37 protein-coding genes, 5 tRNA genes, 2 rRNA genes and 2 pseudogenes are annotated in these 47,255 nt (G+C 36.4%); 18 read left to right on the forward strand and 28 right to left on the reverse strand.

Going from position 1 to position 47,255, the window contains the following annotated elements; all coding sequences use genetic code 11:
- Nucleotides 1-96: 96 nt before the first annotated feature.
- The 6 genes from AC1DVP_RS19840 to AC1DVP_RS19865 all read right to left on the reverse strand — a co-directional run bounded on the left by AC1DVP_RS19840 (nt 97) and on the right by AC1DVP_RS19865 (nt 7,174).
- Nucleotides 97-2,980: ribosomal RNA gene (locus AC1DVP_RS19840) — 23S ribosomal RNA — on the reverse strand.
- A gap of 190 nt (nt 2,981-3,170) precedes the next feature.
- A tRNA-Ala gene (locus tag AC1DVP_RS19845) sits at nt 3,171-3,244 on the reverse strand.
- Nucleotides 3,245-3,394: 150 nt separating this feature from the next.
- Nucleotides 3,395-3,468: transfer RNA gene (locus tag AC1DVP_RS19850), tRNA-Ile, on the reverse strand.
- 129 nt (nt 3,469-3,597) lie between these two features.
- Nucleotides 3,598-5,111: ribosomal RNA gene (locus tag AC1DVP_RS19855) — 16S ribosomal RNA — on the reverse strand.
- Together the 16S and 23S rRNA genes with 2 tRNA genes alongside form the textbook arrangement of a ribosomal RNA operon.
- A 767-nt stretch (nt 5,112-5,878) precedes the next feature.
- The gene (locus AC1DVP_RS19860) at nt 5,879-6,877 is read right to left on the reverse strand and encodes a glycoside hydrolase family 130 protein (RefSeq protein ID WP_477185214.1); all 999 of its coding nucleotides are present in this window, start codon (nt 6,875-6,877) and stop codon (nt 5,879-5,881) included.
- 212 nt (nt 6,878-7,089) lie between these two features.
- Nucleotides 7,090-7,174 (reverse strand) — tRNA-Leu (locus AC1DVP_RS19865).
- 109 nt (nt 7,175-7,283) lie between these two features.
- Between AC1DVP_RS19865 and AC1DVP_RS19870 the strand changes: the two genes are divergently transcribed.
- The 6 genes and pseudogenes from AC1DVP_RS19870 to AC1DVP_RS19895 all read left to right on the forward strand — a co-directional run bounded on the left by AC1DVP_RS19870 (nt 7,284) and on the right by AC1DVP_RS19895 (nt 13,313).
- Nucleotides 7,284-8,672 (forward strand): dipeptidase, encoded by a 1,389-nt coding sequence (locus AC1DVP_RS19870; RefSeq protein WP_477185215.1) that lies wholly within the window; start codon nt 7,284-7,286, stop codon nt 8,670-8,672.
- A 338-nt stretch (nt 8,673-9,010) separates the two neighbouring features.
- Nucleotides 9,011-9,439 (forward strand): toxin-antitoxin system YwqK family antitoxin, encoded by a 429-nt coding sequence (locus AC1DVP_RS19875; RefSeq protein ID WP_477185216.1) that lies wholly within the window; start codon nt 9,011-9,013, stop codon nt 9,437-9,439.
- Nucleotides 9,440-9,506: 67 nt separating this feature from the next.
- Nucleotides 9,507-9,878 (forward strand): BlaI/MecI/CopY family transcriptional regulator, encoded by a 372-nt coding sequence (locus tag AC1DVP_RS19880; RefSeq protein ID WP_477185217.1) that lies wholly within the window; start codon nt 9,507-9,509, stop codon nt 9,876-9,878.
- Complete coding sequence (locus AC1DVP_RS19885; protein WP_477185218.1) at nt 9,875-11,335, forward strand: M56 family metallopeptidase; 1,461 nt, start codon at nt 9,875-9,877, stop codon at nt 11,333-11,335. Before AC1DVP_RS19880 ends, AC1DVP_RS19885 begins: the two co-directional genes overlap by 4 nt.
- Nucleotides 11,336-11,481: 146 nt before the next feature.
- Nucleotides 11,482-11,598, forward strand: a pseudogene (locus AC1DVP_RS19890) (BlaI/MecI/CopY family transcriptional regulator); the annotation flags it as partial.
- On the forward strand, nt 11,595-13,313 hold the full coding sequence (locus tag AC1DVP_RS19895; protein WP_477185219.1) for a M56 family metallopeptidase: 1,719 nt from the start codon (nt 11,595-11,597) through the stop codon (nt 13,311-13,313). The pseudogene AC1DVP_RS19890 and the gene AC1DVP_RS19895, both read left to right, overlap by 4 nt.
- 78 nt (nt 13,314-13,391) lie before the next feature.
- Here AC1DVP_RS19895 and AC1DVP_RS19900 read toward each other — a convergent pair whose 3' ends face one another.
- Nucleotides 13,392-14,762: a saccharopine dehydrogenase family protein gene (locus AC1DVP_RS19900; RefSeq protein ID WP_477185220.1), complete on the reverse strand. Its 1,371-nt coding sequence runs from the start codon at nt 14,760-14,762 to the stop codon at nt 13,392-13,394.
- 310 nt (nt 14,763-15,072) lie between these two features.
- On the opposite strand from AC1DVP_RS19900, the gene AC1DVP_RS19905 reads away from it, so the two are divergent.
- The 3 genes from AC1DVP_RS19905 to AC1DVP_RS19915 all read left to right on the forward strand — a co-directional run bounded on the left by AC1DVP_RS19905 (nt 15,073) and on the right by AC1DVP_RS19915 (nt 18,505).
- A complete protein-coding gene (locus AC1DVP_RS19905) occupies nt 15,073-15,474 on the forward strand; it encodes a DUF423 domain-containing protein (protein ID WP_477185221.1) in 402 nt (133 codons plus the stop codon).
- Between the two features lie 65 nt (nt 15,475-15,539).
- Complete coding sequence (pckA, locus tag AC1DVP_RS19910; RefSeq protein WP_477185222.1) at nt 15,540-17,141, forward strand: phosphoenolpyruvate carboxykinase (ATP); 1,602 nt, start codon at nt 15,540-15,542, stop codon at nt 17,139-17,141.
- Between the two features lie 263 nt (nt 17,142-17,404).
- A complete protein-coding gene (locus AC1DVP_RS19915; RefSeq protein WP_477185223.1) occupies nt 17,405-18,505 on the forward strand; it encodes a DUF4407 domain-containing protein in 1,101 nt (366 codons plus the stop codon).
- Nucleotides 18,506-18,588: 83 nt separating this feature from the next.
- Here the strand turns inward: AC1DVP_RS19915 and AC1DVP_RS19920 are convergent, their stop codons facing one another.
- The 9 genes and pseudogenes from AC1DVP_RS19920 to AC1DVP_RS19960 form a co-directional block, all read right to left on the reverse strand.
- Complete coding sequence (locus AC1DVP_RS19920) at nt 18,589-19,287, reverse strand: PH domain-containing protein (protein WP_477185224.1); 699 nt, start codon at nt 19,285-19,287, stop codon at nt 18,589-18,591.
- 69 nt (nt 19,288-19,356) lie between these two features.
- On the reverse strand, nt 19,357-19,728 hold the full coding sequence (locus AC1DVP_RS19925; protein WP_477185225.1) for an MmcQ/YjbR family DNA-binding protein: 372 nt from the start codon (nt 19,726-19,728) through the stop codon (nt 19,357-19,359).
- A gap of 8 nt (nt 19,729-19,736) precedes the next feature.
- On the reverse strand, nt 19,737-20,087 hold the full coding sequence (locus AC1DVP_RS19930) for a DUF4260 domain-containing protein (protein ID WP_477185226.1): 351 nt from the start codon (nt 20,085-20,087) through the stop codon (nt 19,737-19,739).
- A 48-nt stretch (nt 20,088-20,135) separates the two neighbouring features.
- The gene (locus tag AC1DVP_RS19935; RefSeq protein ID WP_477185227.1) at nt 20,136-20,534 is read right to left on the reverse strand and encodes a GNAT family N-acetyltransferase; all 399 of its coding nucleotides are present in this window, start codon (nt 20,532-20,534) and stop codon (nt 20,136-20,138) included.
- Nucleotides 20,531-21,295 carry a cyclase family protein gene (locus AC1DVP_RS19940; RefSeq protein WP_477185228.1) on the reverse strand — a complete coding sequence of 255 codons (765 nt, stop codon included), beginning with the start codon at nt 21,293-21,295 and terminating at the stop codon, nt 20,531-20,533. Before AC1DVP_RS19940 ends, AC1DVP_RS19935 begins: the two co-directional genes overlap by 4 nt.
- 228 nt (nt 21,296-21,523) lie before the next feature.
- Nucleotides 21,524-22,657: a radical SAM family heme chaperone HemW gene (hemW, locus tag AC1DVP_RS19945; RefSeq protein WP_477185229.1), complete on the reverse strand. Its 1,134-nt coding sequence runs from the start codon at nt 22,655-22,657 to the stop codon at nt 21,524-21,526.
- 109 nt (nt 22,658-22,766) lie between these two features.
- Nucleotides 22,767-23,138: pseudogene (locus AC1DVP_RS19950) on the reverse strand (four helix bundle protein).
- A gap of 117 nt (nt 23,139-23,255) precedes the next feature.
- Entirely contained in the window at nt 23,256-23,810 is a 555-nt protein-coding gene (ruvC, locus tag AC1DVP_RS19955) for a crossover junction endodeoxyribonuclease RuvC (protein ID WP_477185230.1), read from the reverse strand.
- Nucleotides 23,811-23,851: 41 nt separating this feature from the next.
- The gene (locus AC1DVP_RS19960) at nt 23,852-24,274 is read right to left on the reverse strand and encodes a DUF1003 domain-containing protein (protein WP_477185231.1); all 423 of its coding nucleotides are present in this window, start codon (nt 24,272-24,274) and stop codon (nt 23,852-23,854) included.
- A 173-nt stretch (nt 24,275-24,447) separates the two neighbouring features.
- Between AC1DVP_RS19960 and AC1DVP_RS19965 the strand changes: the two genes are divergently transcribed.
- Nucleotides 24,448-25,419, forward strand: coding sequence for a hypothetical protein (locus AC1DVP_RS19965; RefSeq protein ID WP_477185232.1), 972 nt, complete (start codon nt 24,448-24,450; stop codon nt 25,417-25,419).
- A gap of 2 nt (nt 25,420-25,421) precedes the next feature.
- The gene (locus AC1DVP_RS19970; protein WP_477185233.1) at nt 25,422-26,519 is read left to right on the forward strand and encodes a glycosyltransferase family 2 protein; all 1,098 of its coding nucleotides are present in this window, start codon (nt 25,422-25,424) and stop codon (nt 26,517-26,519) included.
- A 112-nt stretch (nt 26,520-26,631) separates the two neighbouring features.
- On the opposite strand, the gene AC1DVP_RS19975 is transcribed toward AC1DVP_RS19970, so the two are convergent.
- A complete protein-coding gene (locus tag AC1DVP_RS19975; RefSeq protein WP_477185234.1) occupies nt 26,632-27,108 on the reverse strand; it encodes a hypothetical protein in 477 nt (158 codons plus the stop codon).
- Between the two features lie 112 nt (nt 27,109-27,220).
- Here AC1DVP_RS19975 and AC1DVP_RS19980 point away from each other — a divergent pair, with 112 nt between their 5' ends.
- Complete coding sequence (locus AC1DVP_RS19980; protein WP_477185235.1) at nt 27,221-27,721, forward strand: DUF456 domain-containing protein; 501 nt, start codon at nt 27,221-27,223, stop codon at nt 27,719-27,721.
- A gap of 144 nt (nt 27,722-27,865) precedes the next feature.
- On the opposite strand, the gene AC1DVP_RS19985 is transcribed toward AC1DVP_RS19980, so the two are convergent.
- From AC1DVP_RS19985 to dnaE, 9 genes are all read right to left on the reverse strand, one after another.
- Nucleotides 27,866-28,111, reverse strand: a complete 246-nt coding sequence (locus AC1DVP_RS19985; RefSeq protein ID WP_477185236.1) for a GIY-YIG nuclease family protein — start codon at nt 28,109-28,111, stop codon at nt 27,866-27,868.
- Nucleotides 28,112-28,178: 67 nt separating this feature from the next.
- A tRNA-Asp gene (locus AC1DVP_RS19990) sits at nt 28,179-28,252 on the reverse strand.
- 241 nt (nt 28,253-28,493) lie between these two features.
- A tRNA-Asp gene (locus AC1DVP_RS19995) sits at nt 28,494-28,567 on the reverse strand.
- A gap of 85 nt (nt 28,568-28,652) precedes the next feature.
- Nucleotides 28,653-29,579, reverse strand: a complete 927-nt coding sequence (locus tag AC1DVP_RS20000; RefSeq protein WP_477185237.1) for a DUF58 domain-containing protein — start codon at nt 29,577-29,579, stop codon at nt 28,653-28,655.
- Nucleotides 29,576-32,152, reverse strand: a complete 2,577-nt coding sequence (locus AC1DVP_RS20005; RefSeq protein WP_477185238.1) for a M1 family aminopeptidase — start codon at nt 32,150-32,152, stop codon at nt 29,576-29,578. Before AC1DVP_RS20005 ends, AC1DVP_RS20000 begins: the two co-directional genes overlap by 4 nt.
- 87 nt (nt 32,153-32,239) lie before the next feature.
- Nucleotides 32,240-32,557, reverse strand: a complete 318-nt coding sequence (trxA, locus tag AC1DVP_RS20010; RefSeq protein WP_007805142.1) for a thioredoxin — start codon at nt 32,555-32,557, stop codon at nt 32,240-32,242.
- Nucleotides 32,558-32,668: 111 nt separating this feature from the next.
- The gene (locus AC1DVP_RS20015; protein ID WP_477185239.1) at nt 32,669-32,869 is read right to left on the reverse strand and encodes a hypothetical protein; all 201 of its coding nucleotides are present in this window, start codon (nt 32,867-32,869) and stop codon (nt 32,669-32,671) included.
- A gap of 20 nt (nt 32,870-32,889) precedes the next feature.
- Nucleotides 32,890-33,864 (reverse strand): outer membrane protein, encoded by a 975-nt coding sequence (locus AC1DVP_RS20020; RefSeq protein ID WP_477185240.1) that lies wholly within the window; start codon nt 33,862-33,864, stop codon nt 32,890-32,892.
- Nucleotides 33,865-34,158: 294 nt separating this feature from the next.
- A complete protein-coding gene (dnaE, locus tag AC1DVP_RS20025) occupies nt 34,159-38,685 on the reverse strand; it encodes a DNA polymerase III subunit alpha (protein ID WP_477185241.1) in 4,527 nt (1,508 codons plus the stop codon).
- A gap of 717 nt (nt 38,686-39,402) precedes the next feature.
- On the opposite strand from dnaE, the gene leuC reads away from it, so the two are divergent.
- The 6 genes from leuC to leuB all read left to right on the forward strand — a co-directional run bounded on the left by leuC (nt 39,403) and on the right by leuB (nt 45,728).
- Nucleotides 39,403-40,797, forward strand: a complete 1,395-nt coding sequence (gene leuC, locus AC1DVP_RS20030; protein WP_477185242.1) for a 3-isopropylmalate dehydratase large subunit — start codon at nt 39,403-39,405, stop codon at nt 40,795-40,797.
- A gap of 177 nt (nt 40,798-40,974) precedes the next feature.
- Nucleotides 40,975-41,571: a 3-isopropylmalate dehydratase small subunit gene (gene leuD, locus AC1DVP_RS20035; protein WP_477185243.1), complete on the forward strand. Its 597-nt coding sequence runs from the start codon at nt 40,975-40,977 to the stop codon at nt 41,569-41,571.
- Nucleotides 41,572-41,706: 135 nt separating this feature from the next.
- Nucleotides 41,707-42,009, forward strand: coding sequence for an antibiotic biosynthesis monooxygenase family protein (locus tag AC1DVP_RS20040; RefSeq protein WP_477185244.1), 303 nt, complete (start codon nt 41,707-41,709; stop codon nt 42,007-42,009).
- A gap of 14 nt (nt 42,010-42,023) precedes the next feature.
- Nucleotides 42,024-42,812, forward strand: coding sequence for a methyltransferase domain-containing protein (locus AC1DVP_RS20045; protein WP_477185245.1), 789 nt, complete (start codon nt 42,024-42,026; stop codon nt 42,810-42,812).
- 274 nt (nt 42,813-43,086) lie between these two features.
- On the forward strand, nt 43,087-44,610 hold the full coding sequence (locus AC1DVP_RS20050; protein WP_477185246.1) for an alpha-isopropylmalate synthase regulatory domain-containing protein: 1,524 nt from the start codon (nt 43,087-43,089) through the stop codon (nt 44,608-44,610).
- Between the two features lie 56 nt (nt 44,611-44,666).
- Nucleotides 44,667-45,728: a 3-isopropylmalate dehydrogenase gene (gene leuB, locus AC1DVP_RS20055; protein ID WP_477185247.1), complete on the forward strand. Its 1,062-nt coding sequence runs from the start codon at nt 44,667-44,669 to the stop codon at nt 45,726-45,728.
- A gap of 121 nt (nt 45,729-45,849) precedes the next feature.
- Here the strand turns inward: leuB and AC1DVP_RS20060 are convergent, their stop codons facing one another.
- The gene (locus tag AC1DVP_RS20060; protein WP_477185248.1) at nt 45,850-46,683 is read right to left on the reverse strand and encodes an IS3 family transposase; all 834 of its coding nucleotides are present in this window, start codon (nt 46,681-46,683) and stop codon (nt 45,850-45,852) included.
- Complete coding sequence (locus tag AC1DVP_RS20065; protein WP_477185249.1) at nt 46,683-47,210, reverse strand: helix-turn-helix domain-containing protein; 528 nt, start codon at nt 47,208-47,210, stop codon at nt 46,683-46,685. Before AC1DVP_RS20065 ends, AC1DVP_RS20060 begins: the two co-directional genes overlap by 1 nt.
- Nucleotides 47,211-47,255: the final 45 nt, after the last annotated feature.

The following is a 47,255-nucleotide window of genomic DNA, read 5'->3' on the forward strand; positions in this document are numbered from 1 at the left end:
AATATCTTAACATACTGAGATAAAGAACATAAAAAGCGTATTAGAAAGTTTCTTCTCTCCCGTCTCGTCCTAAGACGAGACGGGAGAGAAAAGGGTGTACATAAGCTTACGGATTATTAGTACTACTCGACTATGACATTACTGCCTTTACATCTGTAGCCTATCAACGTGGTCATCTCCCACGATCCTTAAAAGAAATCTCATCTTGTGGTGGGTTTCGCGCTTATATGCTTTCAGCGCTTATCCCTTCCCAACGTAGCTACTCTGCGGTGCCCCTGGCGGGACAACAGATACACTAGAGGTTAGTCCAATTCGGTCCTCTCGTACTAGAATCAGATCCACTCAAATTTCTTGCGCCCACAGTAGATAGAGACCGAACTGTCTCACGACGTTCTGAACCCAGCTCGCGTGCCACTTTAATGGGCGAACAGCCCAACCCTTGGGACCTTCTCCAGCCCCAGGATGTGACGAGCCGACATCGAGGTGCCAAACCCCCCCGTCGATATGAGCTCTTGGGGGAGATCAGCCTGTTATCCCCGGCGTACCTTTTATCCTTTGAGCGATGGCCCTTCCATGCGGAACCACCGGATCACTATGCTCTACTTTCGTACCTGATCGACCTGTATGTCTCTCAGTCAAGCTCCCTTATGCCATTGCACTCTACGCACGGTTACCAAGCGTACTGAGGGAACCTTTAGAAGCCTCCGTTACTCTTTTGGAGGCGACCACCCCAGTCAAACTACCCACCAAGCAATGTCCCCCGCAATACGGGGTTAGGCCTCAGATAAACAAAGGGTTGTATTTCAACAATGACTCCACAACGCCTGGCGACGCCGCTTCACAGTCTCCAACCTATCCTACACATCATTTATCCAAGGTCAATACTAAGCTATAGTAAAGGTGCACAGGGTCTTTTCGTCCCACTGCGGGTAAACGGCATCTTCACCGTTACTACAATTTCACCGAGCTCATGGCTGAGACAGTGTCCAGATCGTTACACCATTCGTGCAGGTCGGAACTTACCCGACAAGGAATTTCGCTACCTTAGGACCGTTATAGTTACGGCCGCCGTTTACTGGGGCTTCAATTCAATGCTTCTCCGAAGATAACATCTCCTCTTAACCTTCCAGCACCGGGCAGGTGTCAGGCCCTATACTTCATCTTACGATTTTGCAGAGCCCTGTGTTTTTGATAAACAGTCGCCTGGACCTCTTCACTGCGGCCCCGATTGCTCGGGGCGACCCTTCTCCCGAAGTTACGGGTCTATTTTGCCTAATTCCTTAGCCATGAATCTCTCGAGCACCTTAGGATTCTCTCCTCGACTACCTGTGTCGGTTTGCGGTACGGGTACTAATTACCTGAAGTTTAGAGGTTTTTCTTGGAAGCCCTTAGGCGCACTATCTCTTTGTCCGAAGACTCCGAGTACTATCGTATTTCCCCAAAACCCGTGGATTTGCCTGCGGGTCTTATAGGTAGGTACTTCAACGAACTATTCCGTCAGTTCGCGGCGCTTTCATCACTCCGTCACCCCATCACAGTAATCAGTAGTACGGGAATATTAACCCGTTGGCCATCGACTGTCCCTTTCGGGTTCGCCTTAGGTCCCGACTAACCCACAGCTGATTAGCATAGCTGTGGAAACCTTAGTCTTTCGGTGTGCGGGTTTCTCGCCCGCATTATCGTTACTTATGCCTACATTTTCTTTTCTAACCAGTCCAGCATGCCTTACGACACACCTTCAACCCTGTTAGAATGCTCCCCTACCACTTAGAGTAAACTCTAAATCCATAGCTTCGGTAATATGTTTATGCCCGATTATTATCCATGCTCGTCCGCTCGACTAGTGAGCTGTTACGCACTCTTTAAATGAATGGCTGCTTCCAAGCCAACATCCTAGCTGTCTGGGCAGACAAACCTCGTTCTTTCAACTTAACATATATTTGGGGACCTTAGCTGATGGTCTGGGTTCTTTCCCTCTCGGACTTGGACCTTAGCACCCAAGCCCTCACTGCACGGAAACATTATATAGCATTCGGAGTTTGTCAGGAATTGGTAGGCGGTGAAGCCCCCGCATCCAATCAGTAGCTCTACCTCTATATAACTTTGCGCCGTGCGCTGCACCTAAATGCATTTCGGGGAGTACGAGCTATTTCCGAGTTTGATTGGCCTTTCACCCCTACCCACAGGTCATCCGAAGACTTTTCAACGTCAACCGGTTCGGACCTCCACACTGTGTTACCAGCGCTTCATCCTGCCCATGGGTAGATCACACGGTTTCGCGTCTAACACTACTGACTAAAGCGCCCTATTCAGACTCGCTTTCGCTACGGATCCATGGCTTAACCATTTATCCTTGCCAGCAACGTTAACTCGTAGGCTCATTATGCAAAAGGCACGCCGTCACCCAACGAATGGGCTCCGACCGCTTGTAAGCGTATGGTTTCAGGATCTATTTCACTCCGTTATTCACGGTTCTTTTCACCTTTCCCTCACGGTACTGGTTCACTATCGGTCTCTCAGGAGTATTTAGCCTTAGCGGATGGTCCCGCCAAATTCAGACAGGGTTTCACGTGCCCCGCCCTACTCAGGATACCACTATCTATTACACTCGTTACCCATACGGGACTATCACCCTCTATGGTGTCACTTTCCAGCAACTTCCGGTTCCTTGTGCATAAAATGCCGTGGTCCTACAACCCCAGCACTGCCGTAACAGCACTGGTTTGGGCTAATCCGCGTTCGCTCGCCACTACTTACGGAATCACTTTTGTTTTCTTCTCCTCCGCCTACTTAGATGTTTCAGTTCAGCGGGTTTGCCCACCTATCGGTGTGCTATGTCTTCAACATAGCGGGTTGCCCCATTCGGGTATTTACGGATCAATCGATGTGTGCTCGTCCCCGTAACTTTTCGCAGCTTATCACGCCCTTCATCGCCTCTGAGAGCCTAGGCATCCCCCATACGCCCTTATTTTGCTTATTGTACCAATCTCGTTGTAAACAACGAGACCGTTTTTTTCGCTTTTCCTAATAAATTAGAAAAAACTGCTTTCTACTTTTTATTATTTCTTATCTCAATATGTCAATGAACTTTTTTCTTAGTGATTAGTCCTTACTAATTAGTCCTTAGCTTTTGCTAATCACTAACTACTCTTTACTATTCACTGGAATAGTGGAGAATAACGGAGTCGAACCGTTGACCTCCTGCGTGCAAGGCAGGCGCTCTAGCCAGCTGAGCTAATCCCCCAATTTTTAGTCGGCAGTTAACAGTTTTCAGTTAACAGTACTTAAAACGGTTACTCAACCTCTAAAATTTCCTTTTAATTAAGCTTTACAGTCTTTTTTTTCATTCTTAAATCTAAAATATTAATTCTTAAATCTAAAATCGTTAAAAAAGTAGTCCCGGGCAGACTCGAACTGCCGACCCCTACATTATCAGTGTAGTACTCTAACCAGCTGAGCTACGAGACTCTGTTTTTACTTAATTTTTATTCTTTTTTTTTTAAATTAACAGCAAGAGTAATATAATCTTATTATCTGTAACCAATAGTCAGATCGTCTTCTTTCCCTAGCGTGCTTGCGCTAACACTAAGGCTCTAGAAAGGAGGTGTTCCAGCCGCACCTTCCGGTACGGCTACCTTGTTACGACTTAGCCCTAGTTACCAGTTTTACCCTAGGCAGCTCCTTGCGGTCACCGACTTCAGGCACCCCCAGCTTCCATGGCTTGACGGGCGGTGTGTACAAGGCCCGGGAACGTATTCACCGGATCATGGCTGATATCCGATTACTAGCGATTCCAGCTTCACGGAGTCGAGTTGCAGACTCCGATCCGAACTGTGACCGGTTTTGTAGATTCGCTCCTGGTCGCCCAGTGGCTGCTCTCTGTACCGGCCATTGTAGCACGTGTGTAGCCCAAGGCGTAAGGGCCGTGATGATTTGACGTCATCCCCACCTTCCTCACAGTTTGCACTGGCAGTCTCGTTAGAGTTCCCGACATGACTCGCTGGCAACTAACAACAGGGGTTGCGCTCGTTATAGGACTTAACCTGACACCTCACGGCACGAGCTGACGACAACCATGCAGCACCTTGTAAATTGTCTTGCGAAAAGTCTGTTTCCAAACCGGTCAATCTACATTTAAGCCTTGGTAAGGTTCCTCGCGTATCATCGAATTAAACCACATGCTCCACCGCTTGTGCGGGCCCCCGTCAATTCCTTTGAGTTTCATTCTTGCGAACGTACTCCCCAGGTGGGATACTTATCACTTTCGCTTAGCCACTGAAGTTGCCCCCAACAGCTAGTATCCATCGTTTACGGCGTGGACTACCAGGGTATCTAATCCTGTTCGCTACCCACGCTTTCGTCCATCAGCGTCAATCCATTAGTAGTAACCTGCCTTCGCAATTGGTATTCCATGTAATCTCTAAGCATTTCACCGCTACACTACATATTCTAGTTACTTCCTAATAATTCAAGTCTGGCAGTATCAATGGCCGTTCCACCGTTGAGCGATGGGCTTTCACCACTGACTTACCAAACCGCCTACGGACCCTTTAAACCCAATGATTCCGGATAACGCTTGGATCCTCCGTATTACCGCGGCTGCTGGCACGGAGTTAGCCGATCCTTATTCTTACAGTACCGTCAAGACATTACACGTAATGTTGTTTCTTCCTGTACAAAAGCAGTTTACAATCCATAGGACCGTCATCCTGCACGCGGCATGGCTGGATCAGGCTTGCGCCCATTGTCCAATATTCCTCACTGCTGCCTCCCGTAGGAGTCTGGTCCGTGTCTCAGTACCAGTGTGGGGGATCTCCCTCTCAGGACCCCTACCCATCGTAGCCATGGTAAGCCGTTACCTTACCATCTAGCTAATGGGACGCATGCTCATCTTTTGCCGTTGTGACTTTAATATAGGGCTGATGCCAACTCTATATACTATGAGGTATTAATCCAAATTTCTCTGGGCTATCCCTCTGCAAAAGGTAGATTGCATACGCGTTACGCACCCGTGCGCCGGTCTCTAGTTCCGAAAAACTATACCCCTCGACTTGCATGTGTTAAGCCTGCCGCTAGCGTTCATCCTGAGCCAGGATCAAACTCTTCATCGTATATTATTTAGTCTTGCGACTTATTTATTATTCGAYTCAAATTCTAGTGGTCTTTCTCAAATCTTCCGATTCTATTACTCTTATTTTATTTGTCTCGTCTTTTGGACGAGACGGCTGTCAATTCAATATGTCTAGGAACGTGTTCTTACTTATTTATTCCGCTTTTCGTTTATCTCTCAAAGCGGGTGCAAAAGTAGCAATTTCTTTTTAACYGGCAAGAACTTTTTAAACTTTTTTCGAAAATATCTTTTTCGATTGTTTTTCAATTTCTTATCCAGTATTTCAAGGAACGTTGCGCGTTTTGCGGGGTGCAAAAATAACATCCGTTTTTAAATCTCACAAGCTTTTCCTGAATTATTTTTGAAAATTTATTCCCATCCATTAATCCATCTAGCCTGCCAGTATTTTAAAGAACCTATGCGCTGTTGCGGGTGCAAAAGTAGCCCCTTTATCCGTTTTAACAATAGCTTTTCTTAACTATTTTTTGTTTATTTTTTAATGTATTGGTTTGTCGCGCGTTACAATGCGGATTCTTGAAGATTATTGAATCGGAACAAGTGATTTTGCAGAGTTATATCGGTTTTAGCCGGATTTTGGAGGTTTCTTTATGAATCCTGCACACTTTACCGCTCTTGAAAAACTACACCTTATATACAAAGGAGGAATCTCTCTTATGAAATACCGAGACCCTAGCCCTGATAGAAGTGGAAATCCTTTCCCTGCGGGGTTCGCAGGGAAAGATTGAAGCGGATAGCAGGATTGAGCTCCTAACTATATTGTAGAAGAGAGAAGATTTCTTTAATTGAGAATTCGGCAACACACACAAATTCATCGGAGGCACCATAATATATAGTCACGGTATCGCCATCAGGATTTATGATATGCCCATTAGTAAAAACCACATTGCCAAAGAAACCTGTGAGCTCATAATTCTCCGTTGGCACCATAATAGGCTCATTAGTTCTGGCGATAACTTTTGAGGGGTTTTCTAAATCCATTAAAAACGCACCCAAACAATACTGATGATTTTCATTTGCTCCATGATATATAGCAAGCCATCCTTTTTCGGTTTTCACAGGAGATGCGCCAGCGCCAATCCGAGCGTTATCCCAAAGATGGTTCCTTGTTTTCAGGAGGCATTGATGATTTCCCCAATGAATTCCATCTGGAGAAGAAGCGAGCCAAATGAAATTTCCACCAATTTCAACGCTGCTTGGGCGGTGCAAAGCATAAAAAAGACCGTTGATTTTTTCTTCAAAAATAGCACAGTCCTTATTGTGCGGTGGCAATATCATTCCGTAGGACTGAAAATTTTTCCAATCCGTTGTTGTACGCAGACCCACACCGACACCATTGAAAGAAACAGCTGTATAGGTTAAGTAATAAACACCATCTATATAAGACACACGACAATCCTCAATTCCAAATGATTCTAAAATCCCTTCACCTATTAACAATGGATAATTTTGAGGAACATAAAATTTCCGCCCGTCATCACTGCACATCAACCGCAAGTGCGACAATGTGGTTAAATAATCAACACCTTTATACTTGATGACTCTCGCATCCCTAACAATCATTTCAGGGTCATTTACAGGGATTTCAATAATTTGGATTCCCGTTTCGGTTAAGACTAGAAAAGATATGGTATCGTCTTTTTGTTTCGGCCTTTCGGCAACGCGGATAATCATCCATATTTTACCATCAAATTGAAACACTCCGGGATTAAGAAGACAGGTTACTTCCAGATCTTTATGACTAGACACTATCTCTGAAGGAGAAAGTAATGGATTTTCGGGAAAACGCTTTGCAATATCTTTCATGCCGTTCTTAATTATTGAATTTTGGAACAAAAATCAGAAATCAAAAAATGCAGATATAAATGAATGACAGCATTCTGAATCTTTATACTAAGGTAAGAAGGAATTCACTACGAAAATAAATTAAAACAAAAAAGCTTCTCGAGATGAGAAGCTTTTGGTGCGGATAATAGGACTCGAACCTACACGCCTTGCGGCACCAGATCCTAAGTCTGGCATGTCTACCAATTTCACCATATCCGCGTAATTGTGGGTGCAAAGATAATCATATCTTCCAATTTACAAAGGATTTTTTAAAAAAATTATTTATTCTATTTTTTGTATTTTTGATTTTCAAAAAAAAATTGATTTAATGGAAGATATAAAACAATATGTTATAAAACACAAAGATCGGTTTATCAATGAGTTAATTGAACTGTTAAAAATTCCATCCGTAAGTGCCGACACCGCTTTTTCACAGGATGTCCTTGACACTGCCGACGCTGTCAAAGCAAGTTTAGAGAATGCGGGATGCGATTTTGTCGAAATTTGCGACACTGCGGGTTATCCAATTGTATATGGCGAAAAAATAATCGACCCAAATTTGCCTACAGTTTTGGTTTACGGACATTATGATGTACAGCCTGCAGATCCATTAGAATTATGGACTTCTCCTCCATTTGAACCTGTTATTAAAAAGACTGATATTCATCCCGAAGGCGCCATTTTTGCCAGAGGTTCTTGTGATGACAAAGGTCAAATGTACATGCATGTAAAAGCTTTTGAGTACATGATTCAAAGCAATACTTTACCATGTAACGTAAAATTCATGATCGAAGGCGAAGAAGAAGTTGGAAGCGTGAACCTAAAAACCTTTGTAGAAAATAATACCAAAAAACTTAAAAACGATGTGATTTTAATTTCTGATACCGGAATGATTTCCAATCAGCAGCCATCAATTACCACGGGTCTTCGCGGTTTAAGTTATGTGGAAGTCGAAGTTATTGGGTCAAATCGTGATTTACATTCTGGATTATACGGCGGAGCGGTTGCCAACCCAATTAATATTTTATCCAAAATGATTGCTTCTTTGCACGATCAAGACAATCACATAACCATTCCTGGTTTCTATGACAACGTTGAAGAATTATCTCTAGAGGAAAGAGCCGAAATGGCCAAGGCTCCTTTTAACCTTGACAATTATAAAAGAGCATTAGACCTAAACGATATTTACGGCGAAAAAGGATACGTGACCAATGAGCGCAACTCGATTCGACCAACACTCGATGTCAACGGAATTTGGGGAGGCTACACTGGAGAAGGCGCAAAAACGGTTATTGCCAGCAAGGCTTTCGCCAAAATCTCTATGCGTTTGGTTCCAAACCAAGATTGGGAAGTCATCACCGATTTGTTTACTAAACATTTCATCAGCATTGCTCCGGCGGGCGTTACCGTAAAAGTTACCCCTCATCACGGCGGTCAGGGTTACGTGACCCCTATCGACAGCATCGGCTATAAAGCGGCCAATATGGCTTATACCGAAACCTTTGGAATTCCTGCAATTCCAGTTCGTTCTGGAGGAAGTATTCCTATTGTGGCTTTATTCGAAAAAGAGCTAAAAAGCAAAACAATCCTTATGGGCTTTGGTCTTGACAGCGATGCCATTCACTCACCAAACGAACATTTCGGGATTTTCAATTATCTGAAAGGGATTGAAACCATTCCGTTGTTTTATAAATATTTTGTAGAGCTATCCAAATAGTTTTACCAAGCATAAAACTCTAAATCCGTTCAGCAATGAGCGGATTTTTTTATGCCTTCTTCCGAATAATTTTGGTTCTAATTAGGAGCTAATTCCAGCTGTCCACTATATCTGTTGTCCCGAACCCCGGGACAACAGGATGCCGTTTACTTCGTCAGTTCGCTTCGCTCGTGTCCATCTGGGCTAAGCTTTTGGTTTTCATAAGACATTGATTTATTTGTAATTGTATTATTTATCCAAAAGACATTCTCTAAAAAAAGCCTTCAAAAATTTGGCTGTATTAATTTTTATTCTACATTTGTAGAGTAGATTCTATTTTAGTAGAGCAAAAGACATTTATGAAACACTTATTCATCACTTTATTCCTTGCCGTAACTTTGATTGGATGCAAAACGACACCAATAAACCAAAAAGTAAACAAGAAAAGAGAAGGGCTCTGGATAGAGAATTATACAGTTGACAGCGCAAAATATAAATCGGTTGGAAAATACCGCCAAGACGACCCAATAAAAAAGTGGCATTACTACTTAAACGGGAAAATTATCAAAAAAGAAAAATACAAACATAACATCTGCAAAACAACAACCTATTTTGAAAACGGAAAAATCCAATCAAAAGGACAAACAAAAACAACCACAGATAACATAGAAATTCATTGGTTCTATGATGGAATTTGGAAATTCTACGATGAAAAAGGAAAGCTAATTATCACAAAAAAATACAATAATGGAGAACTGATTTCCGAAGCAGAATTTAATCAAAAATGATGATTCAAAATCTAATCGCAGTTTCAATAGCAGTTTCAATTAAAAAATAAATAAAACAAAATACCAAATGCAACTATCCAACTCAGAAGAACAATTAATGGAACATCTTTGGCAACTCAAGAAAGCCTTTATGAAAGATTTACTCGAGGCGTATCCAAAACCAAAACCGGCAACAACAACCGTTGCTACTTTGCTGAAGAGAATGATTGACAAGAAATTCGTTGCTTACACCGAATTTGGAAACTCACGGGAATATTATCCGCTGGTCAAAAAAACAGATTATTTCTCGAAACACGTAAACGGATTGATCAGCAATTTCTTCAACAATTCGGCTTCGCAATTTGCTTCTTTCTTTACCAAAGAGACCAATCTATCGGCATCGGAACTGGAAGAACTTAAAAAAATAATTGACAGTGAAATTCAAAAAAAGAAAAAATGATAGACTTTTTATTCAAATCCTCCATCAGCCTGTTCGCACTTTTACTCTTTTATCATTTGGTATTGGAAAAAGAAAAAATGCACCAATTCAATAGGTTTTACTTGTTATTCAGTATTGTATTTTCATTTGTAATTCCATTCATAACTATTGAAATCATAGGAGAAACCATCGCACCCATTCAACAAACCTATACTTATGCGGCACAGGAAAATCTAAAAGCGACGGGAGTAACGGAAATAAAAAAAACCATCGATTACACACCAATAATCCTTTGGAGTCTTTATGGTTTGATTACTTCAATACTGTTATTTAGGTACGTAAGAAACATTTTGAAAATTGTATCCAATATAAAGTCAAACCTGATCGTAGAATACAAAAACGCTAAATTAGTTTTATTAGAAGAACAAACACCTCCGCATACCTTTTTGAATTGCATCTTCCTCAACAAAGCAGATTATCAAAACCGCAAAATAGACGAAAAATTATACACTCATGAATTGATACACGTAAACCAAAAGCACACTTTTGATGTGTTGCTTATTGAAACCTTGAAAACCGTGTTTTGGTTCAATCCTATTTTTATTTTCTACAAAAAAGCCATCCAGCTCAACCACGAATTCCTCGCCGATGAAAAAGTGGTAAACGCCTATAATGACATTCCCTTTTATCAAAACCTTTTGCTTGCTCATGCAAACACAAACCCAACATTCGGATTAACCAGCAATTTAAATTATTCTATAACTAAAAAAAGATTTATTATGATGACAAAAACTGTTTCCAAAACAAAAGTATTGCTTTTTAAAATCGCTCTTTTACCTTTATTTTCAGGCCTTATTTTCTTTATGTGCGTTGAAAGTGTTGCACAAGTTAAAACCGCAATGGCCTCAAATGACAAGAATAATAAAATTGCCAAAAACACGAATGAATTCAATTCCGTATTGGTAGTTTCCGCCGTTAAAAATGAAAACCCACCTACCAAAACCCCAAATAAATTAGATTCCGAAAAGACAGTTTCTGTCGTTAAAAATGAAAAACTACTTGCTGAAGAACCAGAATTTAAGGTAAATTTTATATACGACATACAGGAAGCTAAAATTAATAAGACTGCTTTAAAAAACTCATTGGATAAGTTGGGCAATTATATAGTAAGCACTTATAAAAGCCCCGAAGGAATTGATAAAAGAGAAGAAATTCTTGTTATAAGATTTGTTTTAAAAAGAGACGGTAATCTTGAGGATGTTAAAGCTTTTCAGGAAAAAGGGACCGAACCGGAAACCAAACTAATCAGCATATTGAAATCCAGTCCAAAATCTATTTTTGAAAATAATTTTGATAAAGCAGATTGGGATAAGATTTTAATACAAGTGATGTTTCAACCTAAAGGCATCGAAGAAATTCTTGCAAAGCAAAATGGTATTCCAGGGAAAGTTGCTGTCGGTTACCCGATGTTGAAGTAAACTAGAGCCATAGATAAACCACATCGTTATATCTATGTTAACTCACGATTTAAAAAAATTGTAATGGAGTTGAAGTCTATACTGGTTTCATCGCGGCAGAAGATGCTCCTTGTCTAGTTTTATCTCTACAAATGACAATTTAATTAAGCAATTCGACTTCGCAATTTGCTTCTTTCTTTACTGAAGAGACCAATTTATCGGCTTCGAAACTGGAAGTACTCAAAAAAACAGTAGACAGTGAAATTCAAAAAAAGAAAAAATGATTGACTTTTTATTAAAATCCACCATCTGCCTATTGGCCCTTCTGATCTTTTATCATTTGATATTGGAAAAAGAAAAAATGCACCGCTTCAATAGGTTTTATTTGTTATTCAGTATTATATTTTCTTTTGTAGTTCCATTCATAACTATTGAGATTATTGATGAATCTGCAGATACATTAGTGCAAACCAATACCGTTATGACTGGAGAAGCTACGATGGTAATTATTCCGGAAACTGTCAATTATACAGCAATTATAATTTGGAGTATATATAGTTTGACCACTCTGTTATTGCTGTTTCGCTTTATTAGAAACATTCTAAAAATAAATTCCAAAATAAAATCTAACACTATAATAGATTATAAAAATGCAAAACTAGTTTTACTCAAGGAAAAAACCTTGCCGCATACTTTCTGGAACAGCATCTTTATCAACGAAACCGATTACCACAATAGAAAAATTGAAGCCGAATTATACACACACGAATTGATACACGTAACTCAAAAACACACTTTGGATGTTTTGTTTATTGAAATATTGAAAATGCTGTTTTGGTTTAACCCAATTTTTATTTTTTACAAAAAAGCCATACAGCTTAATCACGAATTTCTCGCCGATGAGAAAGTGGTAAGCGTCCATGATGACGTCCCGTTTTACCAAAATTTATTGCTGTCGAAAGCAAACGAGAACCAACCTTTTTACTTGACCAGTAATTTAAACTATTCTGTAGCCAAAAAACGACTAATTATGATGACAAAAACCGTTTCGAAAACAAAAATAATCCTTTATAAAATAGCACTTCTGCCTTTATTTTCCGGGCTTATTTTCTTTATGTGCGTTGAAAGTGTTGCACAGGAAAAATCCGTTTCTTCTAAAAGCAATACTCAAACTGAAAAAAATATCACTCAGCCAGTCACAAAAGACAAATTAAGAGATGCTTATTATGCAGGAGTCCAAATAATCGTCAAGGATAATAACAAACGCACAATAATAGACAAGAAATATGAAGAATTAACTTTGGCAGAAAAAAAGAGATATTTAGACTACGTCCCTTCTCCGATCATCAAAAAAATACCTACTGAAAAAGAATTCAATAGTTGGAAAAACGAGAAGGATTTTGCAATCTGGCTTGACGAAAAAAATATTCCCAACTCAGAATTAAACCAATATTCAACAAAAGATATCGTTTATTATTCTGGAAGTTTTGTTCATAAAAATGCTCGAACAAAAAAAAATCCTCAATTACAACAGTTCAACTTATATACCCATGCTTACTTTGATAAAAATTTAAAAGATTCCCATCTAAAATTCTCTGGAAAGGAGCTAAGAATAACAGTAATGGATAAAAAACAAGAAAAGAATCAACCCGTTGAAACAAAGACAATAAAAATTCAGAACAAAGAAATTCTAAGTCTTACAGATGTATCCGACAAACCTACATTCCCAGGCGGAATGGAGAAGTTTTATCAATTTGTAGGTGCAAATTTTAAAACTCCTTCAGAACCCAATCTAAAAGGAAAAGTATATATAACCTTTATAATAGAAAAAGACGGCAGCTTAAGTGATTTCAAAATCTTAAGAGATATCGGCTACGGAACGGGTGACGAAGCAATACGTGTTTTGAAGTTGTGTCCAAAATGGATTCCTGGAAAAATTGACGGCAATCCCGTTAAAGTAATGTACAGCTTGCCAATCACTATTCAATCAGCTAATTAAATATTTAAACAAAAATAAAATCCGCCTCTCACGAAGCGGATTTTATAAAAAAATTAAAAAATCTAAAATTAAAAAATCTCAACTAAAAACTTTATCAGGATTATAACCAACATAAGGCATCTCTTGTTCATTAAAAACAACTCCATATTCTTCTAACTCTTTCAAAATCGGCAGATACACTTCTTTGCGAATCGGGAGCTGCACTCCGGGAGTAGTAATTTTACCATTCAAGATTAACAAAGTCGCCATTGCAACTGGCAATCCAACAGTTTTTGCCATAGCAGTATAAGTTTGGTCTTCCCCAATACAAACCATTTTAGAATCAATTTGCTTTTCTTCTCCATTAAGAACAAATCCAAATTTGTGATACATCACAATCATATCTTTATCATGAGGTTGTAAAGTCCAACTGTCAGTAAGTATTTTTTCAAGAATTTGTGCAGGTGTGGCATCTTTTAGTCCCACTTTTTTATTGCGGTTAAATAAATCCAATTCCAAAAGCTTGTCCCACATGATATCATCTTGGTCAATTTTTAGAATCAGCCTCATTTTGATTTCTACAGAATCGGTTGGGTGATAAGGAAGAAAGGAATTTACGAATTCTCTATAACTCATGTTTTCGGAGTTTTCCATAATATAGCTATCATCCGTCATTCCTAGTTGCACAAACATATTCCAAGCTTTTGAAAAACCAACTCTCCGAATCGTGCCCCTATATAAGGTAAGCACATCGTCGAGACCATAAACACTTCTGTATTTAAGGGAGTCTCTATTAGAATAAGCTTCGAATTTTCCGTAACCTTCAACTTCCAAAAATTCTGTTCTCCGAAATAAATTCACATACGGAATGTATTTATAAGCCCCTTCCTGTATGAATTTAGCAGTCCCTCCTTGGCCTGCAAGAACAACATTTCTTGGTGCCCAAGTAAATTTATAATTCCAAAGATTATTATCTGATTCTGGTGCAACAAGTCCACCGCAAAAAGATTCAAACAAAAGCATTTTTCCTCCTTGTTCTCTAATTTCGTCTATCACTTTCATCGCACTCATATGATCAATGCCGGGATCAAGCCCAATTTCATTCATAAAAATGAGTTTGTTCTGTTTGGCCATTGCATCCAATTCCTGCATGGCATCACTTACATAGGATGCTGTTACAAGATGTTTTTTATATACAATACAGTCCTTAGCAACTTCTATATGAAGATGGGCTGGCAGCATAGAAATAACAATATCTGCTTTTTGAATAGCCTTTTTTCTTTGATTTTCATCAAAAATATCTAAAGCAATAGGAGTCGCATTGGGATGATTGTTTGTTTTTTTTTGGGCTAAAGCCAAAGACAAATCTCCAATAATAAGATGTAAATGCTCCTCTACCGATTTATTCAAGAGGTATTGTATCAAAGATGAAGCAGATCTTCCTGCTCCTATAATTAGAATTGTTCTCATAAGTAATTTTTAGAGCAAAATCATACAGTCGCCATTTCAATATATTTTCTAATAAATAAGATATTTTTATCCTTATTTAAAACACTTCATATTTTTTAAAATTAAAAATATAACACAAATTTACAATATTGTTGTATTTATAACAAATATTTTGAAGCTTTTATTTGTTCCAATTGATTTGTCATCTCAAATAAGCTGAGCAAAATTTAACCAAATTTAATTATTGAAAAAACTCCTGCAAAAGTCATACAAAAAAAGCTGTCATTTTAAAATATATGAAATACTTTTGCTAAACTTTAAATAAAAAGAAATGGATAAGAAAATAATTTCAACTGCCGCCGTTTTGGGTATGATTGCTATAATTTTAGGCGCTTTTGGTGCTCATGGCCTAAAAAAAGTTCTCACTATTGAACAGCTTACCACATTCGAAACAGGAGTTCGGTATCAAATGTACCATGCCCTGTTTTTATTATTTATTGGAACAACGACTTTGATAAATCAAAAATTAAAAAAAACTATACTTAATCTTACCATTCTGGGAGTTGTGTTTTTTTCAGGATCCATTTATCTTTTGGCAACCAATTCATTGAGTCCAATAGATTTTAAAGTAATTGGCTTTATAACTCCCATTGGCGGGGTATTTCTTATTTTTTCTTGGTTATTACTGCTTTTTGACTTAATAAAACCAATAAAAAAGAAAAATAAAACATAATGTAGTTATAAAAAAAATTATACTTTTGCGGTGAAATAAACAACACTCAAAAAAATTTATTTTTTATGGACAACTACGCTTTGTTTACGAAATCGATTTCGTTAAAAAACATGGGAATCGAAAATGCCAAAATTCAGTATCAGCTAAGCCCGAATGAGTTACATGACATTACGATCAAATCAGAACAGGGACTCGAAAACAATACAGGAGCATTGGCAATTAATACTGGAGAATTTACTGGACGTTCTCCACAAGATCGTTTCATCGTTAAGGACAGTATTACTGAAGATAAAGTATGGTGGGGAAAAGTGAATATCCCTTTTGAGCCTACAGCTTTTGATGCACTTTATAAAAAAATGACTGCTTACTTATCAAATAAGGAAATCTTCGTTAGAGATTCTTATGTGTGTGCCGATCCAAATTACAAATTAAATGTACGCGTAGTTACAGAAACCGCTTGGGCTAATTTATTTTGCCACAATATGTTTTTGAGGCCAACCAATGAAGAATTAGCAAATTTCACTCCAGAATGGACAGTTATCTGCGCACCCGGATTTCATGCTGACCCTACAGTTGACGGAACACGCCAAAGTAATTTTGCCATTTTGGATTTTACTAAAAAAATAGCCTTAATCGGAGGAACCGGCTATACTGGCGAAATGAAGAAAGGAATCTTTTCTGCATTAAATTTCATCTTGCCTGTATTTAAAAATACGTTGCCAATGCACTGCAGTGCCAATGTTGGAGAAAATGGAGATACGGCTATATTCTTTGGATTATCCGGAACTGGAAAAACTACTTTATCTGCAGATCCTAACAGAAAATTAATTGGTGATGATGAACACGGATGGACGAATGAGAATACAGTTTTTAATTTTGAAGGCGGATGCTATGCCAAAGTAATTAATCTTACCGAAGAAAATGAGCCAGACATTTTTAGAGCCATTAAAAAAGGTGCCATTCTTGAAAATGTAGTTTTCAAATCAGGAACTAATGAAGTAGATTTTGAAGATATTTCCATTACACAAAACACAAGAGTAAGCTATCCAATTGAACATATTGATAATATTCAGCCTGGTTCTATTGGCAAAAACCCAAAAAACATTTTCTTCTTGACTGCAGACGCCTACGGTATTTTGCCTCCAATTTCGAAACTGACTGCTGGACAGGCCGCTTACCACTTTATATCAGGATATACGGCAAAAGTTGCTGGAACTGAAGCTGGAGTAACTGAGCCCCAGCCCAACTTTTCGGCCTGTTTTGGCGCGCCATTCATGCCGCTGCATCCAACAAAATATGCCGAAATGCTAAGCGCAAAAATGAAAGAAGCTAATGTAAAAGTTTGGCTAATCAACACAGGATGGACGGGAGGTCCTTATGGAACAGGAAACCGAATGAAATTAAAATACACTCGAGCCATGATTACTGCTGCCTTAAAAGGAGAATTAGATTCCGTTGAGTTTGTAAACCACGCCGTATTTGGAATTGCAATTCCACAATCTTGCCCAGAAGTTCCAAATGAAATTTTGAATCCTAGAAACACTTGGGAAAAACCAGAATTATACGATATAAAAGCTATCGAATTAGCTCATAAATTTGAAGATAATTTCACCAAATTTAAAGAATTTGCCAATGCTGAAATATTAGCAGGAGCGCCAATTGCATAGGTTAATATTTAATTTACTAATTCAACTAAAAAAAGCTGTTCATGATGATGAACAGCTTTTTTGCTGGATATTATCTTGAGAGATTCAGAGATTACGGAAAAAACAGATGAAGTAAGTTACATCTTATAAAATAGAATGATATAATTAAAACAACATTTTAAAATTTGACTCATTTTATTCTCAATTAAAAACAAATCAGCAATTTATACCATTATTAATTTTTTGGCGTTAAATTTGCATCATCAATCAAAAATCAATCAATCATGTTAAAACAATTTTTCATCCTGTGCTCAGGCGCAGACAAACCGCTCCTAAAAGGCTGCTCCGAAGGCGAACAAACCAAATATGTAGGCATTGGTGCCACTGTTTTTTTTACAGCTATTATGGCTTTTATAGCCAGTGCTTATGCTCTTTTCACTGTTTTCGACAATGTCATTCCCGCATTGCTTTTTGGATTTGTATGGAGTTTGCTCATTTTTAATTTGGATCGTTTTATAGTTTCTACAATCCGAAAAAGAAACAATTTTGGAAGTGAACTTTTGCAGGCAACTCCGCGAATCATCTTGGCTATTATCATTGCAATCGTAATTTCAAAACCTTTGGAAATTAAAATTTTCGAGAAAGAAATCAATACCGTTTTATTGAAAGAAAAGAATGCAATGGCTTTGAATAATAAAAAAGAAGTCGCTAATTATTTTAAATCAGATTTAGATAAAAACAAAACTGAAATAGCAAATCTCAAAGCAGAAATTACCAATAAAGAGAAAGAAGTAAATACACTGTATGAAACCTACATCAAAGAAGCTGAAGGAACTGCTGGCACAAAAAAAATAGGCAAAGGCCCTGTATTTAAAGAAAAAATTGCCAAACACGATTTGTCTAAAAAAGAATTGGATACCATTCGAAAAAATAACTTAGCCAAAATTGCCGTTCTTGAAAAAGGCACTAAAACACTCCAAACTGATTTAGATAAAAAAGTAATCGAAACTCAGCCTATTATTGATGGATTTGATGGTTTGATGGCCAGAATCAATGCCTTGAATAAATTGCCTTGGATTCCTTCTTTTTTTATAATGCTATTGTTCTTAGCGATTGAAACTTCACCAATTATTGCTAAATTATTATCTCCAAAAGGGGAATACGATTTTAAATTGGAAGACTTGGAAACAGCTCTCAAAGCCACAATCGAACAGGACAAATACCAACGGGAATTATTGATAAAAACCAGTGCCAGTATGCACGATAAAGTGTATGCTGATATTGCCGAGGATAAAAAATTATATGATTTGCAAAGAAAAAACGCTACCGAATTATTGGAACAGCAATCCAATAATTTTCTGGAAAAGCAAATGAAAACGCTATAAGTCAAAAGCAAAAAAGTCTTAAAGTCCGAAAGAATTACGCTTTCGACTTTAAGACTTTCAACTTTAAGACTGCTTTTATTATTTTACATATGACTCAAAATCACTTTTTTGAAAGCATCATATTCGCCCTGTAAAATCAAACCGTTATCAAGGAGTTTTTTATAATTCTGAAGTTTTGCAAAAAGCTCATCTTGTGTCAATTCACTATCTTTTTTCTCAGTCGAATCAGTTGTGTTTTCAAGAACAGGTTCTGCAAAATTAGAAACTACTGGCATAATTTCAGAAAAATCCATTACTTCTTCTGTTTCCATTTCTTCGATCAATTCTGATTCCTGTATTAATGAAGTAGCAATTTCTTCCTTTATTACAGATGCTCCAGCATTACCGTTTTTCAATGCATCCAATTGCTCTTTGGCATACGTAAATATTTTACGCGCTTGAATCTTCGGAATATAATCAATTGAAACCTGTAACTCCGTTTTCGTAGAAAAAGAAAACTCAGACCCGAGAATATTTTCTTTTATAAAAGTTGCTTCAATATCATCCCAAGTGTAATCAATAAAATTCATTGACAAGCCTAAATTTTTAGGCTGGCAAATGATAATCCTTTTATTAGTAAGCACAATACTGTCTGGAAGTACGGTCAATGCAGGCTTCTTTTGAACTGCAATATATCCAACTTCTTCATTTTTCATTAAAATATCCTGCAATTTCGAAGTTACTTTCTCAATCGCTTTTGGATCTTGTTCTTCGTTTAAAAACTTTTTAATTTGTTCTTTCATTTTTATAAAGTTGCTGAGTCACTAAGTAACTGAGTTGCTATGTTTTTTATTCTTCTACAAAAGTAATGCCTATTTTTCTAATTCGATAATTTCCAATTGAATTTTCTTGGTTAAACTTTTAAAAACCAAGTCGTAGGAATGATCAATTAATTCTTTCAGCAAAGTATTTGAAACATCTTGATTTACGGCAATTGTGTTCCAATGCACTTTACTCATGTGAAATCCTGGATTTATTGCATCGTACTCAGCACGCAGCTCCTGAGCTCTTTCGGGATCACATTTAAGATTCACATGTGGACTTCCTTTTTCCCATTGCAATAAGGAAGAAAGAGCAAACATCTTTCCTCCTACTTTGAAGACCAAAGTGTCTTCGTCGAATGGGAAATGTTCCGTAACTCCTTTTTTAGAAAGACAATATTCGTAATAGGTTTCTAAATTCATATTTTTTATTATTTTCCGATTTCGCCCAAATGAGTAGACTTAAAACCTGTTTCATATTTTAATCCATAACCAAACATCCTGTCCATAGACGAATGCGAAAATAAAATCACTCCTAAAAGCTGAATCACTACATTCGAACAATAAATACCAATCAAATACACTGCAATCGCAATACCTCTATGATGTATCGCATTATAGCAAAAAGCCCCCATTCTATCTCCAAACGCATAACCAATCATGGATAAATCAGGAACTAAAATCAGTGCCAAAAACCACCACCAAGCATATCCTGTCTGGCTAAAAAAATAAACTCCGAGTATGAATAATCCTAATTCTTCTAATTTGATAATTGATTTCATTAACTATTATTTATTTGAAACCGCAGAACTGCATTTCGAAAATCTTCATTACACAATTTTTTCCATCATTTTCTCTGGGTGAGCCAATGCTTTAAAACCAAATTTCTCATATAAAAAGTGGGCATCAGATGTAGCTAATCTCCATATTTTTATTTCTTGCAATTGCGGTTCATTCATCATAGCATCAATTAAGACTGTAGAATATCCTTTTCCTCTGTGCTCTTCGGTTATAAAAACATCCATCACATAAGCAAAAACCACATAATCAGTAATTACTCTGGCAAAACCAATTTGAACATCATCCAAATAAATTCCAAAACAAATTGAGCTGTCAATTGTCCTTTGTACTTCCTTAATTGTACGCCCTGCAGCCCAATAAATATCTTTTAGAAAATGCTGAATAAAAGGAACATTGAGTTTCTTTTTATCGGTAGAAACTTGTATCATATTTGATATAAAATAGGTTTACTGGGACTTGCATCATTTTCGAATGAGGCAATTTGCAGATTCAGCAGATAACTGCCGTCTTGTACCTCATCAGGAACAAAAATCATTTCGGTTATCGTGCAGTCCAATCGAGCATCGGCATTTAAATTATGGACATCTTTTACTTTCCAAAATGCTTTGTGAGCCAATAATTCTCCCTCATCATGTTCCTTGTCAACGCTTGGTAAATCAATAAGCAAATGTTTAATCCCGCATTCGCGAATGAAATGTGCTGTATCTTCTGCAAGATAAGGCGGATTGGTATCCGAATATTTCAGATGCTTTTTTATTTTAAAATTAGGCAATGTTCGGATAATTATAGCTTCAGGGATTTTATTTTCTAACGCTTTTTTAACCTGATTTCTGGTTATTACACAATCTTCTCCTTTCACTTCAGGCACAACAGAAATTAATTCGGCCAAAAAGAAAAACTGTTTCAACGATTGGTTGATACTGTAAAACTCCCTAGTAATATGTCCCAGACATTCCGTGTGTGTCCCATGTCCATGTGGATTGAAGAAAATATTGTTGAAATTGGTCGATGATTTCCCCTCGGAAACTTTACCGATCCAATCGCCAAAAACTACAGGCTCAATAACCGGTTTTTCTAAGTACCAAGCAATCGGATTATCGTCATTATTAGTTAACGGAATCGAAATATCAATGGGCTTTGATAGGTCAACTTCAATGGCTTGCTCGTTATATTGAATTGTAGCTTTCATAGTTTTTAACCGCAAAGGTTTACGCAAAGTTCGCAAAAAAATGATTCAATTTTAAAGATTGTTTACTACTCTTTTAATTCCGTTTTCAGTTATAATTGTTGTTTTACCGCAAGATATATTTCACCTCAAGGCTCGCAAAGAATTACGCAAAAGTCTCAAAGCTTATTTTTTTGTATTTTACTCAAAAAAAAAACACTTAATACAATAGCGAACCTTGCGGTTAAAATCCTATTCCAAATTTAAATAAAACAAATCGCTTGCAATCCCATCCGTCAAAAATTTTCCTTTCGCGGTTGGTTTCAAAATGTTGTTATCAATAGAAAGTAAATCATCATTTAGAAATTTCTGAGCTTGTTTTTGCAAATAATCTAAAAATTCAATTCCAAATTCAGTTTCAATTCGATTCAAATCAACACCCCATATCGTTCTCAAACCTGTCATGATATATTCATTATAACGGTCCGCAATGGACAAAATCTCAATCTCGCTGGGCAATTTGTCTTCTTGGATGGATTTTATATAGAGTGAATTATTCGAAACATTCCAACTACGGGAAACACCATCATAACTATGAGCCGACGGGCCAATTCCTAAATATTTCTTCCCCAACCAATAGGCTGAATTGTTCTTTGAGAAATAATTTTCTTTACCAAAATTGGACAATTCATAATGGATGAAATCATTCGCTACTAATATTTCTGTCAAAATAGCAAAATGTTCCTGCGTCGATTCATCGTTTGGTTTTGCAATTTTTCCGGTTTGAATAAGTTTGTTCAAAGCCGTTTTGGGTTCGACAGTCAAAGCATAACTCGAAATATGTGGTATCCCAAAAGACAAGGCCGTTTCAATATTTTGCTTCCATTTCTCATTGCTCATTCCTGGAATTCCATAAATCAAATCAAGGGAAATATTATCGAAGTGTTTTGTCGCTTCAATCAAGCAATTTTTAGCTTCCGCCGAATTATGCGCTCGATTCATCATTTGTAAATCGTCTTCAAAAAAAGATTGAATCCCGATGCTAAGGCGGTTGATAGGGCTTTGGGATAATTCGACAATTCGTTCATTGGATAAATCATCGGGATTGGCTTCGAGTGTGATTTCGGGATTTTCAGCAACTTTATAATTTTTATAAACTTCATCAATCAAAAATCTTAATTCTGCATCCTTCAATATTGAAGGCGTTCCTCCACCAAAATAAATCGTTTCGACAACTTCATTCTGAAACTCATTTTTGCGCATTTGCAATTCTTTGGCAATAGCCAAAACCATTTCTTCTTTCTTCTTCATTGAAATCGAAAAATGAAAATCGCAGTAATGACAAGCCTGCTTGCAGAATGGTATGTGTATATAGATTCCTGACATAATTTAGTAATCAGTGTTCAGTTTTTTAGTGATCAGTCTTGGAATAGTGTTCAGTATTCAATTTTTTAGTAGTCAGGCATCTACTGAACACTAAAAAATTGAATACTGATCACTCTTTTTTAACTCCAAACTTCTCAGAATTTAATATCATATAATTAATGAGTTTTCCAATTTCTAAACTCTCCGAAATAAGTTCTTGATAAATTGTCTCTGATGTATATTTACAAGAAAGCGCAAACTCTAACCAAACTTGTGCCTATGAATTTTCTCCATCAGAATCGGTTAATTTACTGTGAAAATGTTTTGAATAAATTCTCTTTCTGTATGCTTCCGCAATAGTAACGGGAACGCTTCTCGATGAACGTCTAATTTGATCTGTCAATGAATAAGTCTCTTCTTTTTGAAAACTTTTTGTAATTTCAAAAATCTTCATTGCTAATGAAAATGATTTTTTATAAGCTAATAAATCTTGAAATCTCATATATACTTTTTAAAATTGAATACTATCTTTTTCTAATAAACTGTTCACTAAAAATCTGTACACTGCATACTATTTTCGATCCCCACAACTGACTACTAATAAACTGATCACTGACGACTACTTTTTTACTCGCTCTTCATTCTGTTTTACAAAAGCATCCCAACCTGAATAACTCTTGTCTGCTACAATTTTCCCTGAATTAAAAAAATGGCAAACCGCAGCCGCCAATCCATCAGTAGAATCAAGATTTTTAGGTAATTCTTTCAATCCCAATAATTGCTGGAGCATTTTAGCCACTTGTTCCTTGCTGGCGTTTCCGTTTCCAGTGATCGCCATTTTTATCTTTTTAGGTTCATATTCGGTAATGGGAATATCTCTGGAAAGTCCTGCTGCCATTGCTACGCCCTGTGCCCGCCCTAACTTCAGCATTGATTGTACGTTTTTGCCAAAAAATGGCGCTTCAATTGCAATTTCGTCAGGATGATGTGTTTCGATTAACTCAATGGTACGTTCAAAAATAATTTTTAATTTCTGGTAATGGTTGTCGTATTTGGATAATTGCAGTTCGTTGAGCTGCAAAAATTGCATTTTTTTATTGACAATTTTTATCAGTCCAAAACCCATAATCGTGGTTCCAGGATCTATTCCTAATATGATGCGTTCTTTTGTCAAAGCTTATTTTTAAAAGACAGTAAACTGCCGAGGTTTTTGATTTATTTTTTAGAATTGATTTTCATCTCTTCCAGCATTGCAATTATCTTGTCTAACTTTTCTATTTCAATTTTATCCAACTTAATTGCGAGAGCTTCAATTTCCAGCTTTGCATCTATATTTGTCTGATAATCAGATTGTGCCTGAATCCTGTCTCTTTCGCTTTGCCTGTTTTGAGACATCATAATAATAGGCGCAGCATAAGCGGCTTGTGTTGAAAAAAGAAGGTTAAGCAATATGAAAGGATAGACATCCCAATGATAGGTATAAGCCACAAGGTTCAATGTCATCCAGACGATTACAAAAACAGTCTGAATAATAATGAACCGCCAAGATCCCATTCCTTTCGCTACTGTGTCTGCCAAACGGCTGCCAAAGCCCAATGCTTCAATATGTTTTTCGTGCCAAGTTTTGTTATTGTTCATTTCTTTATAGAATTAGTTTTGTTTAAATCATTTCAAACCATTACGCAAAGATACTCGAAGTAGACACAGCCATTCATGAAGTTTAACTTCTCTGACAGAATAAAAATCTTTGTGTCCTTTGCAATTTCTTTGCGAAATAGCATTTTCACGTCTATTTTCCTTTACTTTGCGGTATGATTTCAATACCACGCAAAACTAAGCAATTCCTCGTACTTCTAGTCAAACTTTTGATTGTGGGCGGGGCGTTTTATTTTATTTACAATCAACTGGCCAACAACGACAAACTCGATTGGCAAAAATTCTTGGTGCTGTTTCACAAAAATCAGTCGGTTGCAGGAATTGGTTTTATCCTGCTTTTGAGTGTACTGAACCGCTTGTTTGAAATATTAAAATGGAAATATTTGGTTTCCTATCTTCATCCTATTTCATTGGAAGAAGCGACCAAACAGGTTTTGGCATCGCTTACGGCTGGACTGTTTACGCCAAACGGAGTGGGAGAATATGCCGGAAAAGCATTGTACTTTAATAAAAAGCAAACCAAAAAAATCGTTTTTTTAAACCTGATCTGCAATGGAATCCAAATGATACTGACAGTGATCTTCGGAATTTTTGGCTTGCTGTATTTCAATGCACAGTACAATGTTATTACCGCCAAAACAGTTGCAGTACTGTTCGGAATTTGTTTTTTGATTTTTGGAATTTTATTTTTTTCAAAAAAAGTAAACATCAAAGGCTATTCCATAGAGAAACTGATTCATAAAATTAACGAAATCCCAAAACCGATACATCAAAAAAATACGCTTTTGGCTATTTTGCGGTATTTGGTTTTCTCGCATCAATACTACTTTTTGTTTCTGGCTTTTGATGTCGATTTACCGTATCTCATTTTAATATCGGCTATTTCGAGTGTATATTTTTTGGCTTCGTCTTTACCTACTTTTCAATTTTTGGATTTTGCCGTCAAAGGAAGTGTAGCCGTGTATTTCTTCGGAATATTGGGCGTTAATGAATGGGTGGTAGTTTTTGTGACTACACTGATGTGGTTCCTGAATGTAGTTTTACCCGTTCTTTTTGGAAGTTATTATGTGTTGAATTTTAAAAGCCCCCTTACCCTCGAAGGAGAAATTAGTAATCTCAAAGAATAATTATGATTTTGTTTTTATTAGGAATAATGATCGTTTATGTACTGACTATAAGTTGGCTCATTTATGGTTTTACCAAAATAAATCATTTTGAATTCATTGGCTTACCGCCAAAAACCAGTTTTAGTATTGTTGTCCCTTTTCGGAATGAAGCCGAAAATTTACCGGTTTTATTGGAAAGTTTTTCAAAATTAAATTACCCAACGGATTTGTTTGAAGTGATTTTGGTTGATGATTTTTCTAGTGAAGAGTTTCAAGTTTCAAGCTTCAAGTTTCAAGTTTCGATTGTAAATAATATTCGGGTTTCAAATTCTCCAAAGAAAGATGCCATTACAACAGCGATGCAAACCGTAAAAACCGATTGGGTCATCACCACCGATGCCGATTGTGCAGTCCCCAAAAATTGGCTGTTGATTTTGGATAATTACATTCAGCTACATCATGTTTCGATGATTGCGGGGGCTGTTACTTACGATTGCGATAATTCGTTTTTACATCATTTTCAGCAATTGGATTTGACCAGTTTACAGGGAGCAACCATTGGCAGTTTTGGAATCAAAAAAGGGTTTATGTGCAATGGCGCCAATTTTGCCTATACCAAATCCTTTTTTCAACAGCTGGATGGTTTCGAAGGCAATGACAAAATTGCCAGCGGAGATGATGTTTTTCTGTTACAAAAAGCGTTTGCCCAATATCCCGAAAAAGTGGCTTATTTAAAATCGAAGAGTACCATTGTTACTACAAAACCGACTAACGATTGGAAATCGCTGTTTTACCAGCGCGTTCGCTGGGCTTCCAAAACTACTTCCTATCAAAGCCTTTTCGGGAAAAGGTTGGGATTACTTGTTTTTATGGCAAATTTTGGATTGGTTTATTGTTTTGCACTAACTCTTTTGGGAATGCTTCCCTATTTTTTTGTTGGCTTTTATTTCCTGTTCAAATTTGGAATTGATACTGTTTTGATAAAGCAAACAAAACGTTTTTTAACAAAACGTAAAATCCGCTATTTGTTTTTAAGCAGTTTTTGGTATCCGTTTTTTAGTACTGCTGTTGCTTTGTATTGTCTGTTTGGCAAATACGAATGGAAAGGGAGGAGGTTTTAAATCTAAAATTGCAGAATTTAGAATTTTAGATTGTTTGACTGTTACTAGGGAAATCTCTCCTTCTTCGAGATGACAATTTTGGGGTAATTCTTTGGGAAAAATTAGATACTTTCTACTCCACCTTTAAAATCACGGGAAGTATAAACTGAGTTTTTACGGGTAATCCCCGTTTGATTGCAGGATTGATTTTTGGAAAATCTACCAAACGGACTTTGAGAATACTGTCGATTTTTATCTTATCGTAAGCCACGGAATCTTTTGGAAATTGTGGTTCGAATTTCATCGTTGCGTTAGGAAAAATAGTCACTTTCACTTCGATCGTATCCAGTTCCGGATACAGCATCGCCAGCGTATCATTACACAATTTCTCCTGTATTAACTGGGTTAACACCTCAAAAAAACATTGTTGGCGCTGTTTTTTATCTTCAATTTTATCGCAGTCCACAACCGATGGGTATTCGTCGACTTCTTTCCAATTAATAGCCTTTAACTCCTTTTGCAATAATTCCTTTTCGGAAGGAACCTGCTTGTCAAAGTATTGACAGGAATTAAAAAGCATAAGGACTAAAAAAAGAAAATACTGCTTCAAGGTTTGTTTTTTAAATGGGACTATTATCTTATAAAAATACAATTATTTTTCTCAAATTCGTATACTGAATCGGTATTGCATTTACGGACTCAAAATTACTAAAAATATTTTTATGGATATCCTGCTTCTATTATTGGGTTTTGTTTGTGTTGTGGCTGGAATTCTTGGAAGTTTTCTTCCGGTTTTGCCGGGTCCAAGCATCAGCTGGGTTGGAATCGTATTGTTATATTTTACCAAGGCTGTTCCAGTCAATTATTGGGTTCTGTGTATTTCGCTATTGATTACTGTTACGCTAACCGTTTTAGATTATGTCATACCTGCAAAAGGAACCAAAAAATTTGGCGGAAGTAAATATGGTATTTGGGGAACCAATATCGGTTTGATCGTTGGGATTTTTGCGCCAATTCCTTTGGGGTTTATTATTGGGCCGTTCGTTGGCGCCTTTATGGGAGAGCTTATTTATGATAAACAAAACCATCAGCGCGCTTTGAAAGCGGCTACCGGTTCTTTACTGGGTTTTCTTGCTTCTTCTTTTATGAAATTTGTGGTGTGTATGATGTATCTGGGATTGTTTTTTTGGATTGTATGGGAGAATAGTTCCGCTTTGTTTTAAACTCTAATTTTTATTCATAAAAAAAGCCTCTCCGTTAAGGAAAGGCTTTAAACAATTGCGGTCTGGACGGAACTCGAACCCGTCTCGTCCCAAAAGACGAGATGATAGGCATGTATTCAAACCAACTCAGTAACGTCAATAATATTATTGATTTTGAATCAATGCCTCTATCGATTTTCTGTTCAGTTTTTTTAATCGCAACTCTTCAACTAAAGCTTCTTTCTTAGTTTCAAATGCTTTTGAATATACTAATTCCCAAACTCCTTTATTAGAAGTATACTTGCTCCTGTTTTCATTATGGTATAGCAATCGCTGGGTTACATTTTCACTAAAGCCTTTGTAATAAACATTAAAATCTTTGGAATAAATAATGTAAACATAAAAAAACATACCTGAATATTTAATTTATACATCAAAAAAAAAGCCTCTCCGTTAAGGAAAGGCTTTAAACAATATGCGGTCTGGACGGGACTCGAACCCGCGACCCCATGCGTGACAGGCATGTATTCTAACCAACTGAACTACCAAACCCTGTTTTATTGCGAGTGCAAATATACAATAGATTTTCGTTTACGCAACTATTTTATAACACAAGAATCAAAAAAAATGTAACTCCCTTAAAATCAAAAAAGCTATCCACAAAGTGGAAAGCTTTTCATTGGTCTAACTACAAACCGGTCTCGTCATATTTGAACGAGAAACAACACAACTAGCTTTAGATACCGTATTTGGGCAAAAAAGCCCCGCTTTGGCGGAGCTTTTCCCAATATTGCGGTCTGGACGGGACTCGAACCCGCGACCCCATGCGTGACAGGCATGTATTCTAACCAACTGAACTACCAAACCTCTGCTTTATTGCGGTGGCAAAGATACAATAGATTTCCGTTTACGCAAGCCTTTTATTAGAGAATTTAAAAAAAAAACAGTTCATTTACCCAAACTTTTGTTTTTCAACTAAGTATGCAGTCAAAATTTTCTCAAAACTTTCGTCAACCCCCACAGGAATGTACTTTATTTTGTTTTGAGCACAGGTTAATGCCAGTTTTTTGAAGTAATCTTCCACCTGTTTTTCGTATTCCTGCTTAACATTATCAGCAAAAATCACTACCTCATCTCCTGTCTCTACATCAATAAACTTCCTCGGCGCATTGTCAAAATCAAATTTCCGCTCTGTTTCATTGTCAATAACATGAAATAAAACCACTTTATGCTTATCGTGTTTCAAATGCTGCAGTGCACTAAAAAGTGCTTCCTCATTTTCGGACTGAAACATATCCGTAAACAATATAATCATCGAGCGGCGGTGGATTTTCTCAGCAATCTGATGCAAATAAGTAATAGTGTCGGTCTGTTTTTTCTCTTTGGTGACTTCCAAAAGCCCCTCAAGCTTATTCAATATCATTCTGTGATGGCGGTCACTTCCTTTTTCCGGCGCATAATATTCATAACTATCCGAAAACACGCTTAATCCCACAGCATCTCGCTGTTTCTTCAACAGATTCATCAATACGGCCGAAGCCAATACCGAAAAACCTATTTTGCTTTCATAAAACTGCTGATTGTCTTTCAATTTAGGATAATGCATCGACGAGGAATTGTCAATGATAATATGACACCTCAAATTAGTTTCCTCCTCAAAACACTTAGTGTACAACCGATCGGTTTTGGCAAACAGCTTCCAATCAATATGCTTGGTGCTTTCGCCTACATTGTATACTTTATGCTCTGCAAATTCTGCCGAAAATCCATGGAACGGGCTTTTGTGCATCCCCGAAATAAAGCCTTCAACCACTTGATTGGCCAACAATTCCAAATGCTGAAAACTGGATATTTTTTCTATTTGTGATTCGATCTTCATTCGGTTTCTTTTTTAATTTTTTGGGCACGGTACAAAGCATCGGTTGCCTGCAATAATTTCCTTTTTAGAATAGGGCTAAAATTAGGGTTTTCTTTTAAGAATCTTTGTACTTCATCAAAAGCATATTTAGATGAATATTTCCCAACGGTATTGTTCAGCCAGTCTTTCGGAAAGAAAATATCTCCAGTCTGCTGAATTTCATCAACTAAATCCAAAGAAAATCTAATATATTTTTGAGCACTTTCCTGACGCAGTGGATGATGAATATTGGCCAAAGCCGTTGAAACCCATGATTCTTTTTCTCTATTTCTTTCTTCTTTTAACGACTCCATAAAACCATTTCGAACTGCTTCATCCATAGACAAAGACGGAAGCAAGAACTCAAATCGTTTTTGTTTGTCAGGATTTTTAATGACCGTTTTGGTTTTCTCCAAGATTTCATCTGCTTTTTCATGTTTGAATATAGCCAAATTCATTGCTATAGCGGTGTAATCGTCTTCATTTAATTTCAAATTCGGAATCACAATTTCTTTATTCCAGATCTGATATAATTTATCTTTCGCCGAATCTGAATACGCAATTGAACTAAAAAAATTAAAAATGGTCTTTTTAACATTACTTGATACATCTGTATATAATCGCTGATAAAGAATATTTTCAAGTTGCTTCTGCACCTTGACTTGCTGTTTTTCGGTAAGGAATTTCCAAAAAACAACACTCGTTTGGTTTGTAATTATTTTCAAAACCAATTCATTTTGTTCCTGTTGAATTCCTTTTGCAAAACAATCAAGAGCATTAGCTGCCGTAATATTCCCTATTAAGGTGTTTTCATAAATATTGATATAGACCGAAGCTCTTGCAACCTCATCTTTCAAAGTTAAAACAGATTCTATAGTATTCGAGTCAAACGGAAAAACACCATAACCATAACCATTGTAGTTGTAAATAATCGTAAGCGGTTTTTCAAATCCAATTGCTTCTTTTAAAGCCAACCTTTTATCTACAATATTGGCATTTATAACTTTTGCGCCATCCTTATAAATCAACCCAATTTGAAAAACCTGTGACCACAAATTATTCGATTTATCTTCGGCTTGCTGGATAATTTCAAATTTTTTAATTCGCTTTTTGGAATCATATTCTATTTTATCCGTAAAAATTGCCCTGCCCGATTTGTTCACCCAAACTGCGCTCCATTTTTTCATATCCAAAGGCGTTTCGACATCCAAAATTTCGATTAAATTATTCCAGTCAGCATTATCGTTGGCGTATTTCTGAATGTATTTTTCAATTCCTTTCCGAAAGGCTTCTTCCCCCATTGTAGCTTCCAATTGACGCATCATAATAGGGGCCTTATTGTAAATAATGTTTCCGTAAAGCGAACCGGCATCTTTTAGATTGATTAAATTTTGTTTTATCGGATGTGTCCCCAACGAGCGGTCTTCTGCGTATGCATTTGGGTAATGAGCTGTCAAAAACTGTAAATTATGATTAACCTTTGGAAAAAGCGGATTCATAATTTTATCGGCCATAAAATTGGCAAACACTTCTTTCATCCAAACATCGTCAAACCACTTCATTGTAACCAAATCACCAAACCACATATGTGAAGTTTCATGTGCTATCAGTTTAGCGCGATCCAGTTTTTCACTATCCGTTGCGGTATTATCCAAAAACAAGGTTGATTCTTTATATTGAATCGCCCCAACATGCTCCATTCCGCCATACTGGAATATCGGAATAGAAGCAAAATCAAGCTTTTGAAAAGGAAATGGATAATTGGTATATTTTTTCAAAAAATCTAATGATTGCTGATGTAACTTAAAAATGGTATCGGTGCTGATTTTTATCTTAACCGAATCATTTTCCCGATACAGCATTGTCATCTCCATATTGGCTGGCTTTTGGGTAACACTTTTAAATTTCCCTGCCACAAACGAAAATAAATAGGTGCTCATTTTATCGGTTTCACCAAAATCATAAACCACAAAATCGCCTTTATCCTCTTTATGCTTCACATTGGCTCCAGCCAAAACAGACCATTCTTTTGGAACAGTAAGTCTCAATTTATAGACCGCTTTAATATCTGGCTGATCCAAACACGGAAACATTGTGCTCGCCCGGTCAGGGACCAATAGCGTATAAAGAAAATCATCGTTACGGTTTAAGGACAAATCTCCCGCCACAAAAGAAATGGCAACTGTGTTTTGCCCCAAATCCAAATCTTTTGCAGCAATAACAACATGACCTTTTTCCTGAACAATTGCTGTGCTTTTTCCGTTTACTTGAACTGATTTAATATTTTCATATTTCCCTTTAAAATCCAAATACAAAGGCTGGCTCAAATTGGACAAAACCAAATTCAAAACCAAATTCGAATTGATTTCATCTTGCTTTTGCTTTGGTATTTCAAACGAAAGATCATACAATACATTAGAAATTTGCTGTTTTCGAAAATGAGCCAACTGCTCTGAAACCCCATTATCCAAAACAAAATTCTCTTTAGATGCTGACTGTCCATAACCAACCATCATCATCATAAAAAAAACAATACAGCAATAGATTTTTTTCATTTTTGAGAAAATATAAGATTCATTAAAAATAAAAAAAAAGGCTTGACTACCGCCAAACCTTTTTATATAAATTATAACCGTTACCGATTACAATAAAGCATCTAAACTATCGGCATATGTTTGTTTTGGTGCTACTCCAACTTGTTTTCCAACAACTTCTCCATTATGAAAAACTAATACTGTTGGAATATTTCTAACACCGTATTTTGCAGCAAATTCCTGGTTTGCGTCAACATCAACTTTCCCTACAACAACTTTCCCTTCGTACTCGCTGCTTAGTTCGTCAATGATTGGCCCAACCATTCTACAAGGCCCGCACCATGCTGCCCAAAAATCTACCATTACCGGTTTATCTGATTTCAAAACTACTTCATCAAAAGTAGCATCTGTTATTGCTAATGCCATACTATTTTTATTTAATGTTTAAATGCTTATTCTTAAAACTAGAGTACAAATTTAGAAATTAAAACCCAACCAAACGTCATTACTAAATTAGTTTTCATTATAAATGTATTGCTAATTGCTATTTCCAAAATGATTAGGAACTATTTCCAGCTGTACACTATATCTGTTGTCTCTCCCGTCTTTTGGGGAGAAGCGGAACAGCAGGATGCCGTTTGCTTCGTCAGTTCGCTTCGCTCGTGTCCATCTTAGGCCATTCCGGATTTCAAAATATTTAATCCCAAAAAAAAGACCCTCTTTCCAGAAGGTCTTCATTCTATTTCAATCGTACTTGATTACAGGCTGTATTTCAATCCAAAAGTCAAACCTAATCCAGAAATTCCAACATACGAACTAATGTCGTTCATTGCATCATTTGGTCTGGTTGTATCTTTTTCTATATATGGCGTTGCTGCATTAGGATTAAATAAATAATGATTTGAATCAGCAGTCAATTTATCAACATATTTAACGTGGCTTGCTGAGTAAGAAGCATCTGCTCTAAAAGTAGTTGGCGTATATAGTTTGTCAACTCCATTTTCTGTATACTTCTTTGTTTCTTTAGTGTCGCCATGAACAGTAAAGTTACGGTATTCTAGTTCAGCAAATATGGAAATATTTTTTGCTACTTTATATGAAGTCCCGATAGCCGCCATAAAACCTACAGTTGGTTTCGGTTTCACAACATCTTTAGTGTAAGTATTAGTAACTCCTGCAGGTGTTGTAAATTCTCTATTGCTTTCAATTTCTAATGTCCCATGAACAGGAACAATAACTCCTACTTTAGTATATGGCTCAAAACCATGAGTTTCTCCTAAAAACATTACAAGCGCAGGTGCAATATCAAACGCTTCAATTTTTCCTTCTGCACTACCAGTTACAAAAATTGGCACGTTATTAGGATTAGGCACATATTTATGAGTTGCTTGCGCCATTGTCTTGCTATTCCCATTGAAATAATTAAATCCTACCTCTACACCAAAACGTGTAGAAAAACGGTATCCAGCAGTCAATCCAGTACGGAATCCTTCTCCAAATGAGCCATGATTGGTTTCTCTTGAAATCAAAGTAGTACCATCAGCAGCAAATACATCATTATTAGGCAATGTTCCTGAAATAATTGGAAAATCAGTTGCGGCCGTTTGAATAAAATAAGAACCTCCTAATTTAAAATACCAAGTCTCTTTTTTACTATCTGTAGTGTTAGTTGTTTGTCCTGCCATAGACATAGCAGAAACCAATAATCCTAATAAAAATAATTTTGTCTTCATTTTTGAAATTTAATTTTAGACAAAATTATATCTATTTTCCTGATCCATAGATAAAACTATGCAGAATAATTAAAAATAAGGTTTTATTGTTATTATTTTTAAATAATAATCGCATAAATTGCTAAAAAAATAAATAAAATTTAAAAATACCACAAAAACAAAAGTTTATAATCTATTAAAAAACACAGAATAGTATTATAATTTAATATAAAAAAGGGTATTCAGCGTTTTTTTTACCATTTTTTAACAATCATTTCGCTTTTTAACACCCCCTTTAAAAAAACAGTTTCTTTTTTAATTCAGCTTAAAATTAATCTGCATTTTTTCCAATTCAAACAGCAATTCATTAGATATTTGAACTTTCAGTTTTCGGCTTGGCATGGCTAATTTGGTAACAATTTTTATTTCTTCCACCTCAGTAACTTGTTTCGTTTCGATTACCTCAACAGTTTCTTCATCACTCTCTGTAAATGATTCTTCTTCATTTTCTGCAAAATCAGGAACTGTTTCGACAATTCGTTTTATCTTTTCGAGTTCCATTATTTCAAAAGAAACCGTATTATCTCCCTTATACTCTTGAAAAAGACGATTCAGTTTATGAATAAACTCTGCCTCAATATCATTAATATTCAAAAGCAGAATTAACTTTTTGGCAAAAGTACTTAACACATCCTGTAAATACTGCACTAAAACAAACTGCATTCGGGGATCAGTCCTTTTACCAGTTTCCTGATTTACCCAACCTTCCTTAATCAGCACTTTCATGAAGGTAAAATTATTTTGAATAAAAAAGTGCCTGAACTTTAAATACTCTTCTCCAAAAATTTTAAATTCGTAACTCTCATCATACCCTTCTAACATAAAAGTTCCCCAGCCTTTTCCATTTTTAGCCACACGATGCTGCACATTGGTAATTATCCCTCMGAAGGTTAAGTTTTTACCTACATACATTTCCATATTCTTCAAAGCTTCGAGCTTAGCGTTACAAAAATATTTCATCTCGAATTTGTAATCATCCAAAGGATGTCCCGAAATGTAAATTCCAACAACCTCTTTCTCTTTGGCCAGTTTTTCCATAGTACTCCAATCTTCACAAGGAGGCACTACAGGTTCAGCAATCTGCACATCACTGCTTTCGCCAAACAAACTTACCTGTGAGGAGTTTTCGTTTTCCTGATATTTTGAACCATAACGCATCGCTTTTTCATAAAAAGTAATTCCGTCACCATCGTCGTGAAAATATTGTGCTCTTGTAGTTCCTTCAAAAGAGTCAAAACCTCCAGCCAATGCCAAATTTTCAATTGCTTTTTTATTCGCAGCGCGCAAATCAATACGTTTTGCCAAATCAAAAATTGACTTATATTTTCCGTCTTTTCTGCTTTCGACAATTGTAGCAACCGCACCGGAACCCACTCCTTTGATCGCTCCCATCCCAAAACGAACCGCATAATCATCATTTACAGTAAATTTATAATACGACTCGTTCACGCAAGGCCCTAAAACCTGCAATCCCATGCGCTTACATTCTTCCATAAAAAACGACACTTGTTTGATATCATTCATGTTATTTGATAGTACCGCTGCCATATATTCAGCAGGATAATGCGCTTTTAGGTAAGCCGTTTGATAGGCAATCCAAGCATAACAAGTGGAGTGCGATTTATTAAAGGCATAACTCGCAAAGGCTTCCCAGTCTTTCCAGATTTTTTCTAAAACTTTGGCATCATGTCCTTTTAAAGCCGCTTGCTCAACAAATTTAGGCTTCATTTTGTCCAGAACGTCCTTCTGTTTTTTACCCATCGCTTTACGCAAAACGTCGGCTTCACCTTTAGTAAATCCTGCCAGCGACTGCGACAAAAGCATTACCTGCTCCTGGTATACGGTAATTCCATAAGTTTCTCCTAAATATTCTTCGCAGGCATCGAGATCGTATTTGATTTCTTCCTCCCCGTTTTTTCTTCGAACGAAAGACGGAATATATTCCAAAGGTCCAGGACGATACAAGGCATTCATCGCAATCAAATCCCCAAAAACCGTGGGTTTCAATTCCTTCATGTATTTCTGCATTCCAGCAGACTCGTATTGGAAAATTCCGACGGTTTCTCCACGTTGGAACAGTTCATACGTTTTTATGTCATCAATCGGAAAAGTATCTGGGTCGAGATCAATGTTGTTACGGTATTTGACTAACTTAACAGTGTCCTTTATCAAAGTAAGGGTCTTCAGACCCAAGAAATCCATTTTCAGCAGTCCTGCACTTTCGGCAACCGAGTTATCAAACTGTGTTACATATAAATCGGAATCTTTGGCGGTAGTAACAGGTACATAATTAGTAATATCGGATGGCGTTATAATCACCCCACAGGCATGGATACCTGTATTTCGCATCGACCCTTCCAGAATTTTTGCCTGCTGAATAGTTTCTCCTGCCAAATCATCTTCATTGGCAATGGCGATTAATTCTTTTACAAGTTCAAATTCATCAGCCCCTTTTAATGCTTTTTTAACCTCATCTTCTGATTCAGAAAGGAAACGAGCCAGATTCCATTTACCCGGCATCATTGCGGGAATCAACTTGGCTATTCTATCGGCTTCAAACAACGGTAAATCCAATACACGAGCTGTATCACGAATCGCCGATTTGGTTGCCATTTTACCATAAGTAATAATTTGGGCCACCTGATTAGCACCGTATTTCTTGATTACATAATCCATTACACGACCACGGCCCTCATCATCAAAATCGATATCAATATCGGGCATGGATACACGGTCAGGATTTAGGAAACGCTCAAAAAGCAAATCGTATTTAATAGGATCAATATTGGTAATCCCTAAACAATATGCAACGGCAGAACCCGCAGCAGATCCACGGCCTGGCCCTACGGAAACATCCATTTTTCGAGCTTCGGTGATGAAATCCTGAACAATCAAAAAGTAACCCGGATATCCTGAATTTGAAATCGTTAACAGCTCAAAATCTAAACGTTCCTGAATAGACTCTGTAATTTCGCCATACCTTTTTTTGGCACCAATCATGGTCAAATCCCTCAAATAGGCATTTTCTCCACGAACTCCATTGTCTTTTTCATCCTCTGGATCAACAAACTCTTCGGGGATATCATATTTCGGAAGCAATACATCCCGATAGAGAGAATAAATTTCAACCTTATCTACAATCTCCTGAATATTGATAATCGCTTCGGGCAAATCAGAAAAGAGTTTTTTCATCTCTCCTTCCGACTTGTAATAGTACTCCTGATTAGGTAATCCGTAACGGTATCCACGGCCACGGCCAATTGGCGTGGCTTGTTTTTCGCCATCTTTTACACACAGTAAAATGTCGTGTGCATTGGCATCTTCTTTATTTAAATAAAAAGTATTATTGGTCGCAATTAGTTTAACATTGTGTTTTTGGGCAAATTCAATTAAGGTTTTATTTACACGATTTTCATCTTCTTGATTGTGGCGCATGATTTCGAGATAAAAATCATCTCCAAATTGCTCTTTCCACCAAATCAAAGCTTCTTCGGCTTGGTTTTCTCCAATGTTCAGAATTTTACTCGGAATCTCTCCGTATAAATTCCCAGACAGCACCATGATGTCTTCCTTGTATTTTTCTACAACGCTTCTATCAATTCTTGGTACATAATAAAAACCATTCACATAGGCTATCGAAGCCATTTTGGCTAAATTATGATAACCCTTTTTATTTTTTGCCAATAAAACTACTTGGTAACCGTTGTCTTTTTTGGATCTGTCTAAATGATTTTCGCAAATATTGAATTCACAGCCTACAATGGGCTTGATTTCGGTTTCTGTAGGCTCTTCGCCTGCTTCCGCCAAAGATTTATTCTTTACAGAAGCTGCTTTATTATGGTTCATTATCGCACTCACAAAATGGAATGCTCCCATCATATTTCCTGTATCGGTCATGGACACTGCGGGAAATTTATTTTTGGCTGTAGCCGAAACCAAACCTCCAATTCCAATGGTGGACTGTAAAACCGAAAACTGGGTATGGTTATGTAAATGCGCAAACTTGGCGTCATTAAAATCTCTTTTATCCGATTCAGAAACCGCAATTACGGGCTCATCGGAAACTAACGATTTTAACTGCTCCCTGATTTTGTCGGAAGCTGCTTTTAGGTTAATATGTTTTAACCCTATTAATGGAATTTCCTTTGGATTTTTATTTTGAAAAGTTTCGAAATAATCCTTTGGGACATCCAGTTCTTCTTTAGTAAAAACTTCACGGCGGATTAATTCTAGAAAACAGCGTGTAGTTGCCTCAACGTCGGCAGTGGCGTTGTGCGCTTCCGCAAAAGGAACGTTGAATAAATAACTGTGCAGTTCGGTCAGAGTAGGCAATTTGAACTTTCCTCCGCGACCTCCAGGCAATTTCAATAACGAAGCCGTAACTTCGGTACAGGTATCCAAAACTGGCATCGAACTCATTGGAGAATCAACTCCCATTCGGTGCAGTTCTGCCCCCATAATATTAACGTCGAAACCTAAATTCTGCCCAACTATAAATTTGGCTTTGCCTAAAACAACATTGAATTTCTCCAAAACTTCCATCAGCGGAATACCATCATGCTCCGCCAATTCGGTTGAGATTCCGTGTATACGTTCTGCATCATAGGGAATATTAAAACCTTCGGGCTTTACCAAATAATCCTGATGTTCAACAAGCTGTCCCATTTCGTCATGCAGCTGCCAGGCGATTTGTATACAGCGAGGCCAGTTATCAGAATCGGTAATTGGTGCATCCCAGCGTTTTGGTAATCCAGTTGTTTCGGTATCGAATATTAAGTACATAATTGCAAATGAAGTGATTGTAATTTTAGAAAATCACAAAAAGTGAATTTCAAAATTAGGCATTTTTTTGGGGTATTCCCGCTTAATTTATCAACAGAAAAATTTATGAAACACGACGACTTACAACTGAAAAATTAATAGATAATAAACATGACAAAATCAGCTTTTTTAATCCTAAATTCAATTTTAATTAGTTTAAAAAGAAAGTCTGTATTCACTTTCAAAACAATAAAACTTCTTTTTGTTTTTCTTAAAAAATCGAAATATCCAGTTTTTGGATGTCGTAGTATTTTTTCAGAAAAAAATATTTTTTGACAACATTATTTTCTCCAAAAAAGGCAAAATTACTTCTAAAAAACCAAACAAAATTCCAAATCTGAATATGGTATTTGTTACTATTTTATTTTAAAATGTTATATTTTTTAAATCAAAAACAGCTATTTTATAACACAATAGCGATAAATTTGCCAATTATTAAAAACAACAGCAAACGGAGTAATAGCTGTTCTATTTAAAAAAAAGTATTACCGTTTGGAAACAGTACTCTTTCTAAAACAAAGCCACAACAGTTTGTTATCCAAAAAACACAAATGTTTGGGTATCGTATAAAACGAAATATCGCAATTGACGGCAATATAACTTTTTTTTACTTTTGAACTTCTATATAATTACACCAAGTTACTGTGGTTATACCAATTACAATTTAAAAAAAACAAAATGAGTAAGACATTATTTGACAAAGTATGGGATTCACATGTAGTGCGTAAAATTGAAGATGGACCAGATGTGTTTTTTATTGACCGCCATTTTATTCACGAAGTGACTAGTCCTGTTGCTTTTTTAGGATTAAAAGCTAGAAACGTAAAGGTTTTATACCCAGAGCGTACTTTTGCCACTGCCGATCACAATACACCAACTATAAACCAGCATTTGCCTGTTGAAGATGCATTATCTGCAAATCAATTAAAAGCTTTGGAAGACAATGCAGCCGAATACGGAATTTCACACTGGGGATTAGGTCATCAAAAAAACGGAATTGTACACGTAGTAGGTCCTGAGAACGGAATTACTTTACCAGGTGCTACAATTGTTTGCGGAGATTCTCACACATCAACTCACGGTGCTTTTGGAGCGATTGCTTTTGGTATTGGAACTTCAGAGGTTGAGATGGTACTTTCTACACAATGTATCATGCAGCCAAAACCTAAAAAAATGCGTATCAATGTAAATGGCACTCTAAGCAAAGGTGTTGGGCCAAAAGACGTTGCGCTTTATATTATCGCTCAATTAACTACTTCTGGAGGAACAGGCTATTTTGTAGAATATGCTGGTGATGTTTTCGAAAACATGACAATGGAAGGCCGTATGACTGTTTGTAACCTAAGTATCGAAATGGGTGCCCGTGGCGGTATGATTGCTCCTGACCAAAAAACATTCGATTTCCTAGAAGGAAGATTGTATGCTCCAAAAGGAGAAGCTTGGACTAAAGCAGTTGAATACTGGAAAACTTTAAAAACCGATGCTGATGCTGTATTTGATGCTGAATTAAATATCAATGCTTCAGATATCGAACCAATGATTACTTATGGTACAAATCCTGGAATGGGAATTGGCATCACTAAACATATTCCAAATGCCAATCAGGTTGAAGGCGGAGAGGAAACGTATAAAAAATCGTTAGCTTATATGGGCTTCAACGAAGATGATGTGATGATTGGAAAAACAATTGATTACGTTTTCTTAGGAAGCTGTACAAATGGACGTATCGAAGATTTTAGAGCTTTCGCAGAAATTGTAAAAGGCCGTAAAAAAGCTGATAACGTTACTGCTTGGTTAGTTCCAGGTTCTCACGTTGTTGAAGCGCAAATTAAAGAAGAAGGAATTTTGGATATTCTGACAGAAGCTGGTTTCGTATTGCGTCAGCCGGGTTGTTCTGCTTGTTTAGCAATGAATGATGATAAAGTTCCTGCTGGAAAATATGCAGTAAGTACTTCTAACAGAAACTTTGAAGGCCGTCAGGGTCCAGGTTCAAGAACTTTATTGGCTAGTCCGATTATGGCTGCTGCTGCTGCTGTTACTGGAAAACTAACTGACCCAAGAGAGCTTTTTTAAAAGATTTTTTGATTGAGGATTAACGATTTTTGATTTCAGATTGATTTCGTTACTCTAAAAAAATCATTTAAAAACTTACATTTTAAAATTTTACAAAAATTAGTAACATCTACGATTTTTACTTTCTACCAAGAAAATCTAAAATCAGAAATCGTTACTCAAAAATCTAAAATCACAATGGCATACGATAAATTTAATATACTTACCAGTAGTGCAGTGCCACTACCGATAGAAAACGTAGATACAGATCAAATCATCCCAGCTCGTTTCCTGAAAGCTACAAAACGTGAAGGTTTTGGAGACAATCTTTTTAGAGACTGGAGATACAACGGAGATGATACTCCAAAAGCAGATTTCGTTTTAAACGATTCTACTTACTCTGGAAAAATCCTTGTTGGAGGAAAAAACTTTGGTTCAGGTTCTTCTCGTGAGCATGCTGCTTGGGCAGTTTACGATTACGGATTCCGTGCTGTGGTTTCTTCTTTCTTTGCAGATATCTTCAAAGGAAACTGCTTAAACATTGGTGTTTTGCCAGTACAAGTTAGCCCAGAATTTGCTGAAACTATTTTCAAAGCAATCGAAGCGGATCCAAAAACAGAATTGGAAATTAACTTGCCTGCACAAACTATTACTTTGCTGGCAACAGGCCAAAAGGAATCTTTTGCTATTAATGGATACAAAAAGAACAATATGATTAATGGTTTTGACGACATTGATTATTTGCAAAACATTAAAGAAGATATTGTCACTTTTGCAGACAAACTTCCTTACTAAAAGTATCCAGTTCTTAGCTTTTTAGTTTTTAGTAATACTGTTTATCAGTTTGCTATTATTTAAAAATACAGATTAATTCACAATAACACCCGACACATTTTTTTAAATATGTCGGGTTTATAAATAAAAATATGTATGGTTTTAGAAGTGGCTAATCTACAGGTAATAAAAGGAGAAGAACAAAATTTTGAAAAGGATTTTGCCATTGCCAGTCAGTTCATACAATCCATTTCTGGTTATGCAGGTCACAGTTTGAGAAAATGTTTGGAAGCAGAAAACAAATATCTACTGCTAGTTGACTGGGAAAAATTAGAAGATCATACTATTGGATTTAGAGAATCTGAAGCATATCTAGAATGGAAAAAAATACTGCATCATTATTATAATCCATTTCCGGTTGTGGAGCATTATGAAATGGTTTTGGAGAATAAAAAATAGTTTTAAAACAAAAAATGAAAGCAAACAAACACATTCAAAGAGACGGACAAGAATCTACTAAGGTATTTGACAGAAGCCTTGCCAATGATTACAGGCATTTATCTTCTATTTTAAAACCTGGCATGAAAGTTCTCGACATTGGATGTGCTACTGGTTTTATTTCGAGAGATATTGCTGCCATAGTTGGAATAAACGGAAAAGTCACAGGAATTGACAATACCGAAAGTTTGATTTTAAACGGAAGAGAATTACATCAAAATGTAACCAATCTGAAGTTAATTCATGTTGATTTATTTAATTTTAACCCAGAAGAAAAATTTGATTTAATCATTTCTGCAAGAACGCTGCAATGGTTGAGTAATCCAAAAGAAGCTTTGGTAAAAATGAAATCGCTGCTGCAACCAAACGGTCAAATTTCGATTTTGGACTATGACCACACTAATTTAAACTGGAATCCGTCGCCTCCAGAAAGCATGCTGGAATTTTACAATGCATTCTTAAAATGGAGACAAGATGCCGGAATGAATAATAGAATTGCAGAAGATTTACCATCTTTATTAGAGGAAGCCGGTTTTCATTCTGTCGAAAAAATCAATTCGGATGAATTTTATACTAAAGAAAGAGCAGATTATAAATCAAAAATAGGCATTTGGTCTAAAGTTGCCGGTTCACTTCAAATGGTGGAAGAAGGCTATTTAGAAAATGATTTGCGATTGAAAGCAATTGAAGAATACAATCATTGGATAGAAACTGATGCTGTTTCTATGACCATGAAATTAAATGAAGTACGAGGAAGAATATAATGTTTTGACAACCGAAAATTTCTTACTATCGTGAGGCTGCGTGAGGGATTGAAGCGGAAATCCTTTTTTATAAAATGGAGCTTGCGGAATTTTATAAAAAAGATTAAAGCGTAAAGCCCGACAGCAATAAAAAATGGCTATTTACAAAGTAGCTTTGCCGTTTTTTTATTGATGGCACGCCCAAAAAATTATAAAAATTAAAATTTGTTACAGCTTTATAAAGCTTTTGACAACCAAAAATTGTCACAAAATATAAGTCAATAATTAAACAATAATGGAAAAAAGAAAAATTGAAATAATGGATACGACGCTTCGAGATGGTGAACAAACCTCGGGAGTATCCTTTTCGGCAGCAGAAAAATTAACCATTGCGCAATTATTGCTTGAAGAATTACATATTGACCGTATTGAGATTGCATCTGCTCGTGTAAGCGAAGGCGAATTTCAAGGGGTAAAAGGGATTATGACATGGGCATCAGCAAAAGGTTATACTGACAGAATTGAAGTATTGGCTTTTGTAGATGGAGGAATTTCTATCGAATGGATGAAAAAAGCAGGAGCCAAAGTTCAAAATCTTTTGACCAAAGGCTCTTTAAATCATTTGACTCATCAATTAAAAAAAACGCCAGAACAGCATTTTTCCGAAATTGCACAATCCATCGCTTTGGCAAATGAAAACGGAATTGCCACCAATGTGTATCTCGAAGATTGGAGCAATGGTATGCGCAATTCTCCTGAATATGTTTTTCAATATTTAGATTTTTTAGTAACACAGCCTATCAAAAGAATATTGTTGCCCGATACTTTAGGAGTGTTGATTCCATCGGAAACTTTTGAATTTATATCCAAGATTACATCAAAATATCCAAACATACATTTTGATTTCCATGCACATAACGACTACGATTTGAGCGTTGCCAATGTGATGGAGGCTGTAAAAGCTGGCATCAATGGATTACATGTTACTGTAAACGGAATGGGAGAACGCGCTGGAAATGCTCCGCTTGAAAGTACTGTTGCGGTGATTAATGACTTTATGCCTGAGGTAAAAATCAACATCAAGGAATCCTCTTTATATTCGGTAAGCAAACTTGTTGAGACTTTTACCGGTTATAGAATTCCTGCTAATAAACCTATCGTGGGTGATAACGTTTTTACGCAAACCGCCGGCATTCATGCCGATGGTGACAATAAAAACAATTTATATTTTAATGATTTACTCCCAGAGCGTTTTGGAAGAAAGCGTAAATATGCTTTAGGAAAAACATCTGGCAAAGCCAATATCGAAAAAAATCTGCAGGAATTAGGATTGAAACTTAATCCTGAAGATTTAAAATTAGTTACTCAAAGAATAATCGAATTAGGTGACAAAAAAGAAACTGTTACCAAAGAAGATTTACCCTATATTATTTCGGATGTTTTGGACAGCCAGACTTATGAAGAAAAAATTGTGGTGGAATCGTATTTATTATCTCATGCCAAAGGATTGCGCCCTTCGACAACACTTTGCTTAAAAATTGACGGCGAAATTTTTGAAGAAAGCGCACAAGGTGACGGTCAATTTGATGCTTTTATGAATGCACTTTCAAAAATATATAAAGGCAGAAAAATGACTTTGCCAAAATTGATCGATTATGTGGTTCGAATACCTCCAGGAAGCAGCTCAGATGCTTTGTGCGAAACCATCATTACTTGGACAGACAACGGGAAAAAATTCAAAACGAGAGGATTAGACTCTGATCAAACGGTAGCCGCTATTATAGCAACACAAAAAATGCTCAATGTAGTGTCGATTTAAATTGCTATTTAAAAAAATAAATTCCAACTAAAAAATATAATTAAAAATTAAAAACAATGAAATTCAATATTGCCCTTTTAGCCGGAGACGGAATCGGACCAGAAGTAGTTAACGAAGCTGTTAAAGTTTCGGATGCCATTGCTAAAAAATTTAACCATGAAATCACCTGGACTCCAGCGCTTACCGGAGCTTGTGCAATTGATGCTGTTGGAGTGCCTTATCCAGATGAAACCCATGAGATTTGTATGGCTGCCGATGCTGTTCTTTTTGGAGCTATCGGACACCCAAAATACGATAACGATCCAAGCGCCCCAGTTAGACCGGAACAAGGCTTATTGCTTATGCGTAAAAAATTAGGTTTGTTTGCTAATGTGCGTCCAACCTTTACTTTCCCTTCTTTGATTGATAATTCTCCATTAAAAAGAGAAAGAATCGAAGGAACGGATTTGGTTTTCCTAAGAGAATTAACTGGCGGAATCTATTTTGGTGAAAAAGGAAGAAAAGACGGTGGAGACACTGCTTTTGATAATTGCGTATACACCAGAGCCGAAGTACAGCGTTTGGCTAAAAAAGGATTTGAATTAGCAATGACACGTTCTAAAAAATTGTGCTGCGTGGACAAAGCAAACGTTTTGGAAACTTCACGTTTATGGAGAGAAACGGTACAAGCCATGGAAAAAGAATATCCAGAGGTTACTGTTTCTTATGAATTTGTGGATGCAGTTGCAATGCGTTTGGTACAATGGCCAAATTCTTATGATGTATTAATTACAGAAAACTTATTTGGTGATATTTTAACAGATGAAGCTTCTGTAATTTCAGGTTCAATGGGATTAATGCCATCTGCATCTGTTGGTGAACACACTTCACTTTATGAGCCAATTCACGGTTCTTACCCACAAGCTACTGGATTGAATATCGCTAATCCATTGGCAACTGTTTTATCTGCAGCTATGATGTTTGAAGATGCTTTTGGATTGAAAGACGAAGCAGAAGCGATCAGAGCCGTTGTAAACAAATCATTAGAGCAGGGAATTGTTACTGAAGATTTAGCAGGAAAAGGGGCAAAAGCTTATTCCACTAGCGAAGTTGGTGACTGGTTGGTTGCTAATTTGTAAAAATTAAAAATAATGTTTTGGAGATGTATTGTGGCATATTCCTACCATACATTCCTAGAATAACAAACAAAAGGCTGCTCCTAAATATAGACTGCACCCAAAAGTTTAGACGAATTTATAATTAAATTTGATAATAATGAGCTCGATATTGTATCGGGCTCATTCCTTTTAGATTTAGCTTGATTCTGTCGTTATTATAATACTTTATATATTCAATTATCTCACGTTTTAATTGATTTATGGAACTGTATTTCTTCAGATAAAAAAGTTCTGATTTTAATATTCCAAAGAAATTTTCAATAATGGCATTATCAAGACAATTTCCTTTTCTGGACATACTTTGTTTAATTCCTTTTTCCTTTAATAAATACTGGTATTGTTTCATTTGATATTGCCATCCTTGGTCAGAATGTAGAGTTAAATTTGTGTTGTCAGGTATTTTTCTAAATGCTTTTTCAAGCATCGTTACCACTTGGTTAAAAACGGGTCTTTCGGCTAATTGATAACTAATTATCTCTTGATTAAACAAGTCAATTATTGGTGATAAATACAATTTCTTTCCCGACACATTAAATTCAGTTATATCTGTTGCCCATTTTTGATTAGGAACTGATGCTTTAAAATTTCGTCTTAAAATATTAGGAGCAATTTTGCCTTGTTCTCCTTTATATGATTTGTATTTTTTAACCCTAATAATACTTTTTAAATCTAATAACTTCATCAGCTTTAAAACTGTTTTATGATTAATAATTATTCCTTTACCGTGTAGTTCCTCTGTTATTCTTCTATAACCATAACGACCTTTGTGCTTATGATAGATTGATTTAATCCACTCCTTAATCTCTTTGTATTTATCAGGTGTTTTGCTTTGCTTCTGGTAATAATAAAAACTGCTACGCGCCACATTAGTACAATTCAAAAGTAAATTTAAATCATACTGATGCCTTAATTCCATTATGACTTGCGATTTTTGGCTTTTTCTTCGGCTTGAATTAAGGCTTGTAACTTTTTTAGAAAATCAATTTCACAGCGCAATGCTTCATTCTCTTTAAGAAGTTCTTCTTCTCTAGTTAATAGTTTTTCGGATTTGCGCTTTTTACGTTTGAAATCACTCATAGATTTTGGTCTGCCTCTTGGTTTTGCTCTTAATGCTTCTAAACCAAAATTAGCAAAATCTTTTTTCCATTTGACAATGATTGAATCTGAAGGAATATTAAATCGCAAACGAGTTTCTCTTAAGGATAATGAATCCTTATCAATTGATTTTAATACACTTAATTTAAAATCAACTGAGTAAACCTGATTCTTTCGTGTTAACAAACTACTTTTACCATATTCCCTATAGAAACTAACCCATTTACGAATATTAGATTCGCTGATTCCTTTCTTCTTAGATACCGTTTCACATGAATAATGCTGATGAACCACTAATTCTACACATTCAAGTTTAAATTCGTAATCATACTTGACTTTTCTTTCCATAAAAATGCCCCCAAATAGTGTCTAACTTTTTGGGGGCAGTGCATT

This window comes from Flavobacterium sp. P3_A6 (genome assembly GCF_056403035.1).

What these genes read in the sequence shown, in the direction of transcription:
- AC1DVP_RS19870 (WP_477185215.1), top strand. Translation starts at nt 7,284, where the DNA reads ATGGAAGATATAAAACAATATGTTATAAAACACAAAGATCGGTTTATC.
- AC1DVP_RS19875 (WP_477185216.1), top strand. Translation starts at nt 9,011, where the DNA reads ATGAAACACTTATTCATCACTTTATTCCTTGCCGTAACTTTGATTGGA.
- AC1DVP_RS19880 (WP_477185217.1), top strand. Translation starts at nt 9,507, where the DNA reads ATGCAACTATCCAACTCAGAAGAACAATTAATGGAACATCTTTGGCAA.
- AC1DVP_RS19885 (WP_477185218.1), top strand. Translation starts at nt 9,875, where the DNA reads ATGATAGACTTTTTATTCAAATCCTCCATCAGCCTGTTCGCACTTTTA.
- AC1DVP_RS19895 (WP_477185219.1), top strand. Translation starts at nt 11,595, where the DNA reads ATGATTGACTTTTTATTAAAATCCACCATCTGCCTATTGGCCCTTCTG.
- AC1DVP_RS19900 (WP_477185220.1), bottom strand. Translation starts at nt 14,762, where the DNA reads ATGAGAACAATTCTAATTATAGGAGCAGGAAGATCTGCTTCATCTTTG.
- AC1DVP_RS19905 (WP_477185221.1), top strand. Translation starts at nt 15,073, where the DNA reads ATGGATAAGAAAATAATTTCAACTGCCGCCGTTTTGGGTATGATTGCT.
- pckA (WP_477185222.1), top strand. Translation starts at nt 15,540, where the DNA reads ATGGACAACTACGCTTTGTTTACGAAATCGATTTCGTTAAAAAACATG.
- AC1DVP_RS19915 (WP_477185223.1), top strand. Translation starts at nt 17,405, where the DNA reads ATGTTAAAACAATTTTTCATCCTGTGCTCAGGCGCAGACAAACCGCTC.
- AC1DVP_RS19920 (WP_477185224.1), bottom strand. Translation starts at nt 19,287, where the DNA reads ATGAAAGAACAAATTAAAAAGTTTTTAAACGAAGAACAAGATCCAAAA.
- AC1DVP_RS19925 (WP_477185225.1), bottom strand. Translation starts at nt 19,728, where the DNA reads ATGAATTTAGAAACCTATTACGAATATTGTCTTTCTAAAAAAGGAGTT.
- AC1DVP_RS19930 (WP_477185226.1), bottom strand. Translation starts at nt 20,087, where the DNA reads ATGAAATCAATTATCAAATTAGAAGAATTAGGATTATTCATACTCGGA.
- AC1DVP_RS19935 (WP_477185227.1), bottom strand. Translation starts at nt 20,534, where the DNA reads ATGATACAAGTTTCTACCGATAAAAAGAAACTCAATGTTCCTTTTATT.
- AC1DVP_RS19940 (WP_477185228.1), bottom strand. Translation starts at nt 21,295, where the DNA reads ATGAAAGCTACAATTCAATATAACGAGCAAGCCATTGAAGTTGACCTA.
- hemW (WP_477185229.1), bottom strand. Translation starts at nt 22,657, where the DNA reads ATGTCAGGAATCTATATACACATACCATTCTGCAAGCAGGCTTGTCAT.
- AC1DVP_RS19960 (WP_477185231.1), bottom strand. Translation starts at nt 24,274, where the DNA reads ATGAACAATAACAAAACTTGGCACGAAAAACATATTGAAGCATTGGGC.
- AC1DVP_RS19965 (WP_477185232.1), top strand. Translation starts at nt 24,448, where the DNA reads ATGATTTCAATACCACGCAAAACTAAGCAATTCCTCGTACTTCTAGTC.
- AC1DVP_RS19970 (WP_477185233.1), top strand. Translation starts at nt 25,422, where the DNA reads ATGATTTTGTTTTTATTAGGAATAATGATCGTTTATGTACTGACTATA.
- AC1DVP_RS19980 (WP_477185235.1), top strand. Translation starts at nt 27,221, where the DNA reads ATGGATATCCTGCTTCTATTATTGGGTTTTGTTTGTGTTGTGGCTGGA.
- AC1DVP_RS19985 (WP_477185236.1), bottom strand. Translation starts at nt 28,111, where the DNA reads ATGTTTTTTTATGTTTACATTATTTATTCCAAAGATTTTAATGTTTAT.
- AC1DVP_RS20000 (WP_477185237.1), bottom strand. Translation starts at nt 29,579, where the DNA reads ATGAAGATCGAATCACAAATAGAAAAAATATCCAGTTTTCAGCATTTG.
- AC1DVP_RS20005 (WP_477185238.1), bottom strand. Translation starts at nt 32,152, where the DNA reads ATGAAAAAAATCTATTGCTGTATTGTTTTTTTTATGATGATGATGGTT.
- trxA (WP_007805142.1), bottom strand. Translation starts at nt 32,557, where the DNA reads ATGGCATTAGCAATAACAGATGCTACTTTTGATGAAGTAGTTTTGAAA.
- AC1DVP_RS20015 (WP_477185239.1), bottom strand. Translation starts at nt 32,869, where the DNA reads ATGAAGACCTTCTGGAAAGAGGGTCTTTTTTTTGGGATTAAATATTTT.
- AC1DVP_RS20020 (WP_477185240.1), bottom strand. Translation starts at nt 33,864, where the DNA reads ATGAAGACAAAATTATTTTTATTAGGATTATTGGTTTCTGCTATGTCT.
- leuC (WP_477185242.1), top strand. Translation starts at nt 39,403, where the DNA reads ATGAGTAAGACATTATTTGACAAAGTATGGGATTCACATGTAGTGCGT.
- leuD (WP_477185243.1), top strand. Translation starts at nt 40,975, where the DNA reads ATGGCATACGATAAATTTAATATACTTACCAGTAGTGCAGTGCCACTA.
- AC1DVP_RS20040 (WP_477185244.1), top strand. Translation starts at nt 41,707, where the DNA reads ATGGTTTTAGAAGTGGCTAATCTACAGGTAATAAAAGGAGAAGAACAA.
- AC1DVP_RS20045 (WP_477185245.1), top strand. Translation starts at nt 42,024, where the DNA reads ATGAAAGCAAACAAACACATTCAAAGAGACGGACAAGAATCTACTAAG.
- AC1DVP_RS20050 (WP_477185246.1), top strand. Translation starts at nt 43,087, where the DNA reads ATGGAAAAAAGAAAAATTGAAATAATGGATACGACGCTTCGAGATGGT.
- leuB (WP_477185247.1), top strand. Translation starts at nt 44,667, where the DNA reads ATGAAATTCAATATTGCCCTTTTAGCCGGAGACGGAATCGGACCAGAA.
- AC1DVP_RS20060 (WP_477185248.1), bottom strand. Translation starts at nt 46,683, where the DNA reads ATGGAATTAAGGCATCAGTATGATTTAAATTTACTTTTGAATTGTACT.
- AC1DVP_RS20065 (WP_477185249.1), bottom strand. Translation starts at nt 47,210, where the DNA reads ATGGAAAGAAAAGTCAAGTATGATTACGAATTTAAACTTGAATGTGTA.